We start from the raw sequence: 57,268 nt of genomic DNA, 5'->3' as shown, positions 1-57,268 counted from the left end.
CGAGGTGATGGCCCCGCTTGGGTTCGGCGACGAGCTGCGCGCGGCTCTGGTCGTCCGCAACCAGTGCTGGGGCGTATTGTGCCTGCACCGCCAGAACTCGCCCGCCGGGTTTTCCGCCGAAGAGCTGAGACTGGTCCGCCGCCTGGCACCGCACCTCGCTGAGGGACTGCGGCAAGCCGTCGTCAGCGATGCACGCGACCCGGCGGCGGTGTCCTCGCCCGCCGAGACGGCGGTCCCCGGCATCGTCGTACTCGACAGCAGCCTGGCCCTGGTGTCCGTCAGCGCAGAGGCCGAGCGGTGGCTCGCCGATGTACCCGATCATCTGTGGTCCAACACCAGCGATCTGCCCGTTCCCTTCCAAGCGGTCGCCGCCCGGTTGATCGCCGCCGAACGAGAGCAGTCCTGGGAATCTCCACTTCCGGCCGCGGTACGCCTCCGCGGCCGCTCCGGCCGGTGGCTTTCCCTGCACGCAACCCGCCTGCAGGACCCGGCAGGTCCACGGATCGGCATCGTGACCCAGGCCGTCCCACCGGCCGAACTCGGCTCTCTGCTGCTGAGTGCTCACGACCTCACCCAGGCTCAGGTCCGCGTCGCGGCCCTCATCATCCGGGGCCGCTCCACCCGGGAGATCGTCGCCGAGCTCCACATCTCCGGTAACACCGTTCAGGAACACCTGACAGCGATCTTCGACAAATTCGGTGTCCGCAGCCGGCGGGAACTGGTGGCCGCGGTGCTGGGGAGCAACGCACGGTAAGGCTGAGGTGCGCCCCCCCGGAGATCACCCGTCGGCCTGCCGGGCAGGGCATCATCCGCGGCATGGTTCCATCACCGCCCGCCCCGCCGAGGTCGAGGACCCGAAATCACCGGTCATTTGGGAGGGCGCCTCGTGATGGGCACCAGGCCCTCGGCGGTCGCCACGCCGGTCGAGCGCACCAACCGCTACACGAGCCTCGTCGCGCTACCGGACGGCATCAAGGCCGAGCAGGTCACCCACACCTCAGGAACCGCCCGGCCCCCCTGGCGGGCTGAACCCAGGGTGCCTCTTACCCACTGAGCCTCTTTCATCCTGTGCTGCACGAGTGAAAGAGGCTGGTCAGTGACGTGGTGATGCGGCAGGGCCCCTCGTCGTTGGTGTGGTGATCTCACTCATCACACCAACGCGCTCACTCGCCAACTATGGCGGGTTGACCGCGCAGGTCATCAGCGGGTCTTGGGTGGAGGGCCACGTCCAGAGCAAGGGGGCTGCTCAGGTTCTCCGACCGGGCCGCAGTGTTCACGCTGCCGGGGCGACCTCATCATTAGCGCTGTGGCCCCGCAGGACGACGGACACGGGCGGCCCATCCATCTGGAGCTGTGCCCGGCCTGCGACGTCGTCAGTTGTCGTCGGGTACAGGTCGTCGCGTACGCGCAGTAGCCGTACGGGGTGGCGGAAGCGGCCGGCTTGTGGGTCTTGCGTTGGCAGGTGGCGCAGGGCCCGTCCTGGCTGCCCAGGCAGACGAACGCGGACGGGTCAGGGTCTGCGACCGGGGGCGGGGGAGTGCTCATGGCGTCGGAGTCCTTGCGGCGGACGGTTGAGGGAGGCCGGGGTGGTGGGGGTGGTGCCGCGGGGTAAGTCGGTGATGCCGAGCTGGGTGTCGGGGCGGCAGTGGGTGCAGGCGCGCAGGTCGTCGGCGAGGAGGCGTCGTGCTTCGTCGCGACCGACGGGACGCCACCGCTTGCCGGCCATATGACAGTTACCGGCATGGATCTGGATCGGCGGGCGGCCGGCGCCGATGCCCAGCTCCACCGTTTTCCCGGGCGCTCGGGGCGCCCGGGATACCGGCGCGAGCGGGCGGCGATCGCGGTCTTTTTCGTCGATCGAGAGCACGACTGCCCCCTCAGGCGGTTCCAGATAGAGAGCACACACGTCGGCGGCCCGCTGCCAGAAGTCGGGGGGTGTCCCGGCGGGTGAGCCAGCCTCCGACCTTGTGCGGCTTCAGGTCCAGATCCGCCAGCATCCGGCCGACCTGGGAAGCAGACACTGACGCGAAGCACGTGCCGGCCACCCGTTGCGCGATGGCCCGATGTCACCAGGTCGCTTCCGGGTGCGGCGGCTCGCTCGTCGCGGTGGCCACGATCGCCATGCGCACCGCTGGCCCGTAGGTCCTCGGCCGTCCCGACCGTTCGGCAGCTCGAAGGCCGGCCGGCCCCGCAGGCGGCGAACCGTCCCCGCCACTTGCGCACCGTGCTCACACTGATCTCCAGCTCCGGGCGATGGCGTCGTTGGCGAGCCCGTCCGCTGCCGCGAGCACGATCCGGGCCCACAACACCGCCCGAACCTGAGACTTTGCAGAGGCCACCGTCCTCAGCAGCCGCTCGCGGACCTCCATCCCGAGCACCACCTCAACTGCCGTCCCCGTCCGCTGGCCCCACCGCACACGGCCATGATCACGGCGGGTGGGACGCCGCACCCTGCAATACGGGCCCGTGCCGAGCCCCCCACATCGATGCAGCAACACGTGCGGCCAGTGCCCGAACCATCATGCCCACCAGTGCTGGCCGCACATGAACGTCATCACGGTCCGGTTCCGCACTCGGTTCGCTCGTACAGCAGCCGAATTGCCGGACAAGCAGACTGTGCCGCTATGTCGCAGGCGAAGCCCCAGGCACTGCTTGAGTTCTAGTGGTCGTCGCAACGCCCCAGTGCAAGGGGTGCGATGGACTTCAAGATCCGCGACAAACGTGGCCCTTCTCGCCGTTGCCGACGCCGTCGATGAGAGCGGACTGCGGGACCGGTTCGAACAGGGTCGGCGGCATGGGGGGCGTGGCGAGGAAGGCGACGATCCTCGGAATCTGGTCCGCCACGCTCGCGCTGTGCTCTGTGAACGCCTCGATCGAAGCGAACCTTTGAATGACCAGCAGCGGTCCGTCGGCATCTCCGCGCGGGCGGTGTACCGAGTAGTGAAGGCACCCCGGTTCGGCGCGGATCTGCGGAGCGAGTTCGGCCAGCACCTCAAGGAGGTCCTCGCGTCGTCCGTTCTTGGGCTCCATCGTGGACACGGCAACGACCGCGCCGGTCCTGATCGGCTGGTCGCCCTGGAGCACTGCCAGTGCCGCGTCTGCCTCGGCCTGACTGCGCAGCCGGATCTCCCGGCCGCCCACTGCCGCTGCGGCCGAGGCCGCGACGGCGATCGCACCAACCTGGTCGGCACTGACCCAGTCCGGATCGCCGGAGTCGACCAGGCGGGTCCTGACCGGCCCGAGGACCAGGGCGAAGACCCGCTGCTGTCCTGCCGCCTCGGCCTCGACCACCTGCCGCATCATCAGCAGGGTGGCCTGCTCCATGCTGACCAGGCCACTGCCGGGAACCGGCGTGAACGCGAAGCCCCGACGATCAACGTGTAGGCGCCACGGGCGTTCAGCCTGGGCAGGAAGGCCCGCAGGACGGCCACGTGCGCGGCCGCGAGCCCGACGAAGGCGTTCTGCCAGTCGCTCTGGTCGATCTCCCAGAGCCGCTTGCCGGCCCACCACCCACCGATCGGGGCCACCACGTCGTCGACACCACCGAGCCTGCGCTCCATCTCCTCGGCAAGCTGCTCGGCGCCGGCGAACGTCGTGTAGTCGTGGACTACCAGGTGCAGGCGGTCGGTCGCCGCGTCACCGAGCACGCGCCGGACTCCTCCGACCGCTCCTGGGTGCGGGTCGGGACAACGACGTCCGCACCGGCAGCCAGATAACTGCGGACGACACCCTCTCCCACGGCTCCCGTGCCGCCCGGAACGACAACCCGGCGACCGGACAGATCGGGAAGTGCATTGCTGCAGTGCATGAGATGACTCCTCGGGAGCGGTGCGGGGCAGTCGACCGGCGGTCCTTCACTGACCCCACTCACTTGTTGGGCAAGCCAACGTTGGTTATCCCAACATAGCAGGTGTGTGTTGGGGCGGCCAACGGTTAGGATGGGGGCATGGCGGACATGGATCACGCATTGCAGCCCCCGGCCCGACTGCGTGAGCTCGCCAGTTGGCAGACGGGCAAGGTGTCGACGCTCGGCGCCCGGCTGACCGTGCAGCGCATGCCACTGAGTGCCCGCGCCGATTTCGCTGTCCTGGCGGCGCTGGAGGAGTACGGAGCGCTCAGTCAGGCCGAGATCGGCCGCCGCCTCGGCCTCGACCGCAACGACGTCAGCGGCATCCTCAACCGCCTGGAAGGCTGCCGCCGGGTCGACCGGCAGGCCGACCCCGCCAATCGGCGCCGCAACGTCGTCACCCTCACCGCTGCCGGAAGGCAGCACCTCGAGGAACTCCAACAGCACGCCGATGCCGTCCAGGCCGAACTGCTCGCCGGCCTCGACGCCGCAGAACGACGACAGCTTCACTCCCTGCTTGCCAAGCTGCTCGACAGCCACAAGCCGCAACCCGCTTAGGTGACGTTGCCCGCAGCGACAGCAACCGGGACAACACCCTGCCCAGCGGACTGCCCGCTAGCTCTCCTGGCGGAGCCCTCCACTGCGCAGCTGGCCTCCACCTCGGCGGATCGACCATCCGATCAACCCCCAGCGCACCGAAGAGGGAGTAGCCGAGGGTTTCTGCGTTCGCCTGGCAAAGAAACTGGCCACCCCTGCGGAGTCAGACCCGGCTGGGGCTCTTGGGCGTTTGTCGGCAGCGCGGAGGCAGCGGCGCGGAGCCGCTCTGAGTCGTACAGGTGACAGTTCGTCCAGGCCCAGAACACAAGGCTTCGGCGTAGTCGCGTGACGACACCCGGTACATGGACGCCGCTGTGAACCAGCTGCGGGCGGACGGGTCGATGTCCGCAACGAGGACGTGGCCCGCCTCTCCCCGTTCGTGCGGCAGCACACCAACATGCACGGCCGGTACTCGTTCAATTTCCCCGACCTGCCCGGCGGCCTGCGCCCACTGCGCGACAAGGACGCCACCGGCGACGAGTGATGCGGCAATGCCGTTCGGCATCATCGGCTCGCCGTGGTCGCTGACCAACTCGACCAAGGCGTGCATGCTGGTCAGCGACCCAGAAGGGGTTCGGGGAACCGTCTCGCCCGCCGAGGCCGTGACGGCTTCGGCGGACCCGCCCGTCCCGTGGGCGGCCCGGCACGCCCTCTGCCGGCGCGAAGGCCGGCGGTACCGGGGTCACGGCGGTGCCCGTGGGCGGCGGTGGGGTGTGGGGACCTGCGGTCAGGCGGTGTGTCGCGGCGATGGAAGGCGAGGGCGGGTCATAGCCGTGTGGCCGTGCGGATCAGCCCGGCGAGGGCGAGGGAGCGGCTGTGCGCGGGCCAGGCGATGTGGGTGACGACGGGGGGTGCGTCGGTCAGGGGGACGGCAGTGTGCTCGGCCCATAGCCAGGCGCGGGCGGAGTCGGGGAAAACGGCCACGGTGCGTCCGAGGGCGATCAGCTGGGCCAACTGCGTCTGGTCGTGGATCTCGGGGCCCGGGCCGGGTGGGTAGGTGCCGTGGCGCGACCAGCGGGCGAGTGGAAGATCGGGGATGTCGCTGACGTCCGCCAGGGACAGAGTCCTCTGCGCGGCGAGGGGGTGCGAGGCGGGCAGGATGGCGATCTGCCCCTCGGTCATCAGTTCCTCGCTGTCGAACCCGGTGAGGGAGTTGAACGGCGCGTGCATGAGCGCCACATCAGCGCGGCCATCGCGCAGCATCCCTTCCTGTTCACACGTGCCGCTCGGTAGCACCTCGATCTCGGCGGCGTCGGGCTCGGCCGCGTAGGCGTCGAGGAGCTTGTGCAGCAGCTCGTGAGACGCGCCGGCCTTCACTGCCAGCACCAGGCGGTTGCGGGGGCCGCCCGGACTGTCGGCGCCACCGGCGCGACGGGTGCGGCGAGCGGCAGCGGTGGTCGCGTCGAGGGCTGCGCGGCCCTCGTGCAGCAGCATCTCTCCGGCGCCGGTCAGGGAGACGCCGCGGCGGTTGCGTGTCAGCAGACAGACGCCGAGGCGCCGCTCCAGCTGCTGGATCGCCCGGGACAGCGGTGGTTGGGCCATGCCGAGGCGCTTGGCGGCGCGGCCGAAGTGCAGTTCCTCTGCGACGGCCATGAAGTACCTCAGCTCGCGGGTCTCCAAGGTGTCCATGGCCACAGCATACCCCGGTGATACCTACTGGGTATGACAGGGCACTGTATCGGTATTGGATGCGCCGCTTGTCCGCGAGGGAGCATCGGCGGCATGAGCGAAACCATGAACGCACCCTCCGCGACACCCTCCGCGTCACTGCCCGGCGGCACCTGGACCCTGGGTGATCTGACCGTCACCCGCTTCGGCTACGGCGCCATGCAGCTCGCCGGCCCCGGGGTCATGGGCCCGCCCGCCGACCACGACGGCGCGCTCGCCGTCCTACGCGAGGCCCTCGCCCTCGGGATCACCCACATCGACACCGCCGGCACATACGGACCACGCGTCACCAACCAGCTGATCCGTGAAGCGCTTCACCCCTATCCCGCATCGCTGCACATCGTGACCAAGGTCGGCGCGGTCCGCGATCAGCAAGGTGGCTGGCCCCCTGCCCGGCAGCCCGAGGACCTGCGCCGCGCCGTCCACGAGAACCTTGAGGATCTCGGCCTCGATTCGCTCGACGTGGTCAATCTGCGGCTCGGCAACGCTCAAGGTCCCCAGCCCGGCTCGCTCGCCGAGCCCTTCGAGACCCTCGTCGAACTCCAGCAGCAGGGCCTGATCCGGCACCTCGGAGTGAGTAACGCGACGGCGGAACAGGTCGCTGAGGCACAGGCCATCGCGCCGATCGTGTGCGTGCAGAACGGGTACAACATCGCCTACCGTCAGGACGACGAGCTGATCGACGAACTCGCCGACAAGGGCATCGCCTACGTGCCTTTCTTCCCGCTCGGCGGCTTCACCCCGCTGCAGTCCACAGCGCTTTCCGCCGTGGCCACCCGGCTGGATGCGACGCCGATGTCGGTCGCCCTGGCTTGGCTGCTGCGGCGGTCGCCGAACATCCTGCTCATCCCCGGCACCTCGTCGGTGGCACACCTGCGCGAGAACGTCGCCAGCACGGGACTCTCGCTCTCCGACGAGGACCTCGACGAGCTGGACAAGATCGGCAACTAAGCAGGACACAGCCCGGTCCCCAGCGAAACGAAGGGGCAGGGGCAGTACGATGCGGGCCTCATCGTTGGTGACCGGGGGGCGTGTTCACACATGCTGTTGCGCGGTGGCGCCGCCGGAGGAGGCTCCACCGCGCCAGGGTTGAAGTTCAGCGTGAGGGACGGGCTCCACTCGCCGGGCTGTGGTCACGGTCGGCGGTCAGGCTTTCAGTTGTCCCGCAGGAACGCGACGACTCCGGCCCGGTGCCAGCGCTCACCGTCATCCAACTGCCCTCATACACGCCAGAGCCGAACCCGGTCGAGCTGCTGTGGGCCCACGCCAAGGGATGATGTCGAGGGCGCCGAGGTCCACGGATGCCGAGGCCAGTGGCCTGGGATGCTGCCGCTCCCAGCCCGACAGGCCGTCCGCCGCATGCTGATCACCTGGTCGTGTGCTCAGCGTCGGCTGTCGCCGGGCGCGAGCAGGCTCGTGACCTCGGCGATTGCCTCCGCCGGGGGATGGAATTACTTCCATACGTTCCCGGGCTCTTTGTGCCGGGACTTCGCCCTCAGCATCAGCAGGCTCGCCCCCGCCTCGCCGAGGTGCGTGAGCCCGGAATGCCGCCACTCGTGCAGATCCCAACCCGTGCCGCTTTTGCCGCCGAGGGCGGTGTGCTCGTCCAGCAACATGCGGGCCTGCCCGTACGACAACCGAACCAGCCCGGTGTCCGGGCACACGTCGCGCGGCGCGAGGACCTTGCCCGGGCCCGGCTTGCGGTGGGTGATGAACACCGGCCCCCGCGCACGGCCCTTGAGCAGACGGGGCAGCGTTGACACCTCCCCGAGCCCATCGGTGCCAGCCGTGCCGGACGGTGAGACCGTTAACGGCGTTAATACCTCTTCGGGTGCGGCGTCACCGGGCTCCCTCACGGCACCGACCGTTAACGCCGTCAATACCTTGGAGACGCAGGCCCCGGAACAGACGGTGCAGGACGACCCGGGACAGCCTCGCCGACTCCCGTACGGTGACCCGTTCTCCGTGGTGACCCGCCTCCACTGAAGATGGAACCGCCAGCGTTTGCTGAGGGTGCGCGGGTGTGGCTGAGGATGCTGCGCGAGAAGCAGCCTGCCGAGTACGCGGCTCTGCTGGACGAACTGGCGGGCCAGCGAGAGCACACGCCGGGCTGACCTCCGTGCCCGGAAACGCAAAGGGCCCCTCCGCTCCCAAGTCTGGGAGCGGACGGGGTCACGAGCCTGTGTGGACGGCTCACACATCCGCGCGAAAAAGGGGATGCCGACACCGGTCCGTCGCCGGTCGACCGGCGCAAGAGGGCAGCAAACACCACCTGATCTGCGACGGACGCGGCACCCCGCTCAAGGTCATCACCACCGCGGCCAACGTCAACGACGCCACCCAGACACTGGCCCTGGTTGACGGCATCCCGCCCGTCGCCGGCCGCCCCGGCCGTCCTCGCAAGCGCCCCGAAGCCCTGCTCGGCGACAAGGGCTACGACTCCGACCCCCACCGCGAAGAACTCCGCAAGCGACGGATCCTGCCTGTCATCTTCCGCAAGGGCGTCCCGAACATCAAGGACCTGGGCAAACTCCGCTACGTCGTCGAGCAGACCTTCGCCCTTCTCCACCACTTCAAACGCCTGGCCGTCCGCTGGGAACGCCGACCGAACTCCACAACAGCTTTGTCTCGTTGGCCTGTGCCCTTATTTGCTGGAGGCGACTGAACAGGCGCCGGTCCTGATCGCATCACGAGCCTTCAGCTACAACTCACCCAAAGAGCCGGCCGCCCGCGTCTGGGTGAAGTCGTACACCAGGCCCCACGCCCGATCGGTGTCCAGGACAAAGTCGCCCGTGAACACGGCGAAGTCGTCCATGATCGGGACTTCGACCTCGGCGCCCGAGGGCACGATGCCGTCTCCTGCGAGCAGAGACATCCGCTCGGCGTCACTCATCAGATGGACGACCGCGCGATCACCTCGGAAGGCCAGGATCAGCACAGGGAACTCCTTGTCCGGCGACCGAACCTCCACGTACCCCTGGCCGCAGGAACGCAGGTCGTTGAAGCGATCTGACAGGTCCTTCACCTCTGAACGTCTCTCAACCGGATGGAACAGCCCAGATTCCGGCGACGTCGCCGCCCACATCACGCTCATCCAGCCACTCTTCCCCACACAAGCCGTCGCCCGCGATCCAGAGCCACGCTCCCACGCTCCACCATGACGGGACTACCGGGACTGGGCTGCATGATCGTGTTACGAGTTCTTAGGACCATCTGGGCTGCACCGGTCGCGACGCCGACATGACCAGCGACTCCGAGCGCAGTGCCGATCTTCCGGTGAACCTGTCGGCAAGGCAGCTGCTAGGTGGCTGCTGGAGGTGACCACCGGGCCGCTCAGGGCGGCCTCGCGCTGGTTGTACGGGCGGTCCCTGCCCGTTTGCTGCTGCCCTCGCCTCATCGACCGGCATCTCGCGGCCATGCATGCGGCTGGCGCCGAAGTCATCGCGAGCGGCACCGGCCTGCGCGCGGTGTGCGGGCCGCGAGGTGTGAAGGCGTTCACCGTGGACGTGGACACGCCGTACGGGCCGAGCCTGGGCGCGACCGTCACAGCGGTGCTGCTGGCCGCCCGGGCCACCGGCACGAGCCTGATCACCCACCCTTCCATCGAGCCGGAAGTCACCGAGACTGCGCGCTTCCTCGCCGAGCGCGGCGTCCTCATCCACTTCGACGACCAAGGCCTGCACGTGATCGGCAGCGACTGGATCGGTGGGGCGAGTTCGCGGTGGCCGGGGACCGGATCGAGGCGGCCACCATGGTCATGACCATCGCTGCGGCTGGCGGTAGCGTCCACCTCGACAACATCACCGCCGCCGGCTTCCCCAGCGGCCTCGTCCAGGTCCTCACCGCGGCCGGAATCTGTCTGAGAGACGCGACGGACGGCGGCGTGCACAGCCAACCGAAGGGACCGTTGCGGGCCGTCGAAGCCGAGACAGGCCCCCATCCAGGCCTTCCCACCGATACCCGTTCCCGGTCGGCCAGCAGCCATCCCGGACCCCCTCCGCCAGACTGTGCCTGTCTGCCCGCCTGGCCCGCCCTGACCACCGTCATCAAGGGCATACTCCACCCGGTCGTGCCCACGCCCACCCACACACCCACCTCCGCCCTCTACCTCGCCCGCTGCACCGGATGCGACGCCGCCTACACCGGCCCCTGGAAACGGCTCAACACCACCTCCCGCCGCCTGAGGACGCCGCTCCGCAGGCCGGCCGCTGCGCACTGCCGCAGCTGTGCCGAACCGCCCGTCTGCCTGTCTGTCTGCGGGCCGAGACCGACCGGCAGCTTGCTGCCGTCGCCCCGGCGTCATGACAGCACCAGCGCCTGGTCGCTGTCTTGTTCGACAGCGCTCCTCGCCCCTACCAGCAGGCGGGGGAGCGATCCTGTCCCAAAAGCTGCGAGGTGGTCGTCGATCGTGCCGTCCGCGCGTGGTGCCGATCAACGTCGGCCACCGGGGGCGTGCTGGCTCACTTACGACCTCACGGTCGGGGTACTGGCGACGAACGCCACCTTCGCAGCTACCTGGCCTTCCTTGGCCTCGCCACAGTCATCTGCTGTTGAAAACAGCTCACCCGCCTCATTGCTCAGGAGGGGTCTCTGTCGGCCACCGAGTTGCCAGTGCTCCTTGCTTTGATACAGGTTGCCGTTTGTTGGAGGGAAAGCATGACCCGCATTACACCGCCACGCCCTTTTGATGTGACTTCGGCCTTTCCGGAGCTCGCGGGGATGTCCCGAACTGCTACCCGGCTGCACCCCCGAGCCGGTTCTCCCACCGTGCACGAGAGCTCGGTCGGGGGTCCGCTGCTCTGGCCGGCCAGTGAGGCGTGGGCGACATGCTCGCAGGAGCACTACGCCCGTCGGCTCAACACGCCAGAGGAGGTGCGCACGCTGCGACGGACACTTACCAAGGCATGGCGGCGTCAAAAGCCCGGAGAGGCCCTGCTTACCCAGGAGGAGAGGGCTGTCGTGGAGCGGATCCACACCGGCCATGCCCCCCGCCTGCTCCCCACTGGCTCACACCCCCTGATACCTGTGGCGCAGCTGTACGCGCGAGATGTTCCTGATATGACGTGTCCTCAAGACACAGACCTGCTGCAGGTGCTGTGGTGCCCGTTCGACGACGCGATCGAGGGATGCTCGGAAGCTGTCCAGGTGCGGTGGCGTCGAGCAGCAGATGTGACGGACATTCTGGTTGCCGTGCCCGAGCCGGCGTACATCGGCAATGACGACCTGATCCCCACGCCCTGCGTCGTGCATCCTGAACAGGTCAGCGAGTACCCCTCTGCTGACGAGCTGGAGGAGGAAGTCTGGAGGCGCCTCTACCGGTGGGAGGACGAGGTAGGGCTCAGCTACCGGGGGGATCTGTCAGGTGCGCCTGGCTGGAAGGTCGGCGGCTGGGCCGCCCCGTTCACATTCTGGGAGCCTGACGAGGAGGATGAACGCCGGTGTCCGACGTGCCAGGCTCCCACGTCGCCCTTGCTTACCGTGCCCAGCGACGAGTGGGACGGAGAGAGCGGCAGCTGGCGGCCTGTGGGCGACGAAGATGAGGCAGATGCGCCCCCGTACCCGGGCAACCGCAACCCCACGCAGGTAACGGTTAGTCGGGGCTACACCCTGCAGTTCTACGGATGTACTGGCGATCCCCGGCACCTTCCTGTCACCGTCATTCAGTGACTGTCGTCTGCAGCAAGCCGTGTTCGTAACGTATGGGCCGCTATTGCGGCGGTGGCCGGAGTGGTGAGGGGCAGCATCGAGAGGGCGAGCACGGCGGCGATGCGGGGCAGTTTCTTGATCACCCCCGGGTTGTAGCGGCCAGCCCCTCGGGAGCAGCAGGACGGGGAAGAGCGCTTCACCCAGGCGGGTGCCCGGGCGAGCCGGGGATGCGCCTGCCTGCACGGACGTCACGGCCCGCCTGTGCGTCCCCTGACCGCGAGGACGCCCCCGCACCAGGCCGGACGTGGTCCTTGCGGACAAGACACCCATGCGGCTATCGGGTCAAGCAGCCGCGGCGAGTGGTGATGGTTTCTTCGGGTGTAGAACTTCACCCGCCCGATGACACGGAGCCGTCCGACCGGCACGACCCGTGTTTCGCTGCGCTCTCATAAATCCTGGTGCGCCGGTCTGAGCCGCCTCGTACGATGCGTTGCGCACCGGCCGAGTTCACCCTGAGCGCCGGCGGCGACGACGATGTCACTGGATTCGAGTACACCTGCACGCCCGCCATCTCCTCGGCTAACTACCCGCCGGACGTGTCCAACCCGGGAAGGTCCCGCCACTGCACTCCGGTCCGCACCCGGTGCAGGATCCCATCGATCACCTGTCGATGATCCCGCCATCGGCCACAAGCGCGGGTACGTCTTCCTCGGCACCGCAACCACCGCAGCTCTGCTCATCTGGCTTCGAAGTTGAGCCCCGGTCTCACAGAGCGATTGGCCGATACGCCAGGGCCTGATCGACTATCTCATCAGCCGAAAGCTCCCGCTCCGGCGGCCAGAAGATCAAGTCGCTGACATGACCGGACGGGCATGCCAGTGCTCTGCTGAGCCTCTCCAGCCAGTCGTCTACCTCGCTAAGCATGCCCCCAAAGATCAACTAAATCGATTACTTCTCAAACACCCCTACCGGGGCAAAACGCTCTTTCACCTTGTCCTTTAACCTCCGCTCCGACTCTCACGCCCCCTTTAATGGAGTGATCATGACGGGCTGATCCGACACACTGGTTCGATGCGGCATGATGATGAAGAGCCTTTGTCCGGCGGCAACGTCAGCGATGGTGTCGTTCGCGTCGGGGACACCGTTCGCCGTCCGGCCGGACCATGGACTCCCGCGGTGCATGCCCTGCTTGCCCACCTGCATGAGGAGGGATTCGGCGCGGCGCCTCGCCCACTCGGCATCGACGATCAGGGACGTGAGGTCCTGACCTTCATGCCGGGAGATGTGGTCTGGCCCGACCGGTTCTCGCTGATGGAACCCGCTCGACAACTGGCTCGCGTTGCACGGCTGATCCGGGACTTCCACGACGCCGTGCAGGACTTCACGCCGCCGTCCGATGCACAGTGGCAGACGCTGATCCCCGCTGAGGGCAGTGACATCATCGCCCACAACGACCTGGCCCCCTGGAACCTCGTGGTCGCAGGTGAGGCGCGGTGGGCCTTCATCGACTGGGACACTGCGGGCCCCGGCTCGCGCCTGTGGGATGTCGCATACGCCATTCACGGGTTCATCCCGCTGTCCGCGCATCCGGACTGGCAGAGCCCGGACGCGGCGGACCGACTGCGAGTCTTCGTCGACGCCTACGGTCTCGCAGAGTCCGAGCGTCGCCGGTTGGTCCCTATGCTGGGGCGCCGTACGCGTTCCATGCACGATTTCCTGCACGACCAGGCAGCCCAAGGAGCCCAACCCTGGGCAAGGCTGTGGGCTGAAGGCCATGGCGACGCCTGGCGAAACGATGCCGAGTACATCGAGCAACGCGAAGACCAGTGGATGCACGCCCTGCTCGCTGGCTGAGGCATCAGTGCCCGTGCCTGGCTCCCGGCGTCGAACGACATCTCAAGTCTGCCGGGGCAGGCCTGGAGGCCTTGCGTACCATCCCCCGCCCTGGCCCGGTGCGCTCCCGGCGCCGCGCCGGCATCGATGCCGACGGCCTGGTGACCTGCCTGTCCTGCGGACACCGCTACCGCTCGCTCGGCCCCCACCTCGCCCGCGCTCACCACATGACGGCCGCCGACTACCGGGTCGAACACCGCCTCCCGGCCACCACCGTGCTCATGGCCGCCGGCGTACGCGTTGCCCTGTCCCGGGCCTGTACCGCTGCGATGACCGAGGACCCGGACCTGATCGGCCGGATACGCTCCGCGACACCGCCCCCGCAGGATCTGGCCCGGCTCTCCGCGCATGCCCGGGCCGGCACCGACGACCTGCCCACCGTCCAGGCAGGGTGCGTCGCAGCCGCCCGGCGCACCCTGCCCGCAGCCCATCAGGCCCGCCGCGACGTTCTGGAAGCGAAGGCGAGAGCAGCGGGATTCGCCTCGATGGCAGCAGTGATCGACGCGACACGGCACCTGCCGAGCCGGGCAGCAGCCACAGATCGGGATCGGCGCGAGCACCGTCAAGCGGTGGCGGCGACACCCCGAACACAACTGACACGGCACCACCGTTCCCGCGTACGGAACTGCCCGGCCCGGCCCGCCCGGGAGTTCAGAGCCAGGCACTCACAGGGATTGGACGACGACTCCAGCCTCTTTCAAGAACTCCGTCGACACGTTGGTCAAGACGCTGACTCTTCGACGAATCGATCCGGGAGGTCCGCGCCGCCGCACTAGTTGAGGGCGTTGCCAACGGGCAGTCCGGCAAGGTTGCCGTTGGCCGCGCCGGTGCCCTGCGTGGTCGTTCCGTTGGCTTGAGTCCCGTTGTTGAGATTGGCGCAACTGACGCCGAAGGCGGGGGAGAGGAAGTCACCGATGCCGCCGGCGGTGGCGGGGGCGGCTGTGCCGAGTCCCACGCCCACGACCGATGCGGTGAGAGGCAGAACTGTGACTGACTTTCGCGTGATCATGCTTGGGAAACGACAGCAGTGGAGACAGGGTCACTGGCAGCCCTGGCGTTCGCAGCGGCCAGGCCGATCCGCGGGCGCTCACGACCCTCTGACCTCGTCACCGACTGCCCCGTCCTGAGCAGTCGGGCCGGCGGTGACGGCGTACTGGTGTCCTGGCTGTGCGCAATGGTCTGCGTAAACGCTGTGACCTGCGGTGGTCGGGCCTGTGGTCGGGGGCATTGCGCAAGCCACGACCGGGTGCGCATGCGCCCGCTCCGCACCGTCTACGGCACCTGCGAGCCCATCCAGCTGACCCGCTGCTCGGGATTGTGCACGGGGCGCCATACAGCCGCGGCGGGTCCGTGCTGGAGCTGGTCGGTCATTGGCGCGGCGAGCACTGCCATTTCCCGCAGGAATAGGGCCACCGCGAGATCCACGTCAGCCGACGCGTGTAGGGCACGGATACGGCTGTTGATGCCTGCGGGGCCGGTGCCGTCCAGGACGAACAGCAGCCGTGGGAAGAGCGGGTAGTGCCGCCGCCATTCCTCCTGGACCGCCTCTGCCGTGCGGCGCTGGCCGACCGGCATGGGTGTGTACTGGTGGAGGCGGGCGTAGGCGCGGAGTTTGGCGGCGAGGCGTTCGGGCCCATGGTCGCCCGGTCGACCTCGAGGAACGCCCGCAGCGTCGACCAGTCGTCACCGTTCCGGCTCCCGTGTTGGTAGTAGAGCAGCGCGTGCGGGATGACCGCCTCGCCGCCCCCGATGGGGTGGTGGACGTCGGGCAGGAAGTCCAGCGGCCGGCAGGTCTCCCCGCGGCGGCGCGCATCGAGCAGGAACTGCAGCCCCTTTTCCGTGACGGTCAGGGTGTGGCTCACCCGCAGCCGCGCCGCTATCGGATCCGACTGTGTCCGCCGGAAGGCGGGAACTCGACTCCGGACAGGCCCCCTTGGGGACATCCGCCGGCCCGGCGGTGGCCGCAACCGTCGTCGACCTGAACCCAGCCGTTCGGGAGGCGCTCCTCGCACTGGTCGAGCCTGACGTTCTCGGAGATCCCATGTCGCCGCTGCGCACCTCGGGGAGGGGCAGTCGTCCGTTCGCTGACCTGCTTGCTTGGTGCTCAGCGAGTCCTCCCCCGTTATGTTCTTCGCGGTCCTGCAATGGGGCTGCTGGCCTCCGGGCCCGGTATGACTGTGTCCCCTCTGTCGAAGGAATGACCTGGGGGGTGGTGTCGCCGGGGCCGTGGGGTGCCGTCGGAGACGCTGATGAGAGACCCGGCCACCGCCCGGTCCGGCGCAATGCCGGGCACAGACGTGGGCGGCAGGTCTGCATAACGTGGATGCGCGAGCACGGTGCCACCGCCCTGGCCGGCACGGTCAACGACCTGGAAAGGCTGCGATGTTCGACATCGAAGGCGTGGGCGTCTTCCTCGGGATGGACGTCGGCAAGACCGCTCACCACGGTCACGGGCTCACCCCGGCTGGGAAGAGGGTCTTCGACAAGCCGATGCCCAACAGCGAGCCGAAGCTGCGGGCCGTCTTCGACAAGCTCAAAGCCAAGTTCGGCACCGTCCTGGTGATCGTGGATCAGCCCGCCTCGATCGGGGCTCTGCCGCTGACCGTCGCCCGCGACACCGGATGCGAGGTCGCTTACCTGCCCGGACTCGCGATGCGGCGGATCGCCGACCTCTATCCGGGCGAGGCGAAAACCGACGCGAAGGACGCGGCAGTGATCGCCGACGCGGCCCGGACGATGCCTCACACGCTGCGCTCGCTGGAGCTGACCGACGAGATCACCGCCGAGCTCACGGTGCTGACCGGCTTCGACCAGGACCTCGCGGCCGAGGCCACCCGCACCAGCAACCGGATACGCGGCCTGCTCACGCAGTTCCACCCCAGCCTCGAGCGCGTGCTCGGACCCCGGCTCGACCACCCGGCTGTCACCTGGCTCCTCGAGCGCTACGGTTCCCCGGCAGCTCTGCGGAAAGCCGGCCGCCGCAGACTCGCCGAACTCATCAGGCCCAAGGCCCCGCGCATGGCCGCGCGGCTGATCGACGACATCTTCGACGCCCTCGACGAACAGACCGTCGTGGTCCCAGGAACCGGCACCCTCGACATCGTGATCCCGTCCCTGGCCGCCTCGCTCGCCGCGGTCCACGACCAGCGCCGGGCACTGGAAGCCCAGATCAGCAGCCTGCTGGAGGCCCACCCTCTTCACCCGGTCCTGACCTCGATGCCGGGCATCGGAGTCAGGACCGCCGCAGTCCTACTGGTCACCGTCGGAGACGGGACCGCCTTTCCCAGTGCCGCCCACCTCGCCTCTTACGCCGGCCTCGCCCCCACGACGAAGTCGTCGGGGACCTCGATCCACGGCGAACACGCACCCAGAGGCGGAAACCGGCAGCTCAAACGTGCGATGTTCCTCTCCGCCTTCGCCTGCATGAACGCCGACCCGGCCTCCCGCACCTACTACGACCGGCAAAGAGCGCGCGGAAAGACCCATACCCAGGCCCTCCTCCGACTCGCCCGCCAACGCATCAGCGTCCTGTTCGCCATGCTCCGTGACGGCACCTACTACGAGTCCAGAACGCCCGCCATCACCCTCGCCGCATGACACCCCAAACACCCGCACACCAGGCACCACGTCCTTGACGAAGGACATAGAGACACCCCCCCGTAGGGCAGTTGGTGCTGCCAGGGCGGGTGGTCGACTGCTTGCCGCGATGACACGTGGTGTACATGACAAAGCGGACCAATAGCTCTGAATTGCGGCGAAGTTATGGACCAAACGTGAAGTATTTCACGCTCCGAGTTTACTTGCTTTGCAGATTTGATGGGTTTTGATCGCTTCTACGTCTCTGGTTAACAGGCTGGACGTACTCGTATCTTGCGATCTGACCGCTTGGTCGAACACATCCAGGCCTAGCCCAACGCGGCTTGGCGGGGGAGCAGTTCATATGAATACGTACGGGGGGAGGCGTCGGCTGCGCACAGCCGGCGCGGTGCTCTGCGCTGCCTTGGCACTGGCAGTGAGTGCATCCAACGATGCTTTTGCAGTGGGTGAGCGAGCTGCCGCCTCGCCCGCCGACACCGTGACGGCCGCCGGGAGCGCTGAGGAGGCTCCCGCGGACGGCGATGCGGGTGAGGACGTCAAGGCGCTGGCCGAGGCCGCGCGCACGGGAAAGCCCGTGGAGATCATTTCGATGCGCGGCGAGAGCAGCGAGGTGTACGCCACCCCGGAGGGGCACCTCGAGGCGCGCGAGCACCTGCGTCCGGTACGGACCCGGGTGGACGGCCAGTGGCGGGACATCGACACCAAGCTGACCCGCGGCGCGGACGGAACGGTGGCACCCAATGCCACGACGGTCGGCCTGACGTTCTCCGGCGGCGGATCGTCCCCGCTGGTGAGGATGACGAAGAACGGCCGAGAACTGGCGCTGTCCTGGCCTCGCAGCCTGCCCGCTGCGGAGCTGAGCGGGAATACCGTCATCTACCCGGAGGTGCTGCCCGGCGTCGATCTGCGGATGACGGCGCAACAGGACGGCTTCACCCAGCTCCTGGTGGTCAAGTCGGCCGAGGCCGCGGCGAACGCTGAACTGGGCACCCTGCGTCTGAAGCTCGACGCCGCCGGCATGCAGGTCAAGGAGACCGCGGAGGGCGGCCTGGCGGCGATCGACCAGGGCGCCAAGAGCGCCGTCTTCGAAGCGCCCCGGCCTGTGATGTGGGACTCCAGCAACAAGGTGCCCGGCACCGCCACGCCGTCCGCCGCCGGGCCCGCCCCGACGACGTCGCCGAAGACTTCGAAGACCTCGCAAGCCACGGACGCCGGCACCCCAGCTGCCCCTGCTGCCTCTGGCGCCACTGCCGGTCCCACCCGATCCGAGGCCGTCGCAGCAGAGTCCGCGAACGTGGCTCCGGTCGGCGTGGACGTTCCAGCCGCGCAGGACGCGCTCGTACTGACGCCGGACACCGACGTGCTCAAGGGCAAGGACACGGTGTACCCCGTGTTCATCGACCCCCAGTGGTACTCGCCGAAGGCCACAGCGTGGACGATGGCCTCCAAGTACTGGGCGTCGTCACCGCAGTACAAGTTCAACGGCGACTCGGACGCGGGCATGGGCTACTGCAACTGGTCGTACTGCGCGCCGAACGACACCAAGCGGCTTTTCTACCGCATCCCGACGTCAAAGTTCGCCGGCCGGACCGTGCTGCAGGCGGAGTTTGTGGTCCGCAACACCTGGTCGGCGTCCTGCGCGGACCGCAGCGTGGAGCTGTGGCGCACCAAGGACATCTCCTCTTCGACGACCTGGAACTCACAGAACGCGTCCGGCTTCTGGATCGATCACCTCAAGACCGCTTCCTTCGCCTACGGGTTCACCGGCTGTGCCGCCAAGGACGCAGAGTTCGACGTGAAGTCCGCGGTGCAGCAGGCGGCGGACAAGAAGTGGTCGACGATGACCTTCGGATTGAGGGCGGCGAGCGAGAGCGACGGATACGCCTGGAAGCGCTTCTCCGACGACGCCTATCTGCGCGTGCAGTACAACCGGCCGCCGCCGCAGGTCAAAACGTCCCAGCTCACCATGGAGTACGGCGGGTCGTGCAAGAAGCCCGCCAGTGCCGCGCGGGTACGCACCCTGGGCAAAATCTACGCGAACGATGTCACCGACCCTGACGGCGACTCCGTCTCCGTGGAGTTCCGGGCGAGCTGGGACACCGGTGACGGCAAGGGTGTGATCACCCGCTGGAAGTCCGGACTGACGACGGCAAAGAAGTCCGGCTCGGACTTCGCGATCGGCCTGCCGTCCTCCATCCCCGCCGACAAGACCGTCAACTGGTACGTCCACTCCTATGACGGCGCCCAGTACTCGTCGTGGTCGTACACCGGCGACCCGACCGCCTGCTACTTCGTCTACGACAAGAGCGTGCCGAAGGCGCCCGGCATCTCCTCCGCCATCTACCCGGCCTCGGACCCTGAGGATCCCGAGGACCCTTGGTACGACGGAGTGGGCCAGTACGGCAGCTTCGTGATCACCGGCGCTGTCTCCGACGTGACGAAGTACTGGTACGGCATCAACGGCGACCCGGTCTCCGCCAACACGGTCACCACTTCGGGCGGAGCGGCCAAGACCGTGCCCGTCCTGCCGCTCAAGCCGGGCCTCAACACCTTTACCGCCCGGGCGTTCGACGCGGCAGGCAACGGCTCCGAGATCCGTACCTACCAGTTCCGGGTGAAGGCGGGGCAGCTCGAGCGCGCCGACTGGGGGATGGACGAGGCGGCCGGCGCCACCGAGGCGGCGGGCAGCGCACCCGAGCAGAGCGCCGCTCTGTACGGCAACCCGACACCGGGGGTCGAGGGCAGGTTCGGCACCGCGGTGCAGTTCGACGGCGTCGACGACTACGCCGCCGGCGACGTCGCGACCATCGACACCGACGTCAGCTTCTCGGTGTCGGCCTGGGTGAAGCTGTCCGCCATGCCGTCCGGCGCGGCGGTCGTGGCCTCCCAGCGGGGCAACAACGCGCCCGGCTTCGAGCTGTACTACTCCAAGGGCTACGACCGCTGGGTGTTCAACCAGTACAGCGCCGACAGCACCGTCGGCACCCCCGTACGGGCCATGCAGGCCGCCGCGGGCGGGGTCAAGGCCGGGGAATGGACCCATCTGGTCGGTGAGTACGCCGCCGGGGAGAAACTGCTGAAGCTCTACGTCAACGGCACGCTGGCCGGGTCCACGGCCTACTCCACGCCGTGGAACGCGCGGCGCGGCATGACGATCGGCGGCAGCTTCCTCGGTGACACGCCGGCGTCGCCCTTCCCCGGTGCCATCGACGAGGTGAAGACCTTCGAGAAGCCGCTGTCGGCGGGCGAGGTGGCCGGCCTGTTCAGCTCGAACGCGATCGGTGCCGGACGCCCGGCCCGCGCCGTCTTCCACCTGGACGAGGCCGCCGACGCGACCGCCCTGAGCGGCCGTGCCGATGTCAACCCCGCGGTCCTCAAGGGCGGCGCCACCGCCGGCTCGCCCGGCGTCGACGGCAACGCGCTGACGCTGGACGGGACCGACGACTACGCCGCCACCAGCGGTCCGCACATCAACACCTCGTACAGTTTCGCCGTCTCCGCCTGGGTGAAGCTGACGAAGACCAAACCCACGCACGCCGCGAGCGTCGCCTCGCAGACCGGTGACGTGGTGACGGGCCCGGAGCTGTACTACTCCAGTTCCTACGACCGCTGGGTGTTCAACCAGCACAGCGCCGACACCGCCGACTCCACGGTGGTGCGGGCCATGCAGCCCGAGGGCACCACCGCCTACGGCGGTGAGTGGACGCACCTGGTCGGCGTCCAGGACACCGTGGCCGGCCAGCTCTCGCTGTACGTCAACGGCACCCTGGCCGGCACCACCGCCCTGCCCTCGACCTGGTACGCGGGGGGCGCGGTACAGATCGGCGCCAGCGCGTTCCAGGGCGCGCCCACTTCGTTCTTCCCCGGCCAGATCGACGACGTGCGCCTCTTCGACCGGCCGGTGTCGGCCGGTGAGGTGCAGCAGCTGTTCAAGCAGCGCGCGGTGGTCAAGGGGCGCTGGAAGTTCGAGACGTCCACCGGCACCCCGCCGACCTCACCCGACGCGTCGTCCACGGGTAACGCCATGACTTTCTACAACGGTGCCCAGACGGGCTCGGGTTGGGTCGACGGTGCCGTGGTCCTCGACGGCACGAACGACTACGCCGCCGCGTCCTTGGTGCCAGTCGACACCAGTGCCAGCTTCACCGTCAGCGCCTATGTCCAGGCGGCCGCGACCCCGACGGGCCCGGTCACCGTCATGAGCGCTCCTGGTGCCAAGAAGAGCGCGTTCGCGGTGCGCTACGAGCCCAGTGCCACCCCGACGACCGATCCGGGACGCTGGCGGATCGCCACGGCCGACACCGACAGCGATTCCGCCAGCGTCTCCGACATCGGCAACGGCATGTTCTTCAGCCCCACCGACTGGAACCACATGGCGCTCGTCTACGACGGTTTCTCGAAGGAGATCCGTCTCTACGTCAACGGAGAGCTCCAGGAGACCGCCTGCGCCGACGCCGACGACGACGGGGTGCAGGACGACGCGAGCTGCGCAGACACCGTCTCCTGGGCCGACGACGTGCTGACCTACAAGGCCGCGAAGACCTTGCAGCTCGGCCGGGACACCACCGGGACGACGTCCAGCCAGTACTTCCCCGGCTCGCTGTCCGACGTCTGGGTTTTTCAGGGCGCCTTGACCGAGACCCAGATAGATCACCTCGCCGTCGGCATGCCGGGCGTGGACACCGCCGTCCCCAGCGGCGGCTGATCGGCACCGCCACCAGGAACGGGCCGGCCGCCACCTGCGGCCGGCCCGATTCAGGGGCCCACTGCATTGCTCCGCCGTGCGCGGCTTCCTGCTGCCTGCGGAGCACCCGACGGGAGGAAGACAGACCCGCATGAAGACCAGATCACGAGCAAGAACAGGCAGGCCGTGGCGCCGGGTGGCGATGGCCACGGCCGCCGTGCTGAGCGCGACCCTGCTCCAGGCATCGGGCGTGCCCGCCGTCGCGCAGGGCTGGACCAAGCCCCCGCTGCCGCAGGCCGAGTCACCGGTCGCAGGCGGCCCGGCAGGCAAGGCGATACCCCGCAAGGTGACCAAAGGGCCCCGAACACCCCCCGAAGCGCCGGCAACCACCTGGCCGAAGGCGAGCGCGGCGACGGTCACGCTGCGCCAAGAGACGACCCCGATCGCGGGTCTGCCGCTCACCCTCGACACCAAGGTCAAGCGGTCCGCGGAAGCAGCCACCGGCACCTACACAGTGAGCATGCTGTCTCGCGCGGCAGCCAGCAGGACGGGCGTCGACGGACCGGTCTTCACGCTGACTCCCCGGCCGGGTGATGCCCAGCGCGGCGGCAAGGTGAGGGCCGGGCTGGACTATTCCTCGTTCGCCGGCCTATACGGCGGTGGCTATGCGGGCCGGCTGACCCTGGTCCGGCTGCCCGCATGTGCGCTGACGACGCCAGAGAAGGCGCAGTGCCGTACCACCCAGCCGGTGCCCACCGTCAACGACACCGAGAAGCAGACGCTCACCACTCAGGCGGTCGCCCTCAGCGCGAGCACCGCGACCGTCCTGGCCGCGACCGCTGCGGCCGGAAGCGACAAGGGTGACTACAAGGCCACCTCCCTGGCCGCCTCGTCGACCTGGAACACGGATCTGAGCAGCGGCTCCTTCGCCTGGTCGTACGACATGCCGGTACCCCAGGTGCCCGGCGGACTGAAGCCGCAGGTCGGCCTGTCGTACTCCTCCGGCGGTATCGACAGCCGCACGGGCAACACCAACAACCAGGCGTCCTGGGTCGGTGACGGCTTCGACCTGGCACCGGGCTTCATCGAGCGCAGCTACAAGGGATGCACGGACGACGGGGCGACCAACGCCGACGGCAACAAACCGGGCGACCTGTGCTGGGCCTACGACAACGCCACACTCTCCCTGAACGGCTCGGGCGGGGAACTGGTCCCTAACGGGACCAACTCCTTCAAGCTGCAAAACGACGACGGCACCAAGATCGACCGGATCTACGGCTCCACGTCCGACGTGCGCTCCAACGGCGCCCGCAACGACGAGTACTGGCGGGTGACGACCCCCGACGGCACCCAGTACTTCTTCGGCTATAACCGGCTGCCGGGCTGGGCAAGCGGCAACGAGACCACCGACTCGGCGTGGACCGTCCCCGTCTTCGGCAACAACACGGACGAACCCTGCAACGCCTCGACGTTCGCCGCCTCCTGGTGCCAGCAGGGTTGGCGCTGGAACCTGGACTACGTCGTGGACCCGCACGGCAACGCCGTCGCCTACTACTACGACAAGGAGACCAACTCCTACGGCCGCAACCTCAAAGCAGCCGACGACACCCCGTACGTCCGTGGCGGCACCCTGGACCGCATCGAGTACGGCCTGAAGCCCACGGCGATGTACTCGGCGAAGGCGCTGGCCAAGGTGAACTTCACCAACAGCGAGCGGTGCATCGCCGACTCCTCGACCACCTGCTCCTCCATCTCCTCAGACTCCGCGTACTGGTACGACACCCCGTGGGACCTGAACTGCGAGGCGGGCACCGACTGCGACAACGGCCGCTTCTCCCCGGCGTTCTTCACCCGCAAGCGGCTGACGAGCGTCACCACCCAGGTCCTGGCGGCCGGCTCCTACAGCAACGTCGACGGCTGGAAACTCACCCACCGGTGGGGCATGGCCGACACCGACTACCAGCTGCTCCTCGACTCCATCCAGCGCACCGGCTACGACGGCACGGCCTCGATCACCCTGCCGAAGGTCACCCTTGCCTACACCCAGCTCGCCAACCGGCTCGACAAGATCGGCGACGGCTACGCGCCGTACATCAAGTCCCGGCTGTCCACGGTCGCGGACGAGTCGGGCGGCCAGATCGACGTCGGCTACTCGGCGCCGGTATGTGACGCGGCCGCGCTGCCCACACCGGAGACCAACACCACACGGTGTTTCCCCCAGTACATCGGCGGCAGTTCCACCGACGACCCGGACCGGCAGTGGTTCAACAAGTACGTGGTGAACACGGTCACCTCGACCGACCGTACCGGCGGCGCACCCGACCAGGTCACCATGTACGACTACCTGGACGGCGCCGCCTGGCACTACGACGATGACGACGGCATGACCAAGGAGAAGTCCAAGACCTGGTCGCAGTGGCGCGGTTACGGCCACGTACGCGTGCGCAGCGGCGGCCAGGGCGGCGCGTCGGCGATGAAGTCGCAGACCGACAGCTACTTCCTGCGCGGCATGGACGGCGACCGCAAGGCGTCCTCCGGCGGCACCAAGAGCGTCTCCGTCACCCTCGACCCCGGTGAGGGCGACCCGATCACCGACCACGACTCGCAGGCCGGTTTCGCCTACCGGACGGTCACCTACTCCGGACCGGGCGGCAAGGTGCTCGCCAAGACGGTGAACCGGCCCTGGTACAAGGAGACCGCGAAGAAGGTCCGCACCTGGGGCACCGTCACGTCCAACCTCACGGGCAACACCTCCAGCAGGTCGTGGACGTCACTGGACGACGGCGCGGGTGCCAAGTGGCAGACCACGGCGACCTCCGACACCCACGACCCCGCCACCGGCCTGGTCACCCAGACCGAGGACCTGGGCGACACGACCACCTCCACCGACGACCAGTGCACCCGCACCACCTACGTCTCCGGCAGCGTTCCCGTCGCGGCCCCCGCCCGGGTCGAGACGGTCGCCAAGGCCTGCGACGCCACCGCCAGCCGCCCGGCCGACGTCATGTCCGACGTACGCACCGCCTACGACGGCGCGGCGTACGGCGCCGCGGCTACCAGGGGCGACGCCACCAGGACGGCGAAACTCAAGACGTACAGCGGCTCCAGCGCGCTCTACCTGGAGTCCACGTCCACCTACGACGGCTACGGCCGGGCCCTGACCACCACCGACCTCACCGCCGACGTCACCGTCACCTCCGCCGGCACGCTCACCCGTTCCGCCCGCGCCGACGGCCGCACCACCACCACCGCCTACCACCCCACCACCGGATTCCCCACCAGCAGCTCGGTGACCACCCCGCCCGCCACGCCCGGCGACAGCACGACCGTCCAGACGTCCACCACCGCCTACGAAGCGCTGCGCGGACAGCCCCTCACGGAGACAGACACCAACGGCAAAGTCATCACCTACGCCTACGACCCGCTGGGCCGCACGTCCAAGGTGTGGCTCGCGGACCGGCTCACCGGCCAGACACCGACCTACGAGTTCACCTACACCATCACCGACAACAAGCCGGTCGTGGTCGGCACGAAGACCATCGGCAACAACGGAGCCCAGGACACCTCGTACGCCTTCTACGACGGCTTCCTGCGCCCCCGCCAGACACAGGCCCCCGGCCCGAACGGCAAGACCCTGCTCGCGGACACCTTCTACGACGAACGCGGCCTGACCGCGAAGGAGTTCGCCACCTACTACACCGACACCACTGCCCCGTCCACGACCCTGTTCAAGCCCGCGGACGCACTGACCGTCGAGACCCAGAACCGCTACACCTACGACGGGCTCGGCCGCGTCACCGAGCTGAAGCAGATCGCCGGCAACGGCGACGGCGGAGCAGTCCTCGGCGTCACCAGGACGATCTACGGCGGCGACCGCACCACGGTCATCCCACCGGTCGGCGGTACCGCGCGGACCACCCTCACCGACGCCCGCGGCAACACCACCGAACTGCGCCTGCTGCACGCCCGGGTCGCCGAGGCCGCCTACGACAGCACGCTGTACGGCTACGCACCGCGCGGTGAGCTCACCAAGGTCACCGACCCGGCGGGCAACGCGTGGACCTGGACCTACGACCTGATGGGCCGGGTCGCCGACACCACCGACCCCGACAAGGGCGCCGGGCACTACGACTACGACGACCGCTCCCAGGTGACCACCACCAAGGACGGCCGCAACGCGGTCCTCGCCCACATCTATGACGGCCTGGGCCGCAAGACCGAACTCCGGGACACCTCCGCGACCGGCACCCTGCGTGCCAAGTGGGTCTACGACACCGTCAGCGGAGCCAAGGGACAGCTCGCGTCCAGCTCGCGGTACGTCGGTGGCCAGGAGTACAAGTCGAGCGTCGTCGCCTACGACCGCCAGTACCGGCCGTTGCGCACCTCGGTGACGATCCCGTCGACCGAGGGCGACCTCCAGGGCACCTATCTGTCGACGACCTCGTACAACGCCTCGGGCACGGTGCAGGGGGTCGGCTACCCCAAGGCGGGGGCCCTGGCTGCCAACAACGTCGTCTACACCTACGAGGACGGCACGCTGCGGCCCGTCAAGGTCACCGGCCCGCAGGACTTGACCGCCACGACGGCCTACAGCTTCGTGGGCAAACCCCTGCAGTACAGCATGGCCGCGGGGGGCGGAAAGAACACGCTGGAGACCAACACCTACCAGTGGGGCACCCAGCGGCTGGCCACCTCACGGGTGGACCGCCAGGACGTCACGGGCGTCGACCAGTTCAACACCTACTCCTACGACGAGGCGGGCAACGTCCTGTCCGTCGCCGACAGTTCCCGCTCCGGCACCGACAACCAGTGCTTCTCCTACGACTACCTCGGCCGGCTGACCGAGGCGTGGGCCCAGTCGGCCACCAGCTGCGCCGCCGCGCCCAGCAGCACCGTGCTGGGTGGCCCGGCGCCGTACTGGACGTCGTACGGCTACGACAAGGTCGGCAACCGGCTCTCCGAGACCCAGCACGCCACCACCTCCGGCGCCTCGGACACCAACCGCACCTACCACTACCCCGACGCGGGTGCCGTCCGCCCGCACACACTGGGCTCGATCGACACCACCACCGGAACCGTCAAGTCCACCGACACCTTCACCTACGACACCGGCGGCAACACGCACACCCGCCAGCTGGGCAACGGCACCTCCCAGACCCTGGACTGGGACGCCGAAGGCCACCTCGCCAAGGTCACCCAGCCGGTCGAGGGCGGCAGCGACAAGGTCACCGACTACCTCTACGATGCCGCCGGCAACCGCCTGATCGGCCGCACCCCGACCGAGACCACCCTCTACCTCGGCTCCACCGAAGTCACGCTGGCCAAGGGCGCCACGACCGCCAAGGGCACCCGCTACTTCGACCTCGGCGGCGGACACCAGGCCGTCCAGGCCGACGACGGGACCATCTCCTTCACCCTCGCCGACCACCACGGCACCTCCCAGTTGTCCGTCAACGCGGCGAGCCAGGCACTCACCCAGCGCCGCACCCTGCCCTTCGGCGGACTGCGCGGCACCGTCCCCAGCACCTGGACCGGCACCAGGGGCTTCGTCGGCGGCACCACCGACACCGTCACCGGCCTCACCCACCTCGGTGCCCGCGAGTACGACCCGGCCACCGGCCGCTTCCTGTCGGTGGACCCGGTCTTCACGGCCGCCGACCCGCAGCAGATGCACGGCTACAGCTACGCCAACAGCAACCCGCTCACCTACTCCGACCCCGCGGGCACGGAGATCGGCTCCCGACCCAACTCCTGCCAGTACGACATCAAGTACTGCTCCAAGCACCAGCAGAAGGAAGTCGGCTACGACGCGAAGTCGGGCACGTCCGACTACCACCGCGGCAACATCTACAAGCGCTCCCAGGCCGCCAAGAAGCACTGGGTGGCGTCCAACACCCCGGTCACCAAGGACATCGACAAGCTGGCCGACCAGTACTGGTCCCCGCGGATGAACGGGGAGTTCACGGACGACTTCTGGTACAACCCGGTCTACGAGTCGTCCAAGGAGGGCTCCGCCTGCTACGGGCGCGAGGGCTGCCGTCAGGCCTATCTCTACGTGCTGCACGGCGGCAAGGACGTCGACAAGGCGAAGGAGATCGCGGCCACCTACTGCGTCTACAACGCGGAGGAATGCAACGACAAGGCTGCAGCGGTCGCCCGCGGCAACGTCATCCGGGACGCCGTGGCCACCGCCCTGCTGGCCTACATCGGCGGGGCCGCCGGCGCGGAGAGACCCTGCAACAGCTTCGTCCCGGGTACCGAAGTCCTCATGGCCGACGGCACCACCAAACCCATCGAGGACGTCAAGACCGGCGACAAGGTTCTCGCCACCGACCCGAAGACCGGCCGCACCAAGGTCAAGACCGTCACCGCCGAGATCACCGGCAAGGGCCTGAAGAACCTGGTCCGGATCACCCTCTCCATCACGGCCGATGGCAAGAAGCTGACCACATCGATCACGGCGACCGACGGACACCCCTTCTGGGTCCCGGAACTCGGCGCATGGGTCGACGCCACCCGCCTGGCCGCCGGCGAACGGCTCACCTCGTCCGCCCACGCCGAAGTCCGCATCACCACGATCCAACGCCGGACCCAGCCGGCCACGGTCCATAACCTGATCGTCGCCGACATTCACACGTACTACGCGCTGGCCGGGGACATACCCGTCCTGGTGCACAACGGCTGCGGCGATTCTTCCCACGCCGCCGACTGCTATTGCAATTGGGGGCAGCCGGTCGTTCCGCGTGCCAAGGCTCCCTCCGGAAATTCCGGAACCGCGACTCGAGACGTACACGGTACCGACCGAACGGCAATGCGTGGAGTCGACGTCGACCATGTGTGGAAGAACGGAACCTTGTACACCCAGGAAGACGGCCAGATCGTCAGAGTCCTGAGCAGTGGAAATGGAACATACGATGTCGTCGTGCGCGATATGAGCAACCCGACCGGGGCACCTACCACCGTCATCAAGGACGCAACACAGAACTACCTGGACAACAAACTCAACAGCGGGAGGTGGGGATGACCGACGATCAGTCCTCCTGGACCGGTGCAGTCACGGAGCGATTGCGATGCTGCGTCTGCGGAGAGTCGACCGACGAGTCGCCCGACTACGTGCTCGTCGAGCTGACAGCGCCCCCTGCCGGTACACGTCAGTGGCTCGGCGCCCATGCCGGGCATCTGAATGCGGTGCTTGCGGAGGGATTCAACGTCGAAGTCCATTTGATGTGATTCCCCGGGGTGGCCGCTCCTTTGCGCAGCAAGGGAGCGGCCTTCTGAGGTGTTGTGCATGACGAGCCCGCGAGTCCCTCTTTCCCCCGGTTCGCGCCAGGTTCCACGCTCATGCGGGGTCCGGAAGCCAGGGTGCGGACGTCCTCAGTATCCGGGGGAGAGCATGGGCGTCGGAACGTTGATCCTGCTGGGGGCGGCCGGCGGCCTGTTACGCGGACTCCCAGCAAGAACGCGCTGCCCGCGCCGAAGCGCAACGGCGGCAACAGCGCTTCGGCCCGCGCTAAGAGGTCGTTTTCTCCCGTTGTTTCATCCCGGAATTTGCAGTTTGGTCCGCGGTTCCGGGTCGCGCCAAGAGATGGTGTTCTCGCTGGTGAGGCGGCGGGCCATGAGGTCGGTCATGGCGAGGTGGATCATGGCTTCGGATCGGTGCGGGTGGGTTTCGTAGTCGCGGGCCAGCCGGCGGTGGAGCATGAGCCAGCCGTAGGTCCGCTCGACCGCCCAGCGTTTCGGGATGGGGGTGAATCCCCTGCTCCCGGGCTTGCGTTGAGTGATTTCCATGTCGATGCCGAGGGTGGCTGCGTGCTCGACGAGGTGCTGGCGGTAGCCGCCGTCGACCCACGCTTTGCGGATGCTGGGATGTGCGGCGGCGACCTGGTCCAGGAGCTGGGTGCCGGCGATGGAGTCCTGCACGCTTGCCGCGGTGACCAACACGGCGAGCACAAGGCCGATGGTGTCGGTGACGATGCTTCGTTTCCGTCCGACGATCTTCTTGCCGGCATCGATGCCCTGGCTGGTGGCGAGCACACTGGTGGAGGTTTTCACGCTCTGCGCGTCGATCACGCAGGCCGACGGTTCGGCCTCCCGGCCTTCCTTCTGTCGTAAGAGTTGCCTGAGCAGGCCGTTGAGCTGGGCGAATACGCCTTCCTGCTGCCACCTGGCGAAGTAGCCGTAAACCGTGTTCCAGTGCGGGAAGTCGTGCGGGAGGTAGCGCCACTGGACCCCGGTGCGGTCCACATACAAGATCGCGTCCATGATGTCGCGCAGGTCATGCTCGGGCGGCCGGCCGAAGTCCAGAGCTCTGCCACGGCGCTCGAAGCGCCAGGCTGCCAGGACCGGCTCGACCAACTCCCAGCGGGCATCGGACAAATCACTCGGATAAGGACGTCGACTTGGCATGCCTCCGGCGTACCGCCGCTCAACGAGTGCGCCCAGGCGCACAGCAATGACGACGGAAGCACGCAGCATGGGAAGCCGGTCATCCTGGGATGAGACAGGAACGAGCAGCACTCCGCCCCAACAGCCACACCTCAGGACTCATCGACCCCAGCCACACCGGCTGCCTCCTTCGCATCGCATCCTCACCCATCGATAATCTGTCTATAAACAGGCAAGACAGATGAAAACGACCTCTAAGACGCCGTTTCTGATGGTGTGATGGCCGCCGCAAAGCATGATGGAAGGGTGTGGATTCTCGAGATGCTCCGACGGCGTCGTTTGGCTTGGCCGACCAGTCCTCCTCCGACCGTTCCTCCCGCCGGACCGCCGTCGTTTCATTGCCCGCAGTGCAAGCAGGCGGCACCCGTCGGGCTTACGGTCTGCGGCTCGTGCGGCTTCCGCTTGACCGAGGATGAAAGGTGAAGGCTTGCCGGAAGCCTCACTTGGTGAGTCGGCGGTAGCTGATAAGGGCTGCGGAGATGCCGACGAAGGCGAGGAAGTGCTCGGCTTTGCGTTCGTAGCGGCGGTGCAGGCGGCGGCAGCCGGCGAGCCAGGACACCGTTCTCTCCACGACCCAACGGTGGTGGCCCAGCCGGGTGGAGGACTCGATGCCCTTACGGGCGATGCGGTGCCGGATGCCTCGCTTGCGGAGCCATCGGCGCAGGTGGTCGTAGACGTAGCCTTTGTCGGCGTGGAGCTTGGCCGGGCGCCGGCGGCGCGGCCCGCGACGGGAGCGGATGGGCGGGATCCCGCGCATAAGCGGTTCCAGGCCGAGACTGTCGTGCATGTTGGCGCCGGAGATGCCCAGCGACAGGGGAAGTCCATTGCGGTCGGTGATCAGGTGGATTTTCGGTCCGCTCTTGCCGCGGTCGGTCGGATTCGGTCCGGTCAGTGGCCCCCTTTTGCCGCCCGAACGCTGACGGAGTCGATCGCACACCGCGACCAGTCCAGCTCACCCCGGGCGCCGAGCTCGTCAAGGATGAGCTGGTGCAGCCTGGCCCAGACACGGTCCCGGCTCCACTGGGCGAAGCGCCGGTAGACCGTGGGCCAGGCCGGACCGAACACCGGCGGCAACTGCCGCCACGTGCAGCCCGATGTGGCCACGAAGACGATCGCCGCCAGGCATTCGCGGTCTCCGGCCCGCCGTCGCCCGCCACCTTGCGGGCGTATGACCTCCGTCGGCGGGACCACCCGCCGAAACAGCGTCCACAACTCATCCGGTGCCAACCGCTCGATCAGATCCGTCATGCACGGCTCAATGACCGATTCCGCCATCAGAAACGGCGTCTAAGAGGTCGTTTTCATCTGTCTTGCCTGTTTATAGACAGATTATCGATGGGTGAGGATGCGATGCGAAGGAGGCAGCCGGTGTGGCTGGGGTCGATGAGTCCTGAGGTGTGGCTGTTGGGGCGGAGTGCTGCTCGTTCCTGTCTCATCCCAGGATGACCGGCTTCCCATGCTGCGTGCTTCCGTCGTCATTGCTGTGCGCCTGGGCGCACTCGTTGAGCGGCGGTACGCCGGAGGCATGCCAAGTCGACGTCCTTATCCGAGTGATTTGTCCGATGCCCGCTGGGAGTTGGTCGAGCCGGTCCTGGCAGCCTGGCGCTTCGAGCGCCGTGGCAGAGCTCTGGACTTCGGCCGGCCGCCCGAGCATGACCTGCGCGACATCATGGACGCGATCTTGTATGTGGACCGCACCGGGGTCCAGTGGCGCTACCTCCCGCACGACTTCCCGCACTGGAACACGGTTTACGGCTACTTCGCCAGGTGGCAGCAGGAAGGCGTATTCGCCCAGCTCAACGGCCTGCTCAGGCAACTCTTACGACAGAAGGAAGGCCGGGAGGCCGAACCGTCGGCCTGCGTGATCGACGCGCAGAGCGTGAAAACCTCCACCAGTGTGCTCGCCACCAGCCAGGGCATCGATGCCGGCAAGAAGATCGTCGGACGGAAACGAAGCATCGTCACCGACACCATCGGCCTTGTGCTCGCCGTGTTGGTCACCGCGGCAAGCGTGCAGGACTCCATCGCCGGCACCCAGCTCCTGGACCAGGTCGCCGCCGCACATCCCAGCATCCGCAAAGCGTGGGTCGACGGCGGCTACCGCCAGCACCTCGTCGAGCACGCAGCCACCCTCGGCATCGACATGGAAATCACTCAACGCAAGCCCGGGAGCAGGGGATTCACCCCCATCCCGAAACGCTGGGCGGTCGAGCGGACCTACGGCTGGCTCATGCTCCACCGCCGGCTGGCCCGCGACTACGAAACCCACCCGCACCGATCCGAAGCCATGATCCACCTCGCCATGACCGACCTCATGGCCCGCCGCCTCACCAGCGAGAACACCATCTCTTGGCGCGACCCGGAACCGCGGACCAAACTGCAAATTCCGGGATGAAACAACGGGAGAAAACGACCTCTAAGCCCCTTGAGCCGGTGAGCGATGTGGGGATCGCTCCGGCGTGACACGGCGGCGGCGCGCGACGCGGTGGTGCGGTCGCGCGCCGCTTCACGTTCGCGTTGTTCTGGCGCGAGGGAACCGGGCTTTCACGCCGACCTTGTAGAGCCACGCGCCGTCGCGAGGGGCAGCGCTCAGGGCCGCAGGCACCCCGTACGCTCCAAAGCCTTGCAGGCGGCGAGGTAGCCCGCGATTTTGAACGCCAGTTCGTGAGAGCCGAACGTATCGGCGCGGGCGTGCCGCAGCACCACCCGAGTGGCGATCACGATCCCGTGCTCGGGCAAGCTCAGCTGCTCCTCGATCCCCAAAGCGGCAGCCGCGAAGAAGCGCGGCAGGACCGCGGCAGGTTCGTACTCCACCGCAAGCTCTTCAGCTACCTCGAAGGCGAAGCCCTCCGCTGCGGGCTCGAAATCCACCTCGATCTCCGCGAAATGTGGCGCGCAGTTCTGCTTCTGATGCAGTACGTGTACGCCACGGATCGGATGCGACGGGAACCGAGGCAGCGCTGACGTCATGCCGGAACGCTATCCCGGGCCTGGCCGTTGGGTGCGCACCAGTGGCTGCCAGCGGGCCGGTGCGCGTCGCCGACGAACTCGGCATCGACGCCGACCCGGACGCCATCGGCCCGCGGCTGCTGATCCTCCTCGAAGAGGTCAACGCCACGATGAAGCAGCTGGCCCGCTACTGGGAGAGGACCCGCGAGTCCGGCGACCCGAAGGTCTCCCCGGCGATCGACGCGCTCAACGAGATCCTCTACATGGGCCGCCAGGTCCGCATGCACGTGCTCCTGGTCGCCCAGTCCGCCACCGCCCGCGCCCTCGGTGGCCCGGAGGTCCGCGAGCAGTTCGCCACCCGCATCCTCGCCCGCTACAGCATGAGCGCCTGGCGCATGCTCGCCCCCGAGATCCACCCGGCGCCGAAGCCCACGAAGCACGTCGGCCGCGCCCAGGTCGTCATCGGCGGCACCGCCCGCGAGACGCAGGTGCTGTTCTTCACCGACGCCGAAGCGTGCACCGACCCACCCGCACGCCTCGCCGGAACCGCTCGCCCCCTGTGCTCGTCTTGTGCGCTGACTGTGTACGAAACGGGCAAGTGGGGGACGTCGTGACGCGGAATGTGACGAAGGCCGGTCTCATCGCGGTGGCCATGGTGACGGTGTTCGGGGCCTCGGCCTGCGGCGGGGAAGCCGGCGCGGCGGCCTCCGGGGGCGGGGCGCCGTCAGGCTCGGCGGCGGTGCCCGACGCCGACCTGGAGAAGCTGGCCGCGGCGGCGCGAGTCACCCGGAACGTGCCGTGGAACCTGGACATCCTGGACCAGCGGTCGCGTCCACTGAACGGGAAGCTCACCACCACCGCCACGGGCAAGGGCGTGCACGTCTATGTGATCGACACCGGGATGGACATCGCCCACAAGGAGTTCGGCGGACGCGCCCACCTCGGCGCCGACTTCGTGGGCCCGAAGGACTCCGGTGACTGCTTCAGCGAGGAGGGGACGGGCCACGGCACGTTCGTCGCCGGCGTCATCGGCGGGGCGAAGTACGGGGTGGCGCCCAAGGCGGAGCTCGTACGGGTCCAGGGCGTCCTGTGCGAGAGCGGGGGCGGCGGTTCGTCGGCGGCGGCCGAGGCGGCGCTCGTGAAGTCGGTCAAGTGGGTCACCGCGCACGCGCAGAAGCCGGCGGTGGTGAACATGTCGCTCAACCTCGACCACCGGTCGGCGGCGTTGGAGTCCGCCGTGAAGAAGATGGTCGATGCGGGGATCCCGACGGTGGTGTCGGCCGGAAATTTCCATGACGACGCCTGCAAGCACTCCCCGGCCGGCGTCCCCGGCACGATCGTCGTGGCGGCCTCCACCTCGAACGATCGGGCGTGGAGCGACGGCGGCTCCTACGGCTCGGGTTACGGACGGTGCGTGGACCTGTACGCCCCCGGCCAGAAGGTGACCTCGGCCCTCGCCGGCGGCGGTACGGTCACGGAGACCGGCGGCGCGACGTCCTGGGCCGCACCGCACGCGACCGGCGTGATCGCGCTGTACCTGTCGGCACACCCGCACGCCACGGCCGACCAAGTCCACGTCTGGCTCGACCACACGGCCACCCGCGGTGTCATACGCGGTGTCCGCTCCGACACCCCCAACCGGCTGCTCAACACCGGCGGCCTCTGACCTGGTGGGTCAGGGCACCACTTTCGGTTCCCCGCTCTCGGGCTTCGAGTCACCCGACCGCACCTGCGGCCCCCTGTGCACGGCACGTCCGCCGTGCTTCTCCCGGCGCCCGGCGGCCACCCGCTTCATGGATGTCGGCCCTGCGTTCCCATCGGATGCGCAGACGGCGGAAGCCGTGCAGCCACGCGAAACTCCTCTCCGCGACCCAGCGGTAGGTGCCCAGTCCCGTGCCGTGCAGGGTGCCGCGTCCGGCGATCGCGGGCACGATGCCCCGGGCGCGGACCTGGTCACGGTAGATGTCATGGTCGTAGCCCCGGTCAGCGAACAGCGAGTCCGGCTTGCGTCGGGGACGGCCGATGCGGCCGCGGACCGGTGGTATCGCGTCGAGCAGTGGCAGCAGTTGCGTGACGTCGTTGCGGTTGCCGCCGGTCAGCAGGACCGCGAGCGGGGTGCCGTGGCCGTCGGTGATCAGATGGTGCTTCGAGCCGGCCCGGCCCCGGTCGACCGGCGAGGGGCCCGTGTGGTCCCCCTTTTAGCGCCCTGACGTGGGAGGAATCGACCACGCATCTTGGCCAGTCCAGCCGGTAGGCCGCATTCAACTCGGCCAGCAGGACTTCGTGCAGCGGCTGCCACACGCCGGCCTCGTTCTAGGGTCCGCCTTCAAATTGATCTTGCCCAGAGCAGGATTGATGCGAGTGTGACCGCTGCTTCGTAGGAGGTGGCGGTTTTCTCGTAGCGGGTGGCGATGCCGCGGAATCCCTTGAGTTGGTTGAAGCAGCGTTCGACGGTGTTCCGGCGGCGGTAGGTCTCGCCGTCGAAACCTGTTGGCCGGCCGCCTCGCCGGCCTCGGTTGCGGCGGTGCATCTTCTGGTCGTTCTTCTCCGGGATGGTGTGTACGATGCCGCGTCGTCGCAGGTAGGCGCGGAATCCGCGTGAGCTGTAGGCCTTGTCGGCGATCACGTGACCGGGACGGCAGCGGGGGCGCCCGGGGCCGGTGCGGGGCACTCGGATGCGTTCGAGCAGAGGCCTCGCGCAGACGCCGTCGTGCCGTTGCCCCGGGGTCAGCAGGACGGCCAGGGGCCGGCCGCGGCCGGCCCCTGGCGAGGTGGATTTTGGTGGTCAGGCCTCCTCGGGATCGGCCGAGGGCGTGATCGTCCGGTTCGTCCGTCCGGTGTTTCCCCGATGGCATAGCGGCGGAAGCGGGTGTAGACCGTCTTCCACGGGCCGTAACGTTCCGGCAGGTCATGCCAGGAAACCCCGGTCCGGATCTTGTAGACCACCCCGTTGATCATCCGCCGGTCCTCCGCCCGAGGCCGGCCCCTGCCAGCACTCGGTATCAGCGGAGCCAGCAACTCCCACTCGACATCGGTCAGTTCATGGCGACGGATCACGAAAACATGATCCACCATCGAACGATCTTTTGAAGACGGACCCTAGTCCCGCAGCCGTCGCCAGCACGTCATGCCCGACCCGAAGCCGAGTTTCTGCGGCAGGTACTCCCACTGGATCCCCGTATGCAGCACGTACAAGATTCCGCACAGCACATCCCGGTCCGGCAACGGCCTGCGGCAGGGATACCGGAACCTGCGCTCACGCTGCGGCAGCAGCGGTTCCACGCGGTCCCATAACTCATCCGACACGATCCACGGCGACGTCCCCACACCGGACCGAACGCTCAACTCCCGCACCAGTCACGGCAGCCAGGAACGACCCACCGCTTTGCGTTAGCCGTTGTTATAGCCCTCTCATCTTCAGCAAGAACACCAACGCACCCACACCAGCCGCTACCAGCATCAATACGACCAGGCAGCCTAACCAAGATCGAGAAAGCCACTCAGCGCAAACCGCAGCCCCCGAGCACATCGGCCTGGCCCGCAAGCACGTGGACGACCTGCTGGCGCTGCACGACGACTTGGTGGGCGGCTGCCGCGACATTCCCTTCGTGGCCGCGGCAGCCGGGGACGGGCGGACGTGGTGCGAGCAGCAGGCGGAACTGCTGCTCGCCCGCGGTCTCGACCACCTGCGGCAGGCAGGGCCGGTGAAGGCGGACGAGCTGGCCGGGTTCGCCAGGACCGTGACGACCGGCCGGTGCGCTGCCGTCGTGCCTCCCCAGCCGGCCGGTGACTGAGCTACGGCCGCAGGATGAGCTTCCCGGCGGCGTGACCGCTCGCGCTCAGCTCCTGCGCCTTCGCGGCGTCCTCCAGCGGAAGGCTCTGCGCGAGGCGCATCGTGAGCTTGCCGTCGGCTGCGAGGCGGGCGTACTCGCCGAGGCGGGAACCGAATGCGGCGCCGGGGCCGGAGTAGGGGATACCCAGCTCGGCGGCCTTCGGATCGGCGATGGTGATGATCCGGTCGGTGCCGCCGCGCAGGTCGATCGACACCTCCAGGTCGCCCGCCCCCGCGGTGTCGTACACGGCGTCGATGCCCTGCGGTGCGGCCTCGCGGACCCGGTCGGCGAGGCCGGCGCCGTAGGCGACCGGGATCGCGCCCAGCGAGCGCAGGTAGTCGTGGTTGCCGGGGGAGGCGGTGCCGATGACCGTGGCGCCGCGGGCGACCGCGAACTGAACACCGACGGCGCCGGACACACCCGCGGCTCCGTGCAGCAGGAGCGTGTCGCCTTCCCCGACGCCGAGGGCGTCGAGCACGCGGACCGAGGTCTCGACGGCGACGGGCAGTGCCGCGGCGAGGTCCCAGTCGAGGTCCGCGGGCTTCGGGCCGAAGTCGACGGCCAGCGCGTGCTCGGCGTACGCGCCGGTGACGGTCCAGCCCAGGACCTCGTCACCCACCGCGACGCCGGTCACGCCTTCGCCGACCTCGTCGACGACGCCGGCCGCCTCCAGGCCGGGGATCGCCGGGAACGGCGGCGTCATCTGCGGCCTCCTCCCGTTTTGGATCTTGAGGTCGAGCGGGTTGACCGCTGCCGCCATGACCTTCAGCCGCACCTGTCCGGGTCCGGCGTGCGGCTCGTCGACCTCTGCGAGGCGGAGGACTTCCGGGCCGCCGAACTCGGTGTAGGTGATCGCCTTCATGTCCTGCTCCGAATCTCGTCGCTCTAGGTGAAAGATCAACCTTGGCCGGGACCTGCGGCGGCCGCACCGGCACTTCGACTAGTTCCGGCGGGGCCGTTCATCGCGGCTGGAGGCTCAGGAACCAGCCATGTTTGTGGGCGCGGTCCAGCCGGTGGATCGGATCCACTCGACCAGATCCAGGGTGGCCGGCTCGATCGAGCGCACCACCGCGAGGTCCGACGGGTATTCCGCCGCCTCCGCGAACTGGCGGAACATCGCCTTGTCGAGGTCGCTGGGAAGCACGCTCAACGGCAGGGCCTCGTACCGTGCCGGGAGTCCGGCGTGCGCGCCGAACGCCGCGGCGATCTGGGGGCCTGTCAGCTCGTCGCCGACGAGCTCGAAGGCTCCGCCGGGCGCCTCCGCGGTGTCGAGCAGGAGCGCGGCGGCGACCCGGCCGATGTCCCTGATCGAGATCATCTTCAGGGCGGCATCCTCCGGCATCGGCAGCCTCAGCACGATCTCTCCGTGCTCCAGGCTCGGTGCCATCACCTCCATGAAGGGGGCCGGGCGAACCATCGCGGCCCGCAGGCCGGACTTCCTCAGGTGCTCCTCGATCCAGTGCTTGGAGTCGTGGTGCGGCACACCCCTCTCCCGGTCCGCTCCGATGACCGAGTTGAACACGACGTGCGGGACGCGTGCCGCGACCGCCGCGTCGACGAGCGCGGTACCGACGCGGATCTCCGCCTCGACTTCTTCGAGGCTGTTCGCCTCCGGGGTCATGAAGTAGAACGCCTCGACCGCCGTCAGCGCGGTGGCCAGCGACTCCGGGTCGTCGGTCCGGATGGGCGCCAGCTCGACGCCGCGGGCGGCCAGCGCCTGAGCCCGGTCGGACTGCGGGGTGCGGACCAAAGCCCGTACCCGCGCCCTGCGGTCCAGCAGAGCGTCGACCACCGCCCCGCCCTGTTGCCCCGTCGCGCCGAAGACTGCGATCGTGCCGGCCGTCTGTGTGGCGGTGGGGGAGGACGACGCGGGCGCGGCGTCCTCGAACTTGATCTGTTGTGACATGTCTCCACGATGTGGTCTGCGGCGCCAGGCGCACCACCGGTATCCCGCCAGGTTCTTCCGATAACCCGCCAGAGGCGGGTAGCCTCGATCGCGTGTCCGACCCCAGCGGCGAGCCGACCTTCTGCACCGACCATGCGCCGTTGTCGGCGCCGCTGGCCCATGGCGCCGACGTGGCCGCGCACTTCCACGACTACGGCCAGCTCCGCTACGCCGCGCGTGGGGCCCTGGTCACAGCGACCCAGGTGGGCACCTGGGTGGCGCCGGCCAGTCGGATCATGTGGGTGCCGCCCTTCGCGGTGCACAGCAGCAAGGCGTACGGCGAGACGGACATCCGGGTGCTGTCGCTGCCCGTGACGCTGACCGGACAGCTGCCGGCCGAGCCGTCGGTCTTCGTGGCGAGCGCGTTGCTGCGCGAGGCCTATCTGGCGCTGATGAGCGAGGGCGAGCCGCTGGAGAGCCCCCGTGCGCGGCTGCTGATCGACGTCGTACTCGCCGAGCTCGCCCGCGCCGCACAGGAGCCGCTGCGCCTCCCGGAGCCGAGCGACCGGCGTCTCAAGGCGGTCACCGACCTGCTCCACGTGGACCCAGCAAGCCCGGCGACCCTGGCCGAGCTAGGCCATCGCACCGGCGCCAGCGAACGCACCCTGAGCCGGCTGTTCGGCAGCGAGCTGTCGATGAGCTTCCACCAGTGGCGCACCCTGCTGCGCACCCAACGGGCGCTGATCGAGCTCAGCGACGGCGCCTCGGTCACCGACACGGCGATCCGGCTGGGCTGGTCGAACCCCAGCAGCTTCATCGACGCCTTCACCGAGCTGGTCGGTCAGACGCCCGGCCGCTATCGCTCGTCGGCTCGGTCCTCCCGCAGCTCCCATGGGTGACAGGTTGGCGGGTAGCCGTAGTGCCTGGCGGAACATCGGTGGCAGCCCAATGGTGCGGGTGCCCACGCTGCAAGGGTGACTCCCTCCGTCACTACCCAGAGCTCCTCGCCGGCATCGCCGGCCTCGGCCGGTGCGACCCTGAGCGACCTCATCGTCCAGTCGCTGGCCCGGCACAGCTCGTCGGAGGCGTTCGTCGCGGGCGACCGACGACTGACCTACGCCCAGGTGCGAGACCAGGTCCCGTCGAAGCCATGAAGGGTGAGGGGGCGGCGGCCGGCTTCCTGCCCGGCGATACAATCCGCGCGGCGTCGGGCCCCAGGGGGCCGGCGGTTTCGGGGAACTGCCGCGGGGGGACTGTGTTGAGATTCCGGTTGCGCGCGCTGCGCGCGTTCGTGTTGCTGGCCGGGTTCTTCCTGATGGGCTTCGTGCTGCTGGCGGCCATGGGGGCGCTGGACTGGCTGATGGTGACCCGGGTGTTCGTCGATCGGGCGGCGTGGGCCGAGGGGGCGCTCCTGACCGTCACCGTGGTGCTGGCCCTGGCGATCCTGCAGGGCATGCTCGCCTTCCTGAAGGCGGGACGTCTTCAGCCGGAGCGGCACGCGCTCGCGGTGGGTCCCGACCAACAGCCCGAGTTGTGGGGACTGGTTCGGGCCGCCGCCGAGGCGACCGGGGAACGGCCACCGGACGAGCTGTACCTCGAGCGGGTGAACGCCGCCGTGGCCGAACAGAGCCGCCTGCTGGGCCTGTTGCCCGGTCGCCGCCGCATGTACATCGGCCTGCCGTTGCTCGTCGGTACGACCGTCCCCCAGCTGCGCGCCGTGCTCGCCCACGAGTTCGGGCACTATGCCCACCTCGACACCCGGCTCGGCGGCGTGGTCATGCGAGGTCGTGCGGCCGTGCTGCACACGGTGGACGTGTTCGGGCGGAGCGACACCTGGTTCCACCGGGCCGTGGGCATGCTGTACGTCAACTACGCCCACCTGTTCCTGCGCACCTCGCAGGCCGTGGGACGTGAGCAGGAACTCGCCGCCGACCGGACAGCCGCCCGGCACGCGGGGCGGGACGCCACCGCAGCCGCACTGCGTGCCCTGCCGGTGCTCGACGCCGCACACGAGCACTACCTGACGGCGTACGTCGGGATGGGTGAACCGGTGGGCGCCCTGCCGCAGCAGGGAGAGGTGTACGGCGGGTTCCGCCGAATGATCGACGCCCGGTCACCCGAGGGCATCGCCGAACTGTCGACCGGGCGACGCCCGCCGCACCCGCACGCGTACGACTCCCACCCTCCGATCACCGAACGTGTCGCACTGATCGAGGCGTCGGCCGAGGACGGCCGGGCCGGTGAGCTGGACGACAAGAGGTCCTCGCTCACCCTGCTGCGCAACGTGGAGGGGGCGTTCACGGCGCTGGAGGCGTGCACGCTGGCCGCTGAAACGGCTGGGCTATCCCGCTTGGGGTGGGACGACCTCGTCCTGGCCCGCGCTGTCGTCGACGCGGAGGGGTGGGCCCGGCCGTTGCAGATCGCCGTGGCCAGGGCGCTGCGCTCGGCGGCCCGCGCCCACGACGACGCACCGGCCGGGCCCGTCGAGGACGATGCGCTGCCCGGTCTGGAGGCCGTACTGGACGCCTTCGACCGCGGCCTGCTGTGGACGGAGATCGCCGACCGCATGCCCAAGCACCACCAGGCGGCACGCCTGACCGGGGCGTCCGCCCGCAACTTCATGCGGCCTCGGGTCTTCGACGGCCTCGCGGGTCTGGTCCACCTGCGTCTCGTCGAGGCCGGGCGAGCCACCCCCGACATGGACTGGTCGGGCCGGCCCGGGCTCGCTCTGCCCGAGGAGTGGGAGCAGGGCATGGACGACGCCCTCGACGCGGCCGTCGCCGACACCCCGGACTCGGCACCGCTGCGTTCCCTCCTGGCCGGCATCGGCTCGGGCGGCCAGAGGCCGTGAGCGCGGCCGCCCCGGTGACATCCCGACGGCCGAACTCCTAGTCCATCCGCGCGGCGGCCGTTCTGCGCCCACGGCGCCGTCGGCGTCCTCGGGCCGCCCGCCTCCGGGGCCTACTCGGACAGTTCCACGAGAGGCGGATGCAGGGCGGGCGGGACGTAGGGTTCGGCGGCCGCGATGCGGTGGCTGCCCACGCCGTGCCTGCCGCCGTAGCGCGCCAGGAAGCCGAACTGGGCCAGCGAGGCGAGGCCGGTGACCGCGGTCGCGGCCCACTGCGCGGGCCCCTGGGGCAGGAAACGCGGCGCTGCGCGCCGCCGCACGGATCCGCACCGCACCACTCGCCACGCCCCTGCGGGTGATCCACGCCCACGTCGAAGTCCCGGCCCAGAGGCCGCCCGCGGGCCTGCACACCCTCCGACCGACAACCGGCTACACGTACGAGCCCGGCGGGACCGCGCAAGTGCCCATCGTGGCGGTACACCTGGGTGACATCGCACTCGTCGGCCTTCAGGCCGAGCTGAACGCCGCCACCGGTATGGCCGTCAAAGCCGCCTTGCCCTTCCCGCACACCTGCCTCGTCACCATGGTCAACGGCGCGGCCAAGTACATGGCGGACGCGGGCAGTTACGACCGCATCGCCTACGAGGCCATGAACCGAGGCGGCCACTCACGACCACCCTGCCGTGCGACGACGTCGGGACGTAGTGCGGCTATGGGGAGTCACCATGGCAACGTCTTCCCTGACCCGGGACGCCGAACTGCTCGCGCTCCACACCGGGATGTCTTACCAGCAGGCCTTCCAGATCGCCGGAGCCACACGGCGCCGCGATCCGCTGATCCCTCGACCCGCGGGCGTCCAGGAGCTCCTGGAGCGATGGGTGCTCCGGACCATCGCCTGGCCGTCACACGACCCCGTTTACCCGTGGGGCATCGTGTGGTACGGCCGGAGGGGAAACACCTGACGCTACGCATCGAGGGGGAAGCCACGGCTGCGGAGTTCGCGCGTGTGCTGCCGCCGCGCATCGATGAGGACGGGCAGTTGCTCGGCATTCCCGGCGCGCGGATCTCCCCGCCCGACGAGCGCGGTATCAGCGTCTCGCTCCTGGGGACGCCAGCACGCGTCCGGATCGTCGGTGTCGCCGCCCGTGTGTGGAGGGAGGTGCTGGCGGCCGCTGAGAGGTAGGCCCAGGAGGACGAGAATCAGGTCAGTTGCCAGCAGCGGTCGCCGTGGCGTTGGACCGACGAGGAGCAGGCGAACGCCCGCCACTTGGGCGCGTTGTCGGTCGTGCGCTCTTGCCGGGCCGACGACACCGCGTGGCTGGCCAGCGGGGTCTTGCGGCGGGTGTCCGAGTGCTGAATGCCCAGCCGGGCGTCGAGTCGATGGAGGGGACGATGTTGTGGGGCGACAGGAATCCCTCGTATGTCAATTCCGCGGAACGTCGCCACGCACGGGGAAAATGAGCTTCTTCCAGCAACACGCCATGCGGGCGGTGGTGTTGGCAGGCGGCACCACCGGTCCGGGGTGCCAACAGAAAGCAGGCCGGTTCCCCGGCTCCGGAGGCGAGCGCGGAGGCATGCTGGGCACTGTGTTTGTGGGCGTGCACCGCCCTTGAGAGCGCGCCTTTGAGGTACCGCCCTTCCTTCGGCGCGCCTGGTCTTCACCGTCCTCCCTGCCGGATCTGCCCACGCTAGAGGTGGGCAGGGGGGAAGGCGCTGGTTGCGCCGATCGGCTGACCGTGTCGGACTTCCGGTCGCGGCGCGGGCGGCGCCAAACCGAATGCCTGGTGCGGCAGCTCCAGCGTGTCGGCGAAGCAGCGCAGTACGTCGACGTCCTTCATCGGCGAGATGCCCCGCTCGTATCGGGAGACCTGGGCCGCGGAGTAGCCCGTCTGCTTGCCGAGTCCGGCGAGCGTTTGGCCCTTGGCCTGCCGGGTCTGCCGTATCAGCTCCCCGGTTGGGAGGCATCGCCCCTTCGCCCGAGGGTGTCGCAAGCTATCTCTCTTCGAGCTGGATCTCGGTGCGCCCCGCAACGGGCGATACGGGCCGCCACGTCGACCGGCGGGCCGGGGGGTAGCCCCACCTTCAAGTGGGTGGTTGGCGGTATCCCGGGCCCGGACCTTGATCGAAAATACTGGGCTCACATCAGGTCGTCACCAACCAGAGACAGGACTCTTTCGTGTACGAGTTCCCGCACGCTGCCAACGGTTCACGTACGTCCGCAAAGAGTGGCCGCCCGCGAGGGGAGCGCAGGCTGCGGGTCGCTGCCGTCGGGATGGTCGCCACGGTCGTGATGAGCGCCGGTCTCGCCTGGCCGGCCTCGGCTGCCGGTACCGCGGACGCCTCGGCGGCGCGGGACGGGCACGCGGCCACCCGGGCGGCCCTGGAGTCGGTGGTCCAGGACGGGGTGCCGGGGGGGATCGTGCTCGCCGAGCTGGGGAACGACACCTGGGCGGGACGTGCGGGAACCGCGGATCTGGCGACCGGCCGCAAGCCGCGGGCCGACGACCGCTTCCGGATCGGCTCGATCACCAAGACGTTCGTGGCGACGGTGATGCTCCAGCTGGAGGAGGAGGGGAGGCTGAGCCTGGACGACACGGTGGACCACTGGCTGCCGGGCCTGGTGCGGGGCAACGGGCACGACGGCAGCAAGATCAAGATACGGCAGCTCCTCAATCACACCAGCGGGATCTACAGCTACACCGACGACGGCGACTTCAAGCGCAAGGAGTTCGGCACCGACTTCCTCAAGCACCGGTACGACACCTGGACGCCCCGCCAGATCGTCCAACTGGCCATGAAGCATGAGCCCGTCTTCGCCCCCACCGGCGACGGCGAGTGGAGCTACAGCGACACCAATTACGTCATCGCCTCCATGGTGATCCAGAAGGCCACCGGACACTCGTACGCCCATGAGATCGAGCAGCGGATCCTGCGCCCCCTGCACATGGACTCCACCACGGTGCCGGGCACCCGCGCCCGCGTCGCGGGACCCAGCGGACGCGCCTACTCCAAGCTGACCGGGGAACTGGCTGGACCGGGAGAGCCGAACAGCGCGACCTACGACGTCACCGAACTCAACCCCTCCTTCGCGGGCGCCGCCGGAGAGATGATCTCCAACAACCACGACCTCAACCGGTTCTACCGGGCCCTGTTCTCCGGCCGGCTCCTGAAGGCGCCCCAGCTGAAGGAGATGAGGACGGCCGTCTCGCCCAAGAACCTGCCGAACTTTTCCTACGGCCTGGGTCTGATGAAGATGACGCTGTCGTGCGGCACCGAGATATGGGGGCACAACGGCGGTATCCAGGGCTCCATTTCCCAGTCCATGGCCACGGCCGACGGTGGGCACGTGCTGTCGCTCAACTTCAACGGCGACTGGAACGTCCACGAACAGCGGGTCGTCGACGCCGAGTTTTGTGGCTCCTGAGCTTGTCGTTTGACCTCGGCATGAGATGAGTCGAGGATTCGAGACGCAGGACGGACTGCGGTGGGCAGCTGCTTACGGGCTGGTCCGGTCTGTGTGGCGCAACGGTCCGATCGAGAACGCGCATGCCTCACGGCCGACCAGTCGTCGTAAGGCACTGCACGACGGGACGATGTTCGCCCGCAACACCTGGCTCACCCGGCGGGCGTTCGACATTCTGGGTTCCGACGATCAGTTCCGTCTCTACGAGTTGGAGGACCTGGTCCTGGACCGGGACCTGGTCTGGCCGGGATGCGAGGGAACCCTGACGGACTTCGGCTGGGGGTTCCTCGGGGACATCAAGAAGCACGCGAAACAGCGCATCGACATGCTCGCGCACTTCGAGCAGAGTCTGTCGCCGGACGACTTCCTTGTCTTCGCCAGCGCACCATGGTTCGGGGCCCGCGACGACCACTACGGGATGCCGATGTGGCCTGCCTGCGTGGAAGCAGCGGTGTGTCGGCTGCGAGGCGAGGACGAGGAGTTCTGGCGTGTGGAGGGCGATTGGATGACCCGGATGGGCCCGGCTCCGGCTGCCGTCACTGCGGACCTTGAGGCGACCCGGGACCTGCTGCTGGAGTCGCCGTGGGAGCTGGGTGCCGAGAACCTGGACTGGTTTGCGTGGAACCCGATCCTGCGATCACGTTGCACGCAGGCATAGGCGGGTGTGCAACGTTCGGTCTATGCCGTAGCCGGCGGGACGTATTTGTCGCCGCACTTGCTGCCCTGCTGGGGGCGTCGAGTGATGATCAACCCGCAGGCCAGATGACCGCGGTGCCAGCGCAGCGTAGAGCTGAGTTGTCTGGGCAGGCCATCGCCGCTCTACTCATCAGGCGCCACCAGCTGTGAGGGTCTGCAATTCGAGGCGCCCTGGCGCTCTTTCCTTGCGTCAGGCCTTGACTGGGCGTAGGCCTCCTCGGGTATGGCGTTCCCTTCTCTTCTCCTGGGGCCCCCCGGTTTGGCTGATCGTCAGTGCGGCGGACACCCTGCTGGAGCCCGGCGAGGAGGCCACGCCCTGTCGCCGACGTCCCTCAATGGCCGGACCGGGCGGGGGGCTTGGGAACCATCCGGACCCAGCGGTGACGGCCGACCGATGCCAGTGCACAGGCCGCATAGGTGTCGTGCCAGGCCGGTCGCCATTTGTCCCTGACGCGAGACGCGGATACCTTCCAGTGCATGTCTGCCAGGCCACCGCTGCCCACCACCCTCACCGGTCGCCACGTACGCCTCGAGCCGCTGGCGATGAGGCATCTGGGGGAGTTGTTCGCCGCGGGAGGCGGTGACGAGGAGATCTGGCGGTGTCAGGGCGGTCCCGCCCCGCAGACCGAGGAGGAACTGGGCGCCAAGCTCGCCGGGCTGCTGGAGGACGCCGAGCGAGGCGACTGCGTACCGTTCGCGGTCATCGACAGGGCCGACGGCAAAGCCATCGGCTGGACCACGTACATGGACATCGACGCGGCCAACGAGCGGCTGGAGATCGGCTGGACCTGGTACGGCCGCGCGTACTGGCGCAGCGCCGTGAACACCGAGACGAAGCTGCTGCTGCTCACCCTTGCGTTCGAAGAACTGGGCATGGGACGGGTGCAGTTGAAGACCGATCACCTCAACCACCGCTCACAGGCGGCCATCGAGCGCATCGGGGCGCAGCGCGAAGGCGTGCTGCGCCGCCACCGCCGGCGGCCGGACGGCACCTGGCGGGACACGGTGTACTTCTCCCTCCTTGCCGAGGAGTGGCCCGCGGCCAGGGATCGCCTGATCGCCCGCCTCGCAGGGCAGGGCTTCGGCGGATAGTGCCGTCAGGGGGTCCCGCCGGAGGCGTCGCCCGGATGACGCCTCTCGCGGCGCGCCACCCCGTGCGCCGATCTCGCCGACACCGGTCCCTGCCCCGCCTGTTACGCGCTGATGCCATGTCAGGTATGTCGGTGCCGACGGCAGTTCGAGGGGGAGGGGGAGCAGGACGGGCGGAGGTCGGCGACGGCTGATCGTGTGGTGACTTCGGGACGCTGATCAGGATGGGGGAGCCGTGCGCGAACTCCAGCGCGGCCGCTTCCGTGGGGGCGGTCGCCACCACGCAAAGCCAATTGCGTGTGAGTAATCCTAGGCGTGCCTTACGTGCATTTGAAGTTAATCGATGGGGTGCCTACCGTTGAGGCGAAAGCGCAGGAAACACCGCGCAGTTCGGCCCTCGACCGCCTCAGCACCCCAGCCTTCGCGCCCCTCCTCAGACGGGAATACCACCATGTCCGAAACGCTCCAGACCACCGATGTCGCCGCCTCCGACGCCGACCTGCTCGCCCACACCGCGATCGCCGTGCGTGAGGCGGGTTCGGCGCTGCGCGAGCGTTTCGGCGAGGTGGTCCCCTACCAGAACCGCGAAGAGCTGATGCGCGCGCTGGCAGTCAACGACGACATGGCTCTCGACATCCTGCGCCCTCGCCTGACGGGCCTGCGCCCGCAGGCCGGCTGGGTGGAGGACGAACTGGACGGCGGGGCGCTGCCGGCCGGCGAGTGGTGGGTCGTGGATCCGGCCGAGGGCAACGTCAACCACCTGCACGCTCTGCCGGAGTGGGCGGTGACCGCCACCCTCGTGCGGGAGAACCAGCCGGTGCTCACCGCAGTGCACCTGCCGTTGACCGGCGAGACCTACACCGCGCTCACCGGCGCGGGCGCCCACCTCGACGGCCGGCCGCTGCACGTCTCCCGGACCGCCGACATCGGCTTGAGCATCGTGGCCACGAGCCAGGCCCGGCCGGACGAGGACGAAAAGGTCGTGCGGCAGGTCGGCTCCTCGATCACCGCGATGCTCTTCGACGCGCTCGTCGTCCGCGTCGCCGTGCCCGCGACCCTGCACCTGCTGAACGTGGCCGCCGGCCGGATCGACGCCTTCTGGCAGTTCGCCGGAGCCCGCGCGGATCTGCTTCCCGGAGCGCTGCTCGTCACCGAGGCCGGCGGACGGATCTCCGACGCCGAGGGCCGCCCCTGGACCCCACAGAGCAAGAGCTTCCTGGCTACCGCGCCCGGCGTCCACGTCGAGGCCGTATCCACGCTCTCCCGCTGACCGCACACCACAACCCGCACGCACGGAAGGACCAGATCATCATGACCACCATCGCAGTTCTCGGAAACGGCCGCGTCGGCGGCAACCTGGCCGCAGCCCTCGCCCGGGCAGGACACGAAGTGACCGTGGCGGACCGCACGCCGGGCGCCGCCGCCGACGCCGCCCGGACTGCCCGGATCGTCATCAACGCCACGCCGGGCGCCGGCTCGTTGGACCGGCTCGCCGCTCTGCGCGAAGAACTCCGGGACAAGATCCTCGTCGATGTCTCCAACGCCACCACCGACGGACCGGACGGACTGCCCGCCGAGCTGATCTACCCCGGCTCGAGCCTCGCCGAACAACTCCAGGAAGCACTACCCGAAACGAACGTCGTCAAGACACTCAACACCATGCTCTACCCGGTGATGACCGCGCCGGCCACGCTCGCCGAGACACCGACCGTGTTCCTCTCCGGCGAGGACCCGCAGGCCAAGCAGACCGTCCGCGAACTGCTCACCGACCTCGGCTGGCAAAAGGAATGGATCACCGACCTCGGCGGGATCCGGACCGCCCGCGCCACAGAGGCCGCGATCCTGTTCGTACCGCACGTCATCCGCTCCACCGGATTCACCCCCTTCGCGATCTCCATCGCCCGCTGACTGTCGAGCCGCATCGGCTGCAGGCAGCCGGAGCCGGCACGTGGGATGAGGGTTTCCGGTGGGACGCGATCGTGGCATGTACCGTCCGACTCAGTGGGGGAGTCGACGTTGACCTAGCCGAATGACTCCTCTGTCAGAGGCTCAGAAGTGCCTGGCCGGCCGCGCCACCGTCCGCATCCAACCGGTGAGGGCCGTGACACCCGCGCCGACCTCTACCTGGACGCCAGATCCGGGCAAGGCACGCGCGGTCACTACCCAGTCTTCGCGCTCGGGCGGTGGGTGAAAGCGCCCCGGTAGGCGGCCGGGGTCATGCCGATCTGGCGGCTCAGGTGCTGGCGGAGCGACTCGCCGGAGCCGAGGCCGCTGCGGCGGGCCACGTGGTCGACCGTGAGATCGGTGGTCTCCAACAGCTCGCGGGCCCGCAGCAGCCGCTGGTGAAGCAGCCATTGAAACGGAGTCACACCAGTCTCGGCTGTGAAGCGGCGGGTCAGGGTCCGCACACTGACCTTTGCCTGACCGGCCAGATCCTGCAGGGAGATCGGTTGGTCCAGATGTTGCAGTGCCCAGATGCGGGCGGCGTCCAACGAGGAATCCGTCTTGGCCGGTAGCGGGGTCTGCACGAACTGCGCCTGCCCGCCGTGGCGCACTGGAGTGACGACGGCGGCCCGGGCCGCCACATTGGCCGCAGCCGCGCCGTAGTCGGAGCTGATCAGGTGTAGGCACAGGTCGATCCCGGCGGCCGAGCCCGCACCGGTGACGATCCGTCCATCCTCGCCGAACAGCCGGTCGGCGTCCACGCGCACCGCGGGGAAGGCGCGCTGCAGCTCCTCGGCCAGGGCCCAGTGGGTGGTGGCAGCACGGCCGTCGAGGAGCCCGGCCTGGGCGAGGACGAAGGCGCCGCTGCAGATCGAGGCAATGCGCTTTCCCGCGGCGGCCGCCTCCCGCAATGCCTCCAGTGCGGCCGGCTCGGCATCGTGCCGGCTGCCGGTTGAGGGAACGATCACCGTGTCCGCGGCTGCGACTGTCTCAAGGCCGTGCCGGATCACTACCTCGATACCACCGGAAGCGGCGACCGTGCCAGGCACGGCGGTGCACACCGTCACCTCATAGCCGGGGCGTCCTTCGACTTCGGCGGCCCCCAGCAGGGTCGACGGCATGGACAGGTCGAAGGGCTTGACCGCGGGGACGGCCAGGACGGCGACGCGATGCATGGCTAGATCCTTGGATCTCGTGGCTTTCAGGCCACTGACCCTACCGTGTGTCCGCACGGCACAGTTTGGCGAGCGGTCGGGCCCCCGCGAACCACGTTCCCCCTTCAGGGAAGCGTTCCATTTCTGAGGACATCGGAGAGAACGTCATGGCTGAATCAGTCGTCATCGGGGCAGGTGCGACCGGGGTCGCGACCGCCAGGCAACTGGCCGACAGTGGCAAGCGGGTCCGCCTCATCACCCGGAGCGGCGGCGGCCCTGACCACCCCGGCATCGAACGGACCGCCCTGGACGCGGGCCACACCGACGAGCTGGCCGAGGCACTGGTCGGAGCGACCACGGTCTTCAACGCCGCCATGACCGCCTACCAGACCTGGCCAGAGACCATGCCGCCGTTGTTCGCTTCGATTCTCACCGCGACCGAGCGTGCCGGGGCCGACTACGTGATGCTCGGCAACCACTACGGCTATCAGCAGACCACCGGGCCGGTCACCGAGCACACCCCGATGACCCCGCACACCCGAAAGGGTCGGGTGAGGGCCCAACTGTGGCAGCAGGCCAAGGATGCCCACGACGAAGGGCGGCTGCGGGTCACCGAAGTGCGGGCCGGCCAGTACCTGGGCCCAGGCGCAGTCTCCGCGTTCACGCTGCTGGTCGCGCCCCGGGTCCGCGAGGGCGAACTGGCTCTCGTCCACGGCAACCCTGATGCGGCTCATTCCTTTTCGTACACCGAGGACGTCGCAGCGGCGCTGGTTGCGGTCAGTGGCGACGAGCGGGCCTGGGGGCGAGGCTGGCACGCCCCGGTCATCACCACGACCCTGCGCCAGGCCGCGACCGACCTCGCCGAACTCCACGGAGCACCCGAACCGAGGTTGGAGCCGCTCACCGAACGGGATATGACGCTGCTGTCCTTCACCGATCCACTGTGGCGGGAGTTCGCCGAGATGAGCTACATGTCCGAGCGTCCGTTCCTCGTGGACGACAGCGATATCCGCGACACCTTCGGACTCCAGCCGTCAACTCTCCGCGAAGCGCTGACGGCCTGACGCCCGGGCGGTCCGGGGCTCCCAGCCCGCCCACGCCTGGACATGAGGTGCGCGAAGTGCGAGCGTCCTGAGTCGGTGCCGGATCCACGGTGTGCGCGTGAGAGTGACCCGATCCTCATCGTTGAGACGGCACGCGCGACGCGTCAGGATTCGAACTCCGAACTCCAGGTGCCCAGGGCGATCTCGGCGGTGATGCCGGGCCCGAAGCCGGCCATCAGGCCGCGGTGGCCCTCAAGGGCTGATGCTTCGGCGAACATGCGCGCCAAGGCGTCGAGTACCACCGCGCTGGCTATGTTTCCGTACTCGGTAAGGGTGGCGCGGCTGAAGCGGAACGCCTCGGGTGGCACGTCCAGGAAGAGGCTCAGGTCGTCCAGGATGCGCGGACCGCCCGCGTGGATGATGTAGAAGTCCATCTTGCTGGCGTTCCATTGGTGCTCTTCCGCAACGGCCTGCAGTGCTGGGGCGAGTGGCTCCATGGTTCCGGGCACGCGCTTGTCGAGCTGGAAGTGGAAACCTGTGGACCGGACCGCGTAGGAGATCCAGTCCTCGGTGCTCGGGATGATGTACGAGCCGTTGCGTTCCAGGCGGACTCCGGTGCCACCGTTGCCCCGGATCACGGTTGCGGCGATTCCGTCGCCGAACAGGCCGTTGGACAGCAGCGATCCGACGCCCAGATCGGTGGGCTGATAGCACAGCGAGCAGAACTCGCAGGCGACGACGAGCACGTTGGCGTCGGGGTACGCCGTGCAGAAGTCGTGTGCCCGGTTGATGGCCGCGCCGCCTGCCGCGCAGCCGAGTTGGGCGATCGGCATCTGCCGTGTCTCCGGCCGGAAGTTCATCTCGCCGATGAGCCATGCGGTCGGCGGGGGCATCATGAAGCCGGTGCAGGAGACGTAGATGATCATGTCGATCTGCTCCGGCTCCAGTTCCGCGTAGTCGAGCGCCCGGCGCACCACGGCCGGAACGCGGGCCTTGGTGTGGGCCTCGTAGGTGGCGCTGCGGGCGTCGAAGCCCGGGTGCTGCAGCACCTTCTCGATCGGCTGGATCAGATGCCGCTTCTGTACCCCCGTGTGCTCGATCAGGCGAAGGATCAGATCGAGCTGCGGATGGTCGCCGTGCAACCGCTGGGCCAGCTCGAGGGTCTCTTCGTTGGTGATGACGTACTCGGGTACCTGGATTGCCGGCCTACAGAGAACCGCCATGGAATGCCTCCCGCTGACGTGGTCCACATAGCCGGGCCCTGGCCGGATGCGGGCTATTCGTCTTCCGGCGGCAGCCACCCGGAACCGTCCGCGCGGAAACAGTGCGAACGGACCTGTGGTGGGCTTCGGCGCCGGTTTCGATACCCTGGCACGGGCGCGGTCGGGGCAGATGTCGAAGACTCAAGTTCTCCCCGTTCGGGCGGAAGGTGCTCCGCCACGGCTTGATCAGCCGTCTGACTCACGCTACGACGGGAGGGTGAGCGTCGCATGTCGAACGAGAAGCACAATGCGACGGCCCGGATCATTGCCGGCCAGCCGGAACGACGCCGTCGGTGACGGCCTTGTTCCCGGCCACGGCGAGGCGGTGTGGACGTTCGCGTTTCCCCAGGCGAAATACCACGTGAATCCCCAGGCCATGGTCCGGTGGAGTGGCGGCTTGGTCCTTCCTGCGGCGACCGAGGATCTCAGATGCCGTCGCGGCGTGACGACGAGCGGCCGCCTCGAAGAGGGGTTCAGCCCTCCGTCTCCTCGACCAAGGGATCATCGGATTGCTCGCCCAGGGCCGTCCCGGACGCCTCCGCTGGCGTCAGGTACTTCCTGATCGTCTTGCGATCCCACCCCAGGGACACGGCTGACTCGCTCTGCGAGCGGCCCGCAAACCAGTGGCCGTAGATCTCGGTGATGCCGACCACGGCGTAAGTTCTCCTCATCCGGGCAGAGCGTCGGCCTGGCGACACCGGCCGAGGGCAGGCCACCGCGAGCTCCGCGTTGACCAGGTCCCTCGATCCCGAACTCCGCCGTACCCATCACGATCAGGAGAATTCGGGATGAGGAACTACGTCATTCTTGAACACACTTGACCGCCGACAGGCGGACGATTCACACCCGGAGCCGGAATCTGCGCCCCGCGGCTGGGCCCGGCGGGGCGGGGCGCAGTACTGCGGTCGGCAGCCATGCAAAGGCGTACGAGGGGAGCTCGGACACATGGACTTGGGGCGTTGCCGGGGGTGCCGCGGTCACCAAAGGACGGGCAGCGCGAGCGGATAGCGCCAGATCGACGTCCTGTTCCAGCGCACTTCTTCGGCCGGCTTCGCGAGCTTCAGGTCGGGGAAGCGCTTCAGAAGGGTTCCGAGTGCGACTTGCAGTTCTGTGGTGGCGAGCGGAGCGCCGAGACAGTGATGCCCACCCCAGCCGAAGGTCATGTGAGACGGGCCAGTGCGTTCCAGATCCAGCTCATCAGGGCGGTCGAACTTCCGGCCGTCACGGTTGGCCGTCAGATAGGAAACGTGCACGATGTCCCCGGCGCGGATCGTCACCCCGCTCAGTTCCACGTCTTCGGTGGCGACGCGGGGGATGCCGACGCCTTTACGGAAGGGGATGAAGCGCAGCAGTTCCTCGATGGCCTGCGGGAGCATCCCAGGATCGGAGCGCAGCATGGCGAGCTCTTTGGGACGGGTGAGCAGGGCGTAGGCGATGTTGCCGATCTGGTAGGTGGTGGTGTCCTGGCCGGTGATGAGCAGGACCATGGCCATAACTGCCAGTTCCTGGTCGTTGAGAATCTCATCTCCGTCACGAGCCGCGGCCAGAGTGCTGATCAGGTCCTCGCCGGGGTTCTCCCGTCGGTGTGCCGTCAACGTCTCGAAGTAGGCACGCAGAACGGCCTTGGCCTGTACGGCGTTGTCCCGGTTGCCGATGCCGGTGTCCATCATGGTCCGGGCGTGGGACCGCAGTTCGGCGCGATCGGCCTCGGGGATGTCGAGGACCTCGCAGATGGTGGCCAGGGGCAGGGGGTCCGCCAGGTGCTCCGTGAGGTCTGCGGGAGAACCGTGCTCCTCCATCCGGTCCAGCAGCTCGTCCACGACATGCTGGGTGCGGACCCGCATGCGTTCCATGTGGCGGGGTGCGAAGCCTTTGGAGATCAGGCTGCGCAGGCGGCTGCTGCCCGGTGGGTCCATCACGTTGATCGCCTCGTCCTGAACGATGGGTTCAGGGGTCATGCGCGGAAAATTCCGGCCGATGACGGCGCTACGGCTGAAACGCCGATCGGTAGTCACCGTGCGCACATCGTCGTAGCCTGTGACGAGCCAGGCTTCGCCGTCGCCGTGGGGCAGCCGGATGCGGGAGACGGGCTCTTCGGTCATCAAGTGCTTGAGCACAGGGTCGAACTCGAGCGCCTCGGCGTAGTCGAACGGACAGTTTCTCGGGACGGCGACTGGTTCCATGCGAGGCTCCCGACGGGGGTGTGATGAGTAGCTCGAAGATGCCCGGGGCCGGACAGGACATGGGTGCCCGATCGCCTGCAAAGGCACTCGCCCCTGCGGCCAATCGGCCTATAAGGCATCCCTCGAACATGGTGCGCCGGCCTCCGTCGCCGATGCCGCGGGCCGTGCGATCGTCCGGTCGCTGCCCGCTTCGCGCACCTTGCGGCGCAGTCGGGTCAGGAACTGGACGACGGTGTTGTCATGGACTCGGGCGCCCCCGGGCCAGCTCGACCCGGACCAGCTCGCGGCGCCGCACGATGCCACCGTAGGCCGCCATGAGTGCGGCCAGGAGACGGGACTCGGTCGGCGTCAGGTCGCCGCGGGTACCTCGGACGCCGACCAGGTGCCGGACGGCGTCCAGTACGAGGTCTCCCGCTGTGGCGGCAGGCAGCGGAGCCACCCGTTTGAGGGCTGCCCGCGCCTGGCACACGTCCCGCCCGTCGGCGTCGGGCAGGCCGATGTGGAGTACGGCGGCGGAGATGCCGGCGGTGGCTAGCGCAGGACGGTGGCGCCATCCGGTGCGGGTACGGTGTCGAAGTCCTCGTCACGCAGCCCGCGCACCAGCACGTCACGCAGGGCGTGATCGTCCTCGACGACCAGGATCGTCTGACGCATGGTCCTCCCTCTGTTCCCGTGCCACGTCCGTATTCGTCGTACCGGGGGTCAAGCGCTCGGGCAGCCACCAGCTCACGGCGCACAGGCACGTCCCCAGCCAGCCGAGAGCGAACAGCCAGCCGCCGACGATGTCAGTGAACCAGTGCACCCCGAGGTAGATGCGGGTCAGCCCGACCAGCGCGCCCCAGCCGCCGATGATCAGCACCAGTGGGGCCCTGCCGCGCGGCCCCCGCACGCAGACGGCGATGACGAGCAGTCCCGCGGTGAGGGCCGAAGTGGTGGTGTGACCGGACGGGAAAGCCCATCCTGAGGCATGCGTTGCCCAGTCCGTCCGCGGCGGCCGCGGCCGGGCGACGAGCGTCATCACCGCGTACCGCAGCGCTTGGCCCGACCCGAGACAGATCAGACAGAGCGCAACGGCCAGCGCGCGCTGCCGGAGGGCGTGTCCCGCGATGATTCCAGCCAGTGCGGCCAGCGCGAACGGGATGACACCCGTCCCGGTGGCGGTCAACCCGCGGGCGAAGGCCACCGCCACGTCCGGCCGGTGGTCGGTGGACCACGAGAGAAGGCCAGCGTCCGCGAACAGCGGTGTGCCGTCGTGGCCCACGACGGTCATGGTGAGAACACCGAACGCTGCCCATGCGCCGAGACCGCAACTGCCGGCCAGTTCCGCGACGTCGCCGCGCTTCACGACGCCGCCACCAGCGGACGCAGGCGGGTGGCCGTGAGCCGCAGGGCCAAGGTTTCCGCCCGCCTGCGCAGTGCCGACATGGCGAGCAGAGCAGCCAGAGCGCCCACCACGACCCCTGCCACCACGTCGTGGGGGTAGTGCGCTCCGACCCAGACTCGCGAGGCCGCCATCGCTCCTGCGGCCACCATGGCGACCGCGCCGAGCCAGCGGGACACGAACAGCAGGGCGACGGCCGCCGCGGCGGCGATGGCCGCGTGGTTGCTGGGGAAGGACCAGTCGCCTGGCGCAGGACACGCCTCCAGCGTGGTCACCCGCAGGCTCTGGCAGGGCCGGTACTCGCGCACCAGCAGCTTCAGCGCCGCATCCACCCCGTAGGCGACGACCACGGCGAACGGCACGGCGAGCGCCGTCACCGACGCGGTGGCTCCCGCCCGCCGGGCGCGCCACCAGCCGATGGTCATGAGCACCGCGAACAGGGCGAGTCCGTACGTCGACCACGCCGACACCGTGTCGTCCAGCCACGCGGGAGCGTGCCGGGCGAGGTTCACCACCTCGGTGTAGGCCGACCCGTCGACCGCCGAGCCATCGAAGGCGAGAATCATCCGCGTCCCTCCTTCACTTTCGCGTCCCGGCGCGAGCGGTACACCTCGGAGGCGACCGGAATCAGCGACACGGCCACGATCACCGCGACGATCGGCAGCAGATAGCGGTCCACGTTCGGCACGGAGGAGCCCAGCGCGTACCCCGCCAGCGTCAGACCCAGACTCCACACCAGGCCACCGGTCACCTGCCAGACGGTGAACGTCCGCACCGGCACCCGTAGCGCGCCCGCCATCGGGTTCAGGACCGTGCGCACCACCGGCACGAAGCGGGCCAGCACAATCGCCTTCGCATACCCGTAGCGCTCCAGCAGCTCCTCCGCGCGATCCGCCCCCTCCCGCAGGCGGGCCGAGCGGCTGCGGGCCAGCAGGGCGCCGCCCGCTCTTCGGCCCAGGAGATATCCGCATTGCGCACCCGCCAGCGCTCCCACCGCCGCGGCGACCAGAAGCGGGGCGAGCGACAGTCTCAGGCCGCGGTCGGCGGAGCCGGTGCACAGCAGACCAGCCGTGAACAGCAGCGAGTCGCCCGGCAGGAAGAAACCGATCAGCAGCCCGGTCTCGGCGAACAGCACCACACCCACACCCAGCACGCCGAAGG

At 68.7% G+C, this 57,268-nt stretch carries 50 protein-coding genes and 9 pseudogenes (2 of these 59 running past the window's edge); 30 read left to right on the top strand and 29 right to left on the bottom strand.

The genetic code is table 11. From position 1 onward, the window contains the following. From QF030_RS03565 to QF030_RS03555, 3 genes are all read left to right on the top strand, one after another. A protein-coding gene (locus tag QF030_RS03565) for a LuxR C-terminal-related transcriptional regulator (protein ID WP_307161168.1) crosses the window boundary here: on the top strand, positions 1-754 show its 3' portion. It extends 350 nt beyond the left edge of the window; the window shows 754 of its 1,104 coding nt (coding positions 351-1,104); its start codon lies off the left edge, out of view; its stop codon occupies positions 752-754. A gap of 135 nt (positions 755-889) precedes the next feature. After that, positions 890-1,054, top strand: coding sequence for a hypothetical protein (locus QF030_RS03560; RefSeq protein WP_307161167.1), 165 nt, complete (start codon positions 890-892; stop codon positions 1,052-1,054). A gap of 252 nt (positions 1,055-1,306) precedes the next feature. Then, entirely contained in the window at positions 1,307-1,414 is a 108-nt protein-coding gene (locus QF030_RS03555; protein WP_307161166.1) for a hypothetical protein, read from the top strand. 96 nt (positions 1,415-1,510) lie between these two features. Here the strand turns inward: QF030_RS03555 and QF030_RS03550 are convergent, their stop codons facing one another. From QF030_RS03550 to QF030_RS03540, 3 genes are all read right to left on the bottom strand, one after another. Further along, positions 1,511-1,867, bottom strand: coding sequence for a DUF6233 domain-containing protein (locus tag QF030_RS03550; RefSeq protein ID WP_307167455.1), 357 nt, complete (start codon positions 1,865-1,867; stop codon positions 1,511-1,513). A gap of 836 nt (positions 1,868-2,703) precedes the next feature. Then, positions 2,704-3,324 (bottom strand): putative quinol monooxygenase, encoded by a 621-nt coding sequence (locus tag QF030_RS03545; RefSeq protein WP_307161165.1) that lies wholly within the window; start codon positions 3,322-3,324, stop codon positions 2,704-2,706. Then, positions 3,303-3,647, bottom strand: a complete 345-nt coding sequence (locus QF030_RS03540) for a hypothetical protein (protein ID WP_307161164.1) — start codon at positions 3,645-3,647, stop codon at positions 3,303-3,305. The genes QF030_RS03545 and QF030_RS03540 overlap by 22 nt, the downstream gene beginning before the upstream one ends. A 299-nt stretch (positions 3,648-3,946) precedes the next feature. Here QF030_RS03540 and QF030_RS03535 point away from each other — a divergent pair, with 299 nt between their 5' ends. Both QF030_RS03535 and QF030_RS40510 read left to right on the top strand, forming a co-directional pair. Continuing rightward, the gene (locus tag QF030_RS03535) at positions 3,947-4,405 is read left to right on the top strand and encodes a MarR family winged helix-turn-helix transcriptional regulator (RefSeq protein ID WP_307161163.1); all 459 of its coding nucleotides are present in this window, start codon (positions 3,947-3,949) and stop codon (positions 4,403-4,405) included. Between the two features lie 329 nt (positions 4,406-4,734). Continuing rightward, positions 4,735-4,928: pseudogene (locus QF030_RS40510) on the top strand (Tn3 family transposase); the annotation flags it as partial. A 281-nt stretch (positions 4,929-5,209) separates the two neighbouring features. Here QF030_RS40510 and QF030_RS03525 read toward each other — a convergent pair. Further along, positions 5,210-6,073, bottom strand: coding sequence for a LysR family transcriptional regulator (locus QF030_RS03525; protein ID WP_307161161.1), 864 nt, complete (start codon positions 6,071-6,073; stop codon positions 5,210-5,212). A gap of 93 nt (positions 6,074-6,166) precedes the next feature. On the opposite strand from QF030_RS03525, the gene QF030_RS03520 reads away from it, so the two are divergent. Then, positions 6,167-7,063 carry an aldo/keto reductase family oxidoreductase gene (locus QF030_RS03520; protein WP_307161160.1) on the top strand — a complete coding sequence of 299 codons (897 nt, stop codon included), beginning with the start codon at positions 6,167-6,169 and terminating at the stop codon, positions 7,061-7,063. A 431-nt stretch (positions 7,064-7,494) separates the two neighbouring features. On the opposite strand, the pseudogene QF030_RS03515 reads toward QF030_RS03520, so the two are convergent. Continuing rightward, positions 7,495-7,881: pseudogene (locus QF030_RS03515) on the bottom strand (site-specific integrase); the annotation flags it as partial. A gap of 413 nt (positions 7,882-8,294) precedes the next feature. On the opposite strand from QF030_RS03515, the gene QF030_RS03510 reads away from it, so the two are divergent. Continuing rightward, on the top strand, positions 8,295-8,777 hold the full coding sequence (locus tag QF030_RS03510; RefSeq protein ID WP_373428726.1) for a transposase: 483 nt from the start codon (positions 8,295-8,297) through the stop codon (positions 8,775-8,777). A 36-nt stretch (positions 8,778-8,813) separates the two neighbouring features. On the opposite strand, the gene QF030_RS03505 is transcribed toward QF030_RS03510, so the two are convergent. Then, the gene (locus QF030_RS03505; protein WP_307161159.1) at positions 8,814-9,206 is read right to left on the bottom strand and encodes a hypothetical protein; all 393 of its coding nucleotides are present in this window, start codon (positions 9,204-9,206) and stop codon (positions 8,814-8,816) included. Positions 9,207-9,528: 322 nt separating this feature from the next. Between QF030_RS03505 and QF030_RS03500 the strand changes: the two genes are divergently transcribed. Both QF030_RS03500 and QF030_RS03495 read left to right on the top strand, forming a co-directional pair. Further along, on the top strand, positions 9,529-9,873 hold the full coding sequence (locus QF030_RS03500; RefSeq protein WP_307161158.1) for a hypothetical protein: 345 nt from the start codon (positions 9,529-9,531) through the stop codon (positions 9,871-9,873). A 1,264-nt stretch (positions 9,874-11,137) separates the two neighbouring features. Next, positions 11,138-11,779: a hypothetical protein gene (locus QF030_RS03495; RefSeq protein WP_307161157.1), complete on the top strand. Its 642-nt coding sequence runs from the start codon at positions 11,138-11,140 to the stop codon at positions 11,777-11,779. Here QF030_RS03495 and QF030_RS03490 read toward each other — a convergent pair. The 3 genes and pseudogenes from QF030_RS03490 to QF030_RS03485 all read right to left on the bottom strand — a co-directional run. Continuing rightward, complete coding sequence (locus tag QF030_RS03490; RefSeq protein ID WP_307161156.1) at positions 11,773-11,901, bottom strand: hypothetical protein; 129 nt, start codon at positions 11,899-11,901, stop codon at positions 11,773-11,775. The genes QF030_RS03495 and QF030_RS03490 overlap by 7 nt on opposite strands. 464 nt (positions 11,902-12,365) lie before the next feature. Further along, positions 12,366-12,446 (bottom strand): annotated as a pseudogene (locus tag QF030_RS40505) (transposase); the annotation flags it as partial. 77 nt (positions 12,447-12,523) lie between these two features. Beyond that, positions 12,524-12,673: pseudogene (locus tag QF030_RS03485) on the bottom strand (e9imm peptide); the annotation flags it as partial. A 156-nt stretch (positions 12,674-12,829) separates the two neighbouring features. Here QF030_RS03485 and QF030_RS03480 point away from each other — a divergent pair. Both QF030_RS03480 and QF030_RS40500 read left to right on the top strand, forming a co-directional pair. Continuing rightward, positions 12,830-13,612, top strand: a complete 783-nt coding sequence (locus QF030_RS03480) for a phosphotransferase enzyme family protein (RefSeq protein WP_307161155.1) — start codon at positions 12,830-12,832, stop codon at positions 13,610-13,612. After that, the gene (locus QF030_RS40500) at positions 13,585-14,427 is read left to right on the top strand and encodes a MucR family transcriptional regulator (protein ID WP_373428725.1); all 843 of its coding nucleotides are present in this window, start codon (positions 13,585-13,587) and stop codon (positions 14,425-14,427) included. Before QF030_RS03480 ends, QF030_RS40500 begins: the two co-directional genes overlap by 28 nt. Here QF030_RS40500 and QF030_RS03475 read toward each other — a convergent pair. Further along, positions 14,424-14,606: a hypothetical protein gene (locus tag QF030_RS03475; protein ID WP_307161154.1), complete on the bottom strand. Its 183-nt coding sequence runs from the start codon at positions 14,604-14,606 to the stop codon at positions 14,424-14,426. The genes QF030_RS40500 and QF030_RS03475 overlap by 4 nt on opposite strands. A gap of 317 nt (positions 14,607-14,923) precedes the next feature. Beyond that, entirely contained in the window at positions 14,924-15,226 is a 303-nt protein-coding gene (locus tag QF030_RS03470; RefSeq protein WP_307161153.1) for a hypothetical protein, read from the bottom strand. A gap of 292 nt (positions 15,227-15,518) precedes the next feature. On the opposite strand from QF030_RS03470, the pseudogene QF030_RS40495 reads away from it, so the two are divergent. From QF030_RS40495 to QF030_RS03450, 5 genes and pseudogenes are all read left to right on the top strand, one after another. Beyond that, positions 15,519-15,737, top strand: a pseudogene (locus tag QF030_RS40495) (ISAzo13 family transposase); the annotation flags it as partial. 296 nt (positions 15,738-16,033) lie between these two features. Beyond that, entirely contained in the window at positions 16,034-17,248 is a 1,215-nt protein-coding gene (locus QF030_RS03465; RefSeq protein ID WP_307161152.1) for an IS110 family transposase, read from the top strand. Between the two features lie 343 nt (positions 17,249-17,591). Continuing rightward, positions 17,592-21,953 (top strand): LamG-like jellyroll fold domain-containing protein, encoded by a 4,362-nt coding sequence (locus QF030_RS03460; protein WP_373428724.1) that lies wholly within the window; start codon positions 17,592-17,594, stop codon positions 21,951-21,953. Between the two features lie 130 nt (positions 21,954-22,083). After that, positions 22,084-28,956 carry a polymorphic toxin-type HINT domain-containing protein gene (locus QF030_RS03455; RefSeq protein ID WP_307161151.1) on the top strand — a complete coding sequence of 2,291 codons (6,873 nt, stop codon included), beginning with the start codon at positions 22,084-22,086 and terminating at the stop codon, positions 28,954-28,956. Further along, positions 28,953-29,162, top strand: a complete 210-nt coding sequence (locus QF030_RS03450) for a hypothetical protein (protein WP_307161150.1) — start codon at positions 28,953-28,955, stop codon at positions 29,160-29,162. The genes QF030_RS03455 and QF030_RS03450 overlap by 4 nt, the downstream gene beginning before the upstream one ends. Positions 29,163-29,468: 306 nt before the next feature. Here the strand turns inward: QF030_RS03450 and QF030_RS03445 are convergent, their stop codons facing one another. Both QF030_RS03445 and QF030_RS03440 read right to left on the bottom strand, forming a co-directional pair. Then, positions 29,469-30,338: an IS5 family transposase gene (locus QF030_RS03445; protein ID WP_307167452.1), complete on the bottom strand. Its 870-nt coding sequence runs from the start codon at positions 30,336-30,338 to the stop codon at positions 29,469-29,471. 478 nt (positions 30,339-30,816) lie between these two features. Further along, positions 30,817-31,625, bottom strand: a protein-coding gene (locus QF030_RS03440) for an IS5 family transposase (RefSeq protein WP_373428877.1) whose coding sequence is annotated in 2 segments (ribosomal slippage) — positions 30,817-31,268 and positions 31,268-31,625 — 810 coding nt in all. Because the reading frame shifts where the segments join, the coding sequence is not laid out codon by codon here. A 277-nt stretch (positions 31,626-31,902) separates the two neighbouring features. Between QF030_RS03440 and QF030_RS03435 the strand changes: the two genes are divergently transcribed. Further along, entirely contained in the window at positions 31,903-32,772 is an 870-nt protein-coding gene (locus QF030_RS03435) for an IS5 family transposase (protein ID WP_307167452.1), read from the top strand. Between the two features lie 194 nt (positions 32,773-32,966). Here the strand turns inward: QF030_RS03435 and QF030_RS03430 are convergent, their stop codons facing one another. After that, complete coding sequence (locus tag QF030_RS03430; protein WP_307161149.1) at positions 32,967-33,347, bottom strand: hypothetical protein; 381 nt, start codon at positions 33,345-33,347, stop codon at positions 32,967-32,969. Between the two features lie 41 nt (positions 33,348-33,388). Between QF030_RS03430 and QF030_RS03425 the strand changes: the two genes are divergently transcribed. Both QF030_RS03425 and QF030_RS03420 read left to right on the top strand, forming a co-directional pair. Continuing rightward, complete coding sequence (locus QF030_RS03425; RefSeq protein WP_307161148.1) at positions 33,389-33,940, top strand: hypothetical protein; 552 nt, start codon at positions 33,389-33,391, stop codon at positions 33,938-33,940. Beyond that, positions 33,937-34,992: a S8 family peptidase gene (locus tag QF030_RS03420; RefSeq protein WP_307161147.1), complete on the top strand. Its 1,056-nt coding sequence runs from the start codon at positions 33,937-33,939 to the stop codon at positions 34,990-34,992. The genes QF030_RS03425 and QF030_RS03420 overlap by 4 nt, the downstream gene beginning before the upstream one ends. A 49-nt stretch (positions 34,993-35,041) precedes the next feature. On the opposite strand, the pseudogene QF030_RS03415 reads toward QF030_RS03420, so the two are convergent. The 3 pseudogenes from QF030_RS03415 to QF030_RS03405 all read right to left on the bottom strand — a co-directional run. Next, positions 35,042-35,636 (bottom strand): annotated as a pseudogene (locus QF030_RS03415) (IS5 family transposase); the annotation flags it as partial. A 16-nt stretch (positions 35,637-35,652) separates the two neighbouring features. Beyond that, positions 35,653-36,380: pseudogene (locus QF030_RS03410) on the bottom strand (IS5 family transposase). A 48-nt stretch (positions 36,381-36,428) separates the two neighbouring features. Next, positions 36,429-36,653, bottom strand: a pseudogene (locus QF030_RS03405) (transposase); the annotation flags it as partial. A gap of 221 nt (positions 36,654-36,874) precedes the next feature. Between QF030_RS03405 and QF030_RS03400 the strand changes: the two are divergent. Further along, a complete protein-coding gene (locus QF030_RS03400) occupies positions 36,875-37,120 on the top strand; it encodes a hypothetical protein (protein WP_307161146.1) in 246 nt (81 codons plus the stop codon). Position 37,121: 1 nt separating this feature from the next. On the opposite strand, the gene QF030_RS03395 is transcribed toward QF030_RS03400, so the two are convergent. Both QF030_RS03395 and QF030_RS03390 read right to left on the bottom strand, forming a co-directional pair. Then, positions 37,122-38,021: an NADP-dependent oxidoreductase gene (locus QF030_RS03395; RefSeq protein WP_307161145.1), complete on the bottom strand. Its 900-nt coding sequence runs from the start codon at positions 38,019-38,021 to the stop codon at positions 37,122-37,124. A 114-nt stretch (positions 38,022-38,135) separates the two neighbouring features. Further along, complete coding sequence (locus tag QF030_RS03390) at positions 38,136-39,065, bottom strand: NmrA/HSCARG family protein (protein WP_307161144.1); 930 nt, start codon at positions 39,063-39,065, stop codon at positions 38,136-38,138. 92 nt (positions 39,066-39,157) lie between these two features. Here QF030_RS03390 and QF030_RS03385 point away from each other — a divergent pair, with 92 nt between their 5' ends. The 3 genes from QF030_RS03385 (at position 39,158) to QF030_RS03375 (ending at position 41,895) form a co-directional block, all read left to right on the top strand. Then, the gene (locus QF030_RS03385) at positions 39,158-39,943 is read left to right on the top strand and encodes an AraC family transcriptional regulator (protein ID WP_307161143.1); all 786 of its coding nucleotides are present in this window, start codon (positions 39,158-39,160) and stop codon (positions 39,941-39,943) included. A gap of 75 nt (positions 39,944-40,018) precedes the next feature. Continuing rightward, positions 40,019-40,198 (top strand): hypothetical protein, encoded by a 180-nt coding sequence (locus tag QF030_RS03380; protein WP_307161142.1) that lies wholly within the window; start codon positions 40,019-40,021, stop codon positions 40,196-40,198. A gap of 104 nt (positions 40,199-40,302) precedes the next feature. After that, positions 40,303-41,895: a M48 family metallopeptidase gene (locus tag QF030_RS03375; RefSeq protein ID WP_307161141.1), complete on the top strand. Its 1,593-nt coding sequence runs from the start codon at positions 40,303-40,305 to the stop codon at positions 41,893-41,895. Between the two features lie 110 nt (positions 41,896-42,005). Here the strand turns inward: QF030_RS03375 and QF030_RS03370 are convergent, their stop codons facing one another. Continuing rightward, positions 42,006-42,212: a hypothetical protein gene (locus tag QF030_RS03370; protein ID WP_307161140.1), complete on the bottom strand. Its 207-nt coding sequence runs from the start codon at positions 42,210-42,212 to the stop codon at positions 42,006-42,008. 405 nt (positions 42,213-42,617) lie between these two features. Between QF030_RS03370 and QF030_RS03365 the strand changes: the two genes are divergently transcribed. After that, positions 42,618-42,854, top strand: a complete 237-nt coding sequence (locus QF030_RS03365; RefSeq protein ID WP_307161139.1) for a hypothetical protein — start codon at positions 42,618-42,620, stop codon at positions 42,852-42,854. 726 nt (positions 42,855-43,580) lie between these two features. Here QF030_RS03365 and QF030_RS40490 read toward each other — a convergent pair. Continuing rightward, the gene (locus tag QF030_RS40490; RefSeq protein ID WP_373428723.1) at positions 43,581-44,033 is read right to left on the bottom strand and encodes a helix-turn-helix domain-containing protein; all 453 of its coding nucleotides are present in this window, start codon (positions 44,031-44,033) and stop codon (positions 43,581-43,583) included. Between the two features lie 131 nt (positions 44,034-44,164). Here QF030_RS40490 and QF030_RS03360 point away from each other — a divergent pair, with 131 nt between their 5' ends. From QF030_RS03360 to QF030_RS03340, 5 genes are all read left to right on the top strand, one after another. Next, on the top strand, positions 44,165-45,316 hold the full coding sequence (locus QF030_RS03360) for a serine hydrolase domain-containing protein (RefSeq protein WP_307161138.1): 1,152 nt from the start codon (positions 44,165-44,167) through the stop codon (positions 45,314-45,316). 169 nt (positions 45,317-45,485) lie between these two features. Further along, positions 45,486-46,013: a hypothetical protein gene (locus QF030_RS03355; RefSeq protein ID WP_307161137.1), complete on the top strand. Its 528-nt coding sequence runs from the start codon at positions 45,486-45,488 to the stop codon at positions 46,011-46,013. Positions 46,014-46,528: 515 nt separating this feature from the next. Beyond that, positions 46,529-47,143: a GNAT family N-acetyltransferase gene (locus tag QF030_RS03350; protein WP_307161136.1), complete on the top strand. Its 615-nt coding sequence runs from the start codon at positions 46,529-46,531 to the stop codon at positions 47,141-47,143. 448 nt (positions 47,144-47,591) lie between these two features. After that, positions 47,592-48,410: a 3'(2'),5'-bisphosphate nucleotidase CysQ gene (locus QF030_RS03345; protein WP_307161135.1), complete on the top strand. Its 819-nt coding sequence runs from the start codon at positions 47,592-47,594 to the stop codon at positions 48,408-48,410. A gap of 41 nt (positions 48,411-48,451) precedes the next feature. Beyond that, complete coding sequence (locus QF030_RS03340) at positions 48,452-49,048, top strand: NADPH-dependent F420 reductase (protein ID WP_307161134.1); 597 nt, start codon at positions 48,452-48,454, stop codon at positions 49,046-49,048. Between the two features lie 251 nt (positions 49,049-49,299). Here QF030_RS03340 and QF030_RS03335 read toward each other — a convergent pair whose 3' ends face one another. Further along, on the bottom strand, positions 49,300-50,259 hold the full coding sequence (locus QF030_RS03335) for a GlxA family transcriptional regulator (protein ID WP_307161133.1): 960 nt from the start codon (positions 50,257-50,259) through the stop codon (positions 49,300-49,302). A gap of 146 nt (positions 50,260-50,405) precedes the next feature. Between QF030_RS03335 and QF030_RS03330 the strand changes: the two genes are divergently transcribed. After that, a complete protein-coding gene (locus QF030_RS03330) occupies positions 50,406-51,302 on the top strand; it encodes an NAD-dependent epimerase/dehydratase family protein (RefSeq protein WP_307161132.1) in 897 nt (298 codons plus the stop codon). A 143-nt stretch (positions 51,303-51,445) separates the two neighbouring features. On the opposite strand, the gene QF030_RS03325 is transcribed toward QF030_RS03330, so the two are convergent. The 7 genes and pseudogenes from QF030_RS03325 to QF030_RS03295 all read right to left on the bottom strand — a co-directional run. Beyond that, positions 51,446-52,504, bottom strand: coding sequence for a type III polyketide synthase (locus QF030_RS03325; protein ID WP_307161131.1), 1,059 nt, complete (start codon positions 52,502-52,504; stop codon positions 51,446-51,448). Between the two features lie 512 nt (positions 52,505-53,016). After that, the gene (locus tag QF030_RS03320) at positions 53,017-53,196 is read right to left on the bottom strand and encodes a hypothetical protein (protein WP_307161130.1); all 180 of its coding nucleotides are present in this window, start codon (positions 53,194-53,196) and stop codon (positions 53,017-53,019) included. Positions 53,197-53,520: 324 nt separating this feature from the next. Continuing rightward, positions 53,521-54,726: a cytochrome P450 gene (locus tag QF030_RS03315; RefSeq protein WP_307161129.1), complete on the bottom strand. Its 1,206-nt coding sequence runs from the start codon at positions 54,724-54,726 to the stop codon at positions 53,521-53,523. A gap of 148 nt (positions 54,727-54,874) precedes the next feature. Further along, a pseudogene (locus QF030_RS03310) lies at positions 54,875-55,380 on the bottom strand (response regulator transcription factor); the annotation flags it as partial. After that, on the bottom strand, positions 55,334-56,071 hold the full coding sequence (locus QF030_RS03305) for a phosphatase PAP2 family protein (RefSeq protein ID WP_307161128.1): 738 nt from the start codon (positions 56,069-56,071) through the stop codon (positions 55,334-55,336). The pseudogene QF030_RS03310 and the gene QF030_RS03305, both read right to left, overlap by 47 nt. Then, positions 56,068-56,673 carry a phosphatase PAP2 family protein gene (locus QF030_RS03300; protein ID WP_307161127.1) on the bottom strand — a complete coding sequence of 202 codons (606 nt, stop codon included), beginning with the start codon at positions 56,671-56,673 and terminating at the stop codon, positions 56,068-56,070. The genes QF030_RS03305 and QF030_RS03300 overlap by 4 nt, the downstream gene beginning before the upstream one ends. Beyond that, positions 56,670-57,268: the 3' portion of a DedA family protein gene (locus tag QF030_RS03295; protein ID WP_307161126.1), read on the bottom strand. 70 nt of this gene lie beyond the right edge of the window; the window shows 599 of its 669 coding nt (coding positions 71-669); the start codon falls outside the window, past its right edge; it ends in the stop codon at positions 56,670-56,672. The genes QF030_RS03300 and QF030_RS03295 overlap by 4 nt, the downstream gene beginning before the upstream one ends.

Origin of the sequence: Streptomyces rishiriensis (genome assembly GCF_030815485.1) — a bacterium.
Lineage (GTDB): Bacteria > Actinomycetota > Actinomycetes > Streptomycetales > Streptomycetaceae > Streptomyces > Streptomyces rishiriensis_A.
This window is presented reverse-complemented; position numbering and strand designations above follow the sequence as displayed.

Coding starts and splice junctions, on each gene's coding strand:
- QF030_RS03560 (WP_307161167.1), top strand. CDS start 890: ATGGGCACCAGGCCCTCGGCGGTCGCCACGCCGGTCGAGCGCACCAAC.
- QF030_RS03545 (WP_307161165.1), bottom strand. CDS start 3,324: ATGGAGCAGGCCACCCTGCTGATGATGCGGCAGGTGGTCGAGGCCGAG.
- QF030_RS03535 (WP_307161163.1), top strand. CDS start 3,947: ATGGCGGACATGGATCACGCATTGCAGCCCCCGGCCCGACTGCGTGAG.
- QF030_RS03525 (WP_307161161.1), bottom strand. CDS start 6,073: ATGGACACCTTGGAGACCCGCGAGCTGAGGTACTTCATGGCCGTCGCA.
- QF030_RS03520 (WP_307161160.1), top strand. CDS start 6,167: ATGAGCGAAACCATGAACGCACCCTCCGCGACACCCTCCGCGTCACTG.
- QF030_RS03505 (WP_307161159.1), bottom strand. CDS start 9,206: ATGAGCGTGATGTGGGCGGCGACGTCGCCGGAATCTGGGCTGTTCCAT.
- QF030_RS03500 (WP_307161158.1), top strand. CDS start 9,529: ATGCATGCGGCTGGCGCCGAAGTCATCGCGAGCGGCACCGGCCTGCGC.
- QF030_RS03480 (WP_307161155.1), top strand. CDS start 12,830: ATGCGGCATGATGATGAAGAGCCTTTGTCCGGCGGCAACGTCAGCGAT.
- QF030_RS03470 (WP_307161153.1), bottom strand. CDS start 15,226: ATGCCGGTCGGCCAGCGCCGCACGGCAGAGGCGGTCCAGGAGGAATGG.
- QF030_RS03465 (WP_307161152.1), top strand. CDS start 16,034: ATGTTCGACATCGAAGGCGTGGGCGTCTTCCTCGGGATGGACGTCGGC.
- QF030_RS03460 (WP_373428724.1), top strand. CDS start 17,592: ATGAATACGTACGGGGGGAGGCGTCGGCTGCGCACAGCCGGCGCGGTG.
- QF030_RS03455 (WP_307161151.1), top strand. CDS start 22,084: ATGAAGACCAGATCACGAGCAAGAACAGGCAGGCCGTGGCGCCGGGTG.
- QF030_RS03450 (WP_307161150.1), top strand. CDS start 28,953: ATGACCGACGATCAGTCCTCCTGGACCGGTGCAGTCACGGAGCGATTG.
- QF030_RS03445 (WP_307167452.1), bottom strand. CDS start 30,338: ATGCCAAGTCGACGTCCTTATCCGAGTGATTTGTCCGATGCCCGCTGG.
- QF030_RS03435 (WP_307167452.1), top strand. CDS start 31,903: ATGCCAAGTCGACGTCCTTATCCGAGTGATTTGTCCGATGCCCGCTGG.
- QF030_RS03430 (WP_307161149.1), bottom strand. CDS start 33,347: ATGACGTCAGCGCTGCCTCGGTTCCCGTCGCATCCGATCCGTGGCGTA.
- QF030_RS03395 (WP_307161145.1), bottom strand. CDS start 38,021: ATGAAGGCGATCACCTACACCGAGTTCGGCGGCCCGGAAGTCCTCCGC.
- QF030_RS03390 (WP_307161144.1), bottom strand. CDS start 39,065: ATGTCACAACAGATCAAGTTCGAGGACGCCGCGCCCGCGTCGTCCTCC.
- QF030_RS03365 (WP_307161139.1), top strand. CDS start 42,618: ATGGCAACGTCTTCCCTGACCCGGGACGCCGAACTGCTCGCGCTCCAC.
- QF030_RS03360 (WP_307161138.1), top strand. CDS start 44,165: ATGGTCGCCACGGTCGTGATGAGCGCCGGTCTCGCCTGGCCGGCCTCG.
- QF030_RS03355 (WP_307161137.1), top strand. CDS start 45,486: ATGTTCGCCCGCAACACCTGGCTCACCCGGCGGGCGTTCGACATTCTG.
- QF030_RS03350 (WP_307161136.1), top strand. CDS start 46,529: ATGTCTGCCAGGCCACCGCTGCCCACCACCCTCACCGGTCGCCACGTA.
- QF030_RS03345 (WP_307161135.1), top strand. CDS start 47,592: ATGTCCGAAACGCTCCAGACCACCGATGTCGCCGCCTCCGACGCCGAC.
- QF030_RS03340 (WP_307161134.1), top strand. CDS start 48,452: ATGACCACCATCGCAGTTCTCGGAAACGGCCGCGTCGGCGGCAACCTG.
- QF030_RS03335 (WP_307161133.1), bottom strand. CDS start 50,259: ATGCATCGCGTCGCCGTCCTGGCCGTCCCCGCGGTCAAGCCCTTCGAC.
- QF030_RS03330 (WP_307161132.1), top strand. CDS start 50,406: ATGGCTGAATCAGTCGTCATCGGGGCAGGTGCGACCGGGGTCGCGACC.
- QF030_RS03325 (WP_307161131.1), bottom strand. CDS start 52,504: ATGGCGGTTCTCTGTAGGCCGGCAATCCAGGTACCCGAGTACGTCATC.
- QF030_RS03315 (WP_307161129.1), bottom strand. CDS start 54,726: ATGGAACCAGTCGCCGTCCCGAGAAACTGTCCGTTCGACTACGCCGAG.
- QF030_RS03300 (WP_307161127.1), bottom strand. CDS start 56,673: ATGATTCTCGCCTTCGATGGCTCGGCGGTCGACGGGTCGGCCTACACC.